This is a genomic window from Halorubrum sp. Atlit-8R, from assembly GCF_003666025.1.
GTDB classification, from domain to species: domain Archaea; phylum Halobacteriota; class Halobacteria; order Halobacteriales; family Haloferacaceae; genus Halorubrum; species Halorubrum salinarum.
The window spans coordinates 212703-266807 of record NZ_QPLV01000003.1; the positions used below are offsets into that span (position 1 = coordinate 212703).

Genomic DNA, 54105 nt, shown 5'->3' on the forward strand with positions numbered 1-54105 from the left:
TCGGTGCGGTCGTGGTCAGACGTTCCGCGCAACCGCGGAGAGCCGTCGCCGCAGGTTATCGACGACGTCGCCCGCAGTCTCCCGGCTCCCCAGCGTCAGCGTCACCTCACGCGCCGCACTCGAGATGTCACGCACCTCTAGCGGGCCCTCAAAGGGCAACTCATCTGCCGGGATCGACGCGACGAGCGACCGGCTCGGGTCCGTCTCGCGGATGGTCACCTCGGCCTCCTCCAGTGGCTCGGCAACCTCACGAACGACGGCGAGCGCCAGCTGCTCACACTCGCGGTTCGACGTCGCATCGGGGAACTCCTCGCGCAGCGTGTCCGGATCGTCGACGGCGGGCTGCGCGTACTCGCCTTCGAATCGCCACTCGTAGTCGATCGCGTACTCCGTGCCGGGCGTCATCGACCCACCTTCGAGGATGGTGATCGTCCCCTCGGAGTGGCCGAGTGTGTAGTCGATGTTGCGCTCGTACTGCGTCGACCGGTCGCCGACGTCGTACACCGTCTCCGAGCCCGTGTCGACCGGTCCCTCGTCGAGGCCGACGTTGAGTCCGTAGTCGTTCGCCACGAACGTCTCGCTCTCGACACTGGAGGTCTTCCCCTCCGCGATAACGCGTTGGTAGCTCTCCGCGATGGACCGCTGCCCGTCGAAGGAGACAAGCGTCGGCTCGCTATCCGCGAGCCGCTGCCCGGGCTGAGTCCACTCGATGCGATACTCCGCGTTCGCGTCCGGCGCCGCACGCCGGAGCTCCCAGATGAAGTCGCCGGCGTCGGCGATCCGGTTGAGGAGCTCTTCGATCGTGCCGCGATGGACGAAGTCGAGGAGCACGGGTGTGTTGATGAGGTCGGCAAACAGGTCGAGAAACTCCAGCCGGTGCGGTGTGTCACCGAACTCGCCCGAGGCGGTTCCGGAGTCCTCGCGCCCGAGCGTGACGCGCGCCTGAAGCAGTTGGCTTGGCTCTGCGAACGTCGCGGCGTGTGTCGATCCCGTCCCCTCGTCCCACGCGGCGGTCTGGTCGTTCCGGAGCGCGAGCGCCACCGGGCCGCCGCCGGCCATGTCGACATCGATCTCGGCGGCGACCACCTGCTCGACCGACGTGATCGGCTCGAAGACGATGTCGATGTCGGCCGGACGCTGCTGCCACCCAGTGACGACGCCGTCGACAGGCGTCGTGTCCTGGTCGACTGGGAAGCGCGCGTCGCGAGCGTGGAGGAAGTCGAGATAGAGCTCGCCGCCGGATGTCACCGGGATCCGGACCTCGAAGTCGTACACCCCCGGCTCAAGCGGGCCGTCGTTGTTGAACGTGACCTCGAACGAATCGAGTTGGAACTGTCCACCCGTATCGTTGATGCCGCCCGGGCCGAACGACGAGACGACAGTTTCGGAGCCGTCGGGATCGGTCCGCGTGAACTCCAGTCCTGGCGCCTCACCCGACGGGATGCCGTACACGATGGTCGCCGTCGCCTGTCCGTCGGGGATGGTGTGCTGGACTTGGAAACTTATCTCGCACGCCTCGCCCGACGACAGCCGCACCGACTGGCCGCCGGACCACTCGCCGCCCTGCGTCGTGTTGACGGTGCCGCTGTAGTCGGCGTCCTCGGCCTCGCGGAACCAGCCGGTCGGCTGTGCGTACACCTCGTTGTTCTGGACGGTCAGTGGCGACGTCGCCGGGAACGGATCGGCACCACCGAGCGCTTCGGTGAAGTCACCGGAGTCGCTCGCCTGGAAGAGCCGCACGTCTTCGCGGGCGTCTGTCTGCGGGTCGTCGACGTTCGCGACCCAGCCAAGTTCCTCTTCGATCACCTCCTCGGCGGCGACATGCGCGTCCGCTTCGGGGTACTCGATGCCCTCGACGTCGTCTTCAAGCGCGGTCCCGCCAACAGCGACGAGGACGTCTTGTGTCTCGTCGCGCTCAACAGTCTGGAGCTCGTCAATCGGCAGCCGGGTGCCGTCCTTCCAGGCGCGGATCGTCGAGCCCTCGACATCGGTCTCCTCCCACGTCGACGAGCGGGGCACAGGGACGCGGATCTCGGGCTGAGCGTTGAGTCGTGGCCGCCACTCGGCGTCGGTGAGGACTGTCGGCGAGAGGGTGTCGCCCGACGGATGGTCGACCTCAACTTTCCAGCCGCTCGCAGGGATACGTCGGTCGCGGATGCCGTCGAGTGGCGGCGTTGTCGCCGTCTCGGTGTTGCTGTCGGCTTCAGTATGTTCGGTGTATGGTCGGATCCGGTAACGGTACTCACGACCTGGCTGCGCCGTGTCGTCGGTAATGGACTCCGTGTTGGTACCGGCGTCAAGAGCGATCCGTTCCCGCCCCCATGACCCGTCGGAGAGTCGTCGTTCACGGACGACGTACTGACCGTCCTCGTTGTCGGCGTTGTCAGTCCACGAGAGGTCAATCGCAGTAGAGGAAACAACCGAGACGGAGAGGCTGGTCGCGCCGGGGAACTGCGTCGTGATCGCGACGGGGTCCGTCCACGCACCCGTGCGGTGCTCGGTCTCCGTCCGGGCGCGGACCTCGTACTCCTCACCGTCCTCGCGCCCGACGAACTCCATCGTGAGCGTGCCGAACGCGCCGATAAACTCGGCGAAGCCCGTAGCGGAGGACCCCCACGCCGACTGCCCCGTCTCACGTATCTGGATGCGGACCGAGCCGTAGTTCGTCGGCGCGCTCTCGCGGTCGACGGCGACTTCGTCCTCGACGCCGTTGCCGAGGACGGGCTGATCCTCGTCTGGGAGCGTGGTGGTGAACTGCTGAGGCATCAGCTATCGTCCTCCGTCTGCGTGTGCTCAGTACTCGCTACGACACGAGCGTCGTACGCCTCGCCGTTTCGCAAGCCCGTCAGCGTCGCGGACGTGGTGTCGCGGGCGACCGTTGAGTAGGTCGTCCACGAACCGGCGTCGGTTGGCTTGTACTGGACGAGCGTGTCACCGTAATTGTGCGACGCCTGCCACGCAAGATCGGCGGAGTCGGCCGTCACGCCCGAGACAGTCAGGTTGGTCGGCGCGGGCAACACCGTTTTTTCCGTCGAGACTGGCGAACGCGTCCGGAACTGGCTGCTGGATCGCTCGCCTCTGCGGTTCTGGATAACTTTGGTCTGGACCTTCACGTCGTACTCTTCGCCGTCGAGTAGCCTGGGTATGGTGTTCGACGTGTCGTCGACACCTGTTGCCCCGCCGTTGTTGAACAGGTACTCGAAATCGGTTTCCGACGACCGCCTGAACTCGACGTAGTTGTTGTCTCTGAACGCGGCGTTGTTCTCCCACGTCAGGCCGATCTCGCGCTCCGTCGACGCGTCGAGCGAGAGGTTCGACGGCGCGGCGGGCGCGGTGTACTCGTGGAGGATGTCCGAGACGACCACGCGGTCGACGGCGAAGTGGTCACCGCTGAACATACCGACACTCGTCGTCGTCCCGACCCGAATCCGGTTATCAGTCGAAAGGTCGGGAGATGGTACGAGGGCAGCGACCTCAAACCATCCTTGACGGTTGTACGCCGACCCGAAGTGTTCTAGCGGTTGCCATGAAGAACCGTCATACCACGATATTCCGAAGTCCTCGTTCGGGGTATCGAGGCTCGCTATGGCGAAGGCGCAGCGGACCAACACGTCGGACTCGCCCGACAAGTCACCGAGGTTCTTCTGTATCCACGTCCCCTCGTCGTCGCCCTCGCCTTCACCGTAAAAGTAGTTCGACCCCGTGTCGGCTCCGGTAATGGTCAGGTCGCCGCCTCCAGAACCAGAGCGGACTCCCGTGTCTCCCGCGAGGTTTGTCTCGTCCCACGCCGAGAGGTCGCCACTCTCGAAGTCGTCCTCAAAGTAGACGTTGCCCTCGTTGCCGTAGTCAGCATACGCCCACTCACTCGTCTTTCCATCGGGAGCGACTGTCCTGAGCCGAAGCTGGTATCGCGCGTCGGCAGAGAGGATATTGTTCAGCCCGCTGACGGTAAACCACCGCATATCGTCGGGGTCTGACGCAGATATACCGCCCCAACCCCCGTATCCGCTCCCGGTGTCCTCTCGGAATTCAATCTCGGTTACGTCGCGGATGTCGCTTCTGTTCGTCCAGTGGAAACGGATCGTGTTCTTTGGCGGGGAGCCGTTTGGCCCAGTCTCTCGCGTGACGTATGGATCGTGCGGCGGAACAGGTGTTGTGTAGACCGGGTCGGTGTAGGTCCAGTCGGACGGCCCGGCGCCGTTGACGGCCCGAACACGGAACTCAAACTTTGAATCGATACCGACCTGCGCGCCGTATGCGTTGTCAGATCTCGGCCCGTAATGATGGGTTTGTCCTGTGACCGTGCGGTCCGAAGCGGTCCCGACTATACCCGCGCCGGGCCCAGATTCTTGCGCGGTCCACACGAACGGGTCTGCGATGTCCGCGACTGCTGTTGTGTTTGATTTACTGTAGTAAATCCTGAAGTATTCGTCTCTGCTGTTCTGCCCGTCCGCCTTGACTACGTAGAGTTGGTAGTTGTTTGGGTCCGGGTCTGGGTTCACGATCGCTTCTCCGCTGACGCCGGACACGCCGGCATCGAATCTGTCCGGTCGCTCGTTCCATTTGGCAGCAAAGGCCAGATACACGTACTCTCCTTCGCCCGAGTCGGCGTAGTCTCCGGTTTTGAATTCGCTTGTGAATATGTCCTCGAAACCAGTATTTTGCGTTGCGTCCACGCGACCGACCTCGTTGAATCCGTCTTTGTCTTGTGTGACGGATACATCGCCTCTCCACGACCCCCAGTCGCCGAACCTGTTTGTGACTGGCGACGGCGACGACGGCCCGCCGGCCGGACTCTGCCACGTCCCGCCGTCGCGCCGCACCTCGACTTCGAAGTTGTCAGGGTCTCCCGCCGACGCGTCCTCGGATATGCTCACGTCGATCTGGTCGTCGGCGACGTACGCGGCCGACGCACCGGGCGGGAGTGGCGCGACCTCGTACGTGATCGTGACGAGGCCGCCCTGCGAGTACGACCGTGACGACGCCCCGCGTTCGTTGGCGGTAACGGTGTCGAGACCGTCCGTGTAGTTCGACCCCCCACCGCCGCCGGTAGAGTCGGCCGGACCCTGAAAGGCTATCTGCGCGGCGCCGCCGCCGCCACCGTACCACCCCGCGCCGCCACCACCAGCATTTGAACTGTCTGGATCGCCCCCACCGCCGTCGCCACCGGCCCCGAACGACCCGTCCTGACCGTCAATGTCGTCCGTGTCACCCGCTCCGCCCGACGTTTGTGTCCCCCCTCCCCCGCCGCTGCCGTCCTGTCCGGTGTCCGCGCCACCGTTGCCGCCCGGTTCGTTGTAAAAATCAAACGTGTCGTTAAAGTGCCCGCCGCCGCCGCCACCGGCCGCGACGGCGACGCGGTCGTTGAGTGTCGTCCCACCGACCCGGATGTCGATGGAGTCCCCGCCGTCCTGGCCGTCGCCGAGTCCGGCCCCTCCGGGGCTGCTGCGGATACGGAGTACGTCGCCGGGCGAGACGGAGAGCTCTCCGGCGACGCGCCCGCCGTCACCCGAATCGCCGTATTCTTCGGAGCTACCCGGGGTGCGTTGTTGTCCCGCTTCCCCCTCTAGCTCGACCGTTACAGAGGACGCACCGGGCGGGACGGTGAAGTCGTCGCCAGCAGTGAACGTCTCCGTCGGCATCTACAGACGCACCTCCTCACGCGCCACAAGCCCCTGCTCGACGCCACTATCGAGGACGCTCGTCGAGGCGATCGGCTCAAGCAACGCCTCCAGGTCCGGCGGCGGGAGCTCGGCGACCGACTCGGGCGCCCACACCTCCAGCGTCTCGCGCCCGCGCTCCAGATCCACGTCGACGGCGTAGACGTCGCCCTGGTTCGTTCCGGCGACGGCCTCGAACTCGACCTGCGCGGCGACGCGTGCCTGCCCGATGTGGGTGAGGTCGACGTCGGCGGGCTGCCAGTCCGTGTCGAGATCACCGTCGGCGTACGAGGGCAGGTCGACGGCGGTCCAGGTGTCCGTGTCGGCGTCCCACTGCTCGGCCTCGAGGGCGGCCGTGGCGTCGGCGGTGGTCGGCTCGTCGATGGTGAGCCGGAGGAGGCCGTTACTCAACACCACGCTTCCGGTGAACTCGTGGTCATGGGCGTACACCGACTGCCACGCCCGAACCCGACCGCTGTCACCCTCAATAAACTTCGAGTCGCGCCCGTTCGTGTCGTACACACGGACATCGACAGCGGCCTGTGCGTCCGGCGACACGTCGTACAGGAGTACCGGCTCGTCGATTGACAGTGTCGTTGCGTCGAAGCGGTCGACGTCACCGAACTCGGTGGCGACGGTGGCGACGGGTGTGGGTCGGGTCCGCTGCGTCGGCTCCGATGTCGAGTCGACGGCTCGCACTTGGCGGGCGGCCGCTGGAATACCTACGTGTCCGTCAAGGTCGCTCCCAAACTCATGGCCGGGATCGGGCTGTGAGGGCAACGTCTCCAACGCCTGAAGATGGCTCTTTCGTGTGCCGGCGTTCGTCAGCGTGAGCGTCCACTCCCAAATGTCACGCCCGCCGGCGTGGACGGGCTCGACGTCCGCGCTCTCGATCTGGTAGTAGCCCGACCGGTTGCTGTCGCCGCCGTACAAGGAGACGGCGCCAAGCGCCGAGTCGGCAAGCTCCTCGAGTTCGGTCGCGACGAGTTCGGAGTAGTACCGGCCGAGGGCGTACCGGCCCGTGAGCGTGAGGTCGGCCGCCTGCGAGGAGAGCGCCTCGACGATCGCGTCGCTGCCGAGGACGCCCTGCTCGGAGAGTTGTGTGCCGAGTGAGTCGCGCTCGTCGGGCGTCGTTGCCTCTGGGAGGGGGATTGTGTAGATTCGCGTGGTCATGGTGGATCAGAAGTCCGGAACGAGGTCGCCAAGCTGGTTGACGGCGTCATCAGCAGCCTCGCTGAAGTCCTCAGTCACCTCGTCGACAGCGCCCGGGACGCGGGCGACGCGCTCGAACTCGAACGTGTAGCTGACCACGCTCGAGTCGTCGGGCTGCTTCTCGGCGCGGGCCGACAGCAGTGCGACGGGAAGTGGCTCGCCGTACACGCCCGGGCTGTCGGCGTATGTGCCGTCGGTCCACGCGCCGGTGTAGAGCCGGGCTTTGCCGCTGGAGTCCGAGCGCACCTCAGCCAGCCAGCGGAAGAGCACGTCGCGCTTCACGACTGGATCGACGTCGCCGGTCGCGTCATACTGGTTCGCCTCGCCCGCGGCGCTGGATTCGTCGCCCCACTGGAGGTCGTCGTCGCCGACGCCGACGTTGGCGGTGTACTGGAACGTCGACCGGCCGCCGCCAGCGTCCAGGAAGAAGCCGGCGCGGCGCGGGATCTCCGTGTCCGGCAGGATGTCCGTCGGGTCGAGGTCGCTCGCTTGCTGGTACAGGGTCGAGATCACGTCGCCTCTACCACCGACCAGATGGTTTATATTCAGTTCCCTTGTTGGCGTGAAATCGCCTCTGAATTCGAAGGTTGCTGTGCGGTCGAACGCATCCAGTTCAAGTACGAATCTGTCGGTGAGCATTGGTGTACTGAAAACGGTACGCGCTGACCGGCGCGGGGCGGTGGTTAGACGTCGTCTTCGAGTTCGTCGCCGTCAACGACTTCAAACCGCTGTGAAGCACGCTTCTGATCTTCGCGGATTCGGCCGACTGTGTTGCGGAGTTCGGATAGCTCTTGCTGCTCGCGTTGCGCGTGAGTGTATCCGACAACGATCCCAGCACCAGCTGCGGCTGCGAGTACACCCACCGCAGTTAGTTCGGCCTCGGCAGGTATCTCACGCAGGTGGAGGACAAACACCGACGCGACAAACCCCCCCGCAACGATTGCCCGGGTGCCTGTTTTATTCATATCTATCTGTCTAGTATGTGGATTGATAAGTGGTGGGCCAATCAGCGACGTATATCTCGTTTGAGGTCGTCAAGGTCGCCCTCAACGTCTTCGACCCGATCGATAAGGTCACTCTTGATGTCGCGTATCTTCTTGTCAAACTCTCGGCTGACTTCCCTGACGAGCCGATCAGTATCGATGTTGAACGTGAACTGCGGTGAGACGTCGAAGCTATTTGTAACAGTTGCTGCCTGACTCCGTCTGGTGTTGGATTGTGTGCGGGTCGGATCGCCGGGATCTGTTCCGAGTGTGATGCCGTTGTCTCCGCCAAACTGTATTCCCCCGGGACCGAGTGTAATCCCGTTATCACCGCCGAGTTGTACTCCGCCGGTGCCATCGGAACTGTTGTTTGGCTGTCTGTCTGCTTCGCTACCACCGCCCGACACGCTCGGCCAGTTTGTCACCTCAACGGGATGCGGACTCTGGATGTCGCTGCCGAAGTTGAGGTCAGGGAAGTCGACCTCAAGCTCGGGCGAGACGTCGACGCGTGGAGAGACGTCGACTTGCGGCGAGACGCTCAGCTCCGGGGCGACGTCGAGCTCGGGCGTGAACTCTGGCGAGAACTGTGGCGAGAACTCGGGATTGAACGTCGGCCGGAAGACCGGAGAGAACGTCGGCGACAGCTCGGTGTCGGTGGTGATCGTCGGCGAGAGCGTGTCGCCCCCCCTGCCACTGCCACCACTGCTGCCACCCCTACCACCACCGCCACCACCAGGAACAAAATCGGCGATGACGTTCCCGACGCCTGTCGTGACGGTGTCGATAACGGCGTCAGCGACCGTATTTCCGGTTTCTACTGCAACGTCGCCCGCTGTTTCCGCGCCCACTCCCAGCAGCTCGGTCCCGACGCCGCCGAGACCGCCGCCAGTTGGGCCGGCCTTAGCAACGTGATCCTCGATTTCTTCGAGGTAGTAGACGGCGTCTTCGAGATGCTCCGTCTGCGCTTCGGCGAGACGCGCCGAGCGCCGTCCGCCGGACGCCCCACCACCGCCGTCAGACCGCATTTCCGGGGGGCGGCTGCCACCCCCACTCGACACGGTAACAGGGACATCCTCGAACGCTGCCTCAACCTCTTGACGCGCCTGACGCAGCGAGCGCTCTTCGACGAGGATCTCGACCGTGCTCTCTGTAGAGAACTCGCTCACAGGATATCACTCACGTTGGGCGGATCAGTCAGGACCATCAGTTTGAGGTCACGGATCGGATACTCGCGCGCTTCGCGTGGGTCGTGTCCGGCAGCCACGGCCCTCCCGATGAGATAGTCGCGTTCTACGCTGTCGGCGACATCTCCGAGCTCCGCTTCGTCGTGAGCAAGTGCGCGTAGCTGCCCGCGCCGCTCGGGTTTCCCACGGTGCTCACCTCGTCGACGCGGTCTTGGAGCCAGCGACCGGTCGCGAGCGGCGGCTCCTCGTCGAGGACGGCAACCGTCTCCTCGACATCCTCGATAGGCACTTCCGGGTACTCTTCGCCGTCGTGTTCGAGATACGGCGCGTCGTGTGTCCCGATCGCGATCTGCCAGAGTGTGCGCTCTGTCTCACCGCTCGTGTGTTCATCCAAACGGAGCCCATCACCCATGGAGAGTCGCCGGAGGGTGATCTCTTCAGTTTCCCAGTCCGACCCCGGATCGTCGGTGTCGGGGTAGTCTTCTTCGGGGAAGCCACGAAGCCAACCGACGCCTCGACGGTACGTTTCGAGTCGTGAAGAGCGCTCGTCGAGCGACTGGTACACGTCCGTTGACGGATCCATGTCCGCCATCCGGTCAGTGACTTCCTCGAGTTCGGTGGCGATACGCTCGGCTTCTGTTTTGAGGTCGATCGTTTTGTCAGAGTCGCTCATGCGGTGGTCTCCGTGGCTTCAACGTCGGCGACATGGTAATCAATCGGTTCGCTCAGGTCAGTGCCGGCCGCAACCAATTCCTGCCAGTTGTACGTGGTTGGCTGGACGCCGGACAGCGCGTACTCTATTGTGTCACCGAGGCCGTTTTCCATTGAGAAGACGGCGTCAACAGCGCCGACGATCTCAACGCCACCATTCGACGTCGACGCGGCGGCGAGTGTCTGTTGGTCGTTCTCGGTGAACGTCGCATTACTCGACAGACTCGGCTCGATAGCTCCTGTGACGGCATCGTACGGCTTTCGCGACTGCCCAGTCCGCATCCGGGACAGATTCGACAGTGAAAGCGTACACGACTGCATGAGCGCCTGAGACGTGCCGTCGACGACCAGATTGGTCCCGTGATAGGTGTATATCTGGTCGTTGGTTGGGCGTTCGATGTCTGCCTCGTCCGGTTCTGAGATACTGTCGTCCTCGTCGCCGAACAGCATCGTCAGCTCGACACGGTTGTGCTCACCGCGGTTGTACTCGATCGTCGCGTCCACGACTGCCGTCCCGACTGGCGTTCGCGGGATGGTCGAGCCGTCCGGGAGGTCGATCCCGAAGTACCACGAGGCCGTCGGCGCGAGCATCGACGAGTGGGGGAGCGCAGTCCCGCCGTCCGCAAACACGAGGTCGTGCCAGTTCGCGTCGGTGATGTCCCAGCTGACGGTCGCTGCGCCCTCCCACGGCCCCTCTCTGGAGCCGTCGGGCGTCGGGTCGTCGGGATCGCGTGTGCGTTGAAGCGCTTGGTTGACTGCCAGTTCGCTGACAGTGATGTTCTTCCCTGGAAGGTACCAGTTCGGATCGGTTTGCGGACCGGCGCCGAACGAGTTCTCAGGCGTCCAGAAGACGCTTGCTGAACCGGCGCCAGTCACAGCTGTTCACCTCGATTCGTCTGTGTATGAGTGTTGGTCATCGCTTATCAGGATCTTGGCGGCCGTTAAGGCGGACCTCGATGTTGACGGCAAAATCGTCGAGGTTGTTACTCGAGATATCTTTCGGCCCGCCGACTATCGCTTCAAGATAGGTGACGTGGCCGATCGGATCGTCTGCTTTGATGCTCGGATACTTCCGGCGGGCGTCGAGGGCAGCCTGCGTGTAGTTCACGAGCCGCTGGAACTCGTCATCCGAGGGGATTGTCCCGCCGGCGCGGACGTGTGACCCCCGGATGCGGATGTCGAGCGTTGTCTCAACGTCGTAGTTGAACTCAGTTCCCAGCGGCTCCCGGGTTCGGCTCGGTCGCGACACAGCAATTGCGGCGTGTCGTGAGAACTCGGCCGTTTTTGTCCGCTCGCCGGTCTCAAGGAGTTCGGGTTCGTGCCGATCGATGCGGACGATGTCCTCGTCTTCGAATGCGCCACCGGGCCACTCGGCGGCGATCGCCTCAAGCGCCCAGCGGACTTCGCTCTGAACCACTAGGGCATCACCTGCCGAAGATCAGACATCGCATCGCGAATCGCTCGCGACTCGTCGATGCCGCCGGTCACACTACCCCAGTTCACACTGTCTGTCTCGACGTGTGCTGGTGCGCCTGGCGGGCGAGTTCCTTCAGGTGGCGACTTCCAGTAGAAGCTGAGTATTGGATTGCCCTCGATGGTGTGCGGGTCAACACCCCATTCGAAGAGCGCCGTGAGCCCCGGCCACTCGATACGGATGGTGATGCTGTCGCCGTCGCGTCCGATGTGAGGGCCCTCAGCATCTTCCCAGATGTGATCGATGTCGTAGTCGTTCTGACTGGCGTACGCCTTCCAGTTCTCGCGAGCAGCCTCCATCAGCTGCGGCCCAATCTCGTCGCGAACGGTCTCCTCGATATCGTCGAGAGTCGCTTCGCGGAGTTCATCTTTGAAGCTGCGTTTGAGCCCCATAGTCAGAGTGTCGAGAAGCCCGTGTAGTCAGCGACTGTATCTTCCCACGATTCTTGGAGAGCCGATCGTTTTGAGGAACTGCTGGTCAGCTGCCCGTCGTCGTCAACACTCCGACGGAGCTCATCGTCGAGGGCAAGTTGCGTGGCGGCCTTTGCGGCGATCGCCTCAGAAACGTCGGGCGGCACACTCGTGACGACGTTGTCGGCGTTGATCTGTACCTCTTCGCCGAGTGGGCCGTACCGATACGTGAGTCGGACAAAGCTCGTGTTCGGATCATCACGGCGCGTGATAGCGAGCCGGCGCTCAAACACTCGAAGCCGGCGACGCCGGTAGTCCATCGACCACGCGTCACCTTCTTCGTCGGTGACGTCGTCCCACTGGTTACGCCCAGATCGGATTTCGATGGTGTCCCCCTCGGTGGGATCGAACGGGAGTGGTCGAGGATTATCGACGATAACTTTCGCCGGCGACCACGACCGCGCGTCTTGGACGTCGTGGACTTCCCAGCTTCGGGGCTCGTCGACGGCGCCGACACGCACGGGATGGAATGCCCGTCCCGTCCGGTTGATCCACGTCTGCGTGGCAGATGCGACGCGTTTTTTGATCCGATCCAACAGTTCTTCGGAATGACCTCCGGCGGCGGGATCTGGATCTGGGTCTTTCCCGAGAGCCAGTAGTACGGCGTCGACGGTGGCGTACCGGATCGGGTCAGCGGAAGCGGACATCGGGCGTCACTCCTCGGTGTCGGGCGTGGCCGTGAGGTCGGAGATCTCTGCGTCGCCGTTGACGACATCGGCCGCCTCCTCAACCACTGCCGGGTCGTACCGGGTGAGGTAGTCGGTCATGTCCGTGAGCCCGGCGCTTTCCAGGTCGATCTCGAAGTCGACCGGCTCGAGGTCGTCGCCGAGCACATCCTCGAGCACGTTGCGGGCTCCCGTGCGATCGTCGCCGAGCCGCTCAGCCTGATAGAGGGCGTTGAGCGAGTCGACGTCCCACTTCTCGTCCGCATCCGTCTCGAGCTCCTCTTCGAGTTCGGCGATGGTGTGCGCACCGGGATCGAACGGCGGTTCCGATGCCTGAGCCTCGCGCAGGACGGCGATGATCTCCGACGCCTCCGACCGAGAGAACCGACTCGTGTACTCGTCGGAGCGCTGCGTGGAGACCGAGGCCTCGTCATCGGTTTCGACACCGGCGATCGCGCGGAGCTGATCACGGTAGGGCTCTTCGTCGTCTTTCTCGAACACGCGCCCGACATCGTCCAGATCGAGCTTCTCCATGACCTTCTGGCGCGTCCAGCGGTCGAATCCTTCGTAGAACGCTTCGGGCGGGAGGTAGTTCTGGTCGAGCAGCGCCTCAGCGAGCCGCTCGGGGTCGTAGATCACCTCGAAGTCGCTGCGCGACTCCAGCGCATGGACGCCGATGTTGTTGTTTTCGACGTGGTTTGCGTCGAGGTAGGTCGGCAGCAGCGCGAGGTAGACGCGGCCGACCTGGAACTTCGGCGGCCCGTTGTAGCCGACCCGCTGTCGGATGTCGCGGTCGACCTTCGTCGATTCGTCGCCGATGTAGCGGAAGCCGACGAACTCGACTTCGGCGTGATCCTTCTCTTCGAATTCGCGTGCGCTCGGGAGTGTACTGATAGGCATGATGTGGGGGTTACTGCGTGGTGACTTCCGTCTCGACGCTGTCTTCGCGCATCGCGCCGACGAAGTACTCGGCGTCGAGTTCGAGCACCGTGGTGTCGTCGTTGTAGACGTACACCGTGCGCTCATCGTCGCGACGCCAGTGAGTCCCCTCAACGGTGTGGACGTACTGCGTCCCGTCGATGAGGGCGGTAACGCTGATAGTAGTAGTATCGCGGTCGCTCATGTGTTGTTACTCGCCGATGTCGCGAAGCAGCGCGGCCGAGGCGAAGTCGCGGTTGACCGCCTCGTGGTCGAGCTTCATGAGCGCCTCGTCACGGTAGTTGCCGGTCGCGAGGTATCCCTGCGACTGGCCACGGCCCGCGGTCTCGACGTAGGGCTCCTGGAACTGCTCGATCGCGAGGCGCGGCTGGCCGCGGATCGTGTCCGTCGGGACGATGAAGATCGACGAGATGTCGCCGTGCTTGATCGCGTGCTGGTTCGCCACGATCGGGATGCCGTCGTAGTCACGGAACCGGGCCGTCCCAGAGAGTCCGCGAATCGTCTCGGCGTCGCCGACGTCCTCGCTCACGTAGTCCGCCATCGCGGCGTTGTTCCGGACGTGGTTCCGGTCGGCCGCGAGCTCGGAGAGCACGCCCGCGGTGTCGTGACCGGTCAGGATCGCCGTGTCGCTGTAGACGTCGACGTCGGCGAACTCGTTGAACGTGTTGAGGAACCCGGAGAACAGGTCGTTGTTCAGCTGGCGGACGCTCGACGCGTTGAAGTCGACGTAGGAGTCCGCCCAGTCGTCGTTCGACCGGTCAATGTTCCCGTAGTCGAGGTCGCCGTCGTTGTAGGCAGTCCCGTTGGGGTCCTGCGCGTTGGCTTCCTCGTCGCTCGACGCGATGACGCGGTCGAGGCTGGTGATCTGGTCGGTCGCGTCGTACTGCGCGTCGCCGGCCATGACCGGCTTGGCGAGGCCGTCGCGGTCGATCGCGAGGTCGAGCTGCTCCTGCTGGAGCTGCCAGAACTCCTCGAAGCCGACCGCGTCCTCGATGGCCGCGTAGATCTCCTGGAGGTCCGACACCTCGATGACGGCGTCCGACCGCTTAGGGTCGAACTCGACCTTCTCGACGCCGAAGGTGTTCCCGTCAGGAACCTGACCACCTTCGGTGTGCGTCTGGAGGTCGACCGGGTTGGTGGCCGCGCGGTAGGCCTTGGCGGTGACCGGGCCTTCGAGCGAGGCGTTGAAGCGGTCGACCTGCGAGAGCGCGTTGTACCAGGCGTGTTCTTGGTTGTACTGCGCGTACAGCGTCGCGGTGAAGATGGCGTTGACGTGCGCCTCGGTCGTGGAGTCGTACTGGGCGCGCTGGAGCAGCCCGTCGTCGAAGTCGAGCGGAACGTCGCTGACGACGTTGTTCTCGATGAACGCGCCGGGGCTGTGCCCGCCGGCGTAGCTCATGAAGGGGTGACCCTCAGCGCTCATGCGTCATCACCTCCGGTGACCGCGCCGGCCTCACCGACGGTCTGAGAGCCCTCGCTGGGCGCCGTGACGACCGTGTCGTCGGTCGTCGCGAAGTCGCCCTTCTGGTCGACCGTCTCGACCAGCGTATCGGCGAGCTCGTCGTCCTCGGAGAGCTTCTGGGCGACGGCGCCTGCCATCTCCGAGAGAACGCCCTCGGCGGTGACGGCGTCCGCGACGCGCTCGTTGATGTTGAGTTCGCCGAGCTTCTGGTCGACCTTCTCCTCGAGCATCTGGTCGACGTCTCCCTCGTAGGGGTCGTCGTCCGGGTTGTTGCCCGCGGTGTCGACGTCGCCGCCCTCGGGCATCCCGCCATCGCTGCCGCCGTCGTCCTGTCCCTCGACAGAGACGCCGGGGACGTTCTCGGAGATCCAGTCAGCGGCGCACTCCTCGGCGTCTTTGCCGACCGACTCGGCGTAGTTCTCGACGGTGTCTCGGGCGTCCGAGCCACCGACTTCCTCGACGAGTTCGAGGGTGCTCATCTGGCCGTCGCCGTTCTCCTGCTTCTGGTCAACATCCGGGTCGTCCGGAGTCGTGCCGTTTTCGTTGTTCTTCATGTCTGATGTTTTGGTGTTGGTCTCCGCGCGCTGGTCGAGTTCGCCGTCGAGCTGCTCGTCCGCGGCAAGTGCGTCGAACTCGTCGACGAACCGCATCGGGTCCATTTGGTCGGCTGCCTCGGCGGCGGCCGAGAGTAGGTCCATGGCGCCCTCCTCAGAGAAGCGTGTGCGGTCGGCGATGACGCCGGCCGCCGTTCGCATCTCCTTCTGGTCGACATCGTCGCCCTCGATGGTGGCGAGCTTCTGGTCGACCGACTCGTCCAGCTTGCGGATCTTCTGTACAACTGCGTCTCGGTCGACGTCGTCGCCCGCCTTCTGGTCAACCGTCTGGAGGATCTCGAACGGAGAGTCGTCCTCAGACAGATCGCCCAGAACCGTACGGGCTTTGCCGTCGACAGTCGGGGTTCTCCCGAAAATGTCCATGTGTCGTGTCAGAATCGAGACCGTGTTTCCGGATGGCGGTGGTCAGCCGCTGTCTCACGCCTCGCCGGCGTGGACGTCTTTCTGCGATGAGAGCTAGAGTTGGTCTTCGACGCGCCCGGCGAGGCTGTTCCGGCGCCGGAGTCGACGCCGGATCGACGCCTCGAGCACGCCGCCGTGCTTGAAGTCGACAACGTCGAAGTCTGCCGCCGGGTTCATCACTTGGCTCTCGTGACCCAGTGTGACGGCGTGGAGGTCACAGTCGACCGTGACGCGCGTCCCGTCGTTGCGGCGATGCTCCTGGTTGGAGTAGACGGTGACCGAGTAGCCGCCGTAGTCACCGTTGAGACAGCGGACGCGCGCCATCTTGCTCTTCGTCGTCTCGTTGCCGAGGTTCGCGACGAGCGTGAACTCCTCATCGTCGACGGTCGTCTCGTAGTGGATGCCGTTGTCGGTGGTCCACTCCCACACCGGGACGCCCACGGGGACGTCGTCGTGGCGGGTGGAGATGATCCCCGGTTCGCGAGTGCTCTCGAGGTAGCGGTCCAGACTGTCGGCGACGGCCTCCATCTGGATCTGCTGGCCGCTCCGGTCGACGATCTCGACCGACGCGGGCCCCTCGATGATGAAGTTCTTCGCCTCGAAGACCGGCTCGATCCACTCGTCAGGGACGTCTTCCCGGGTGAGCCGCCGGTCGTGGACTGGCCCGTCGGGCTCGACGGACTGCCCGATAGCCGCCTTGCGGTCGACGTCGCCGTCGACGGGCTGGTTGAGTACGCGGATGCTCATGGTCAGTACGCGATTGTCGTGCCGGTGGTGGTGTCGTCAGCGCCGACCCACTGGTTGTTCGCTGGGTCAGACGTGTACGTCCCCGCCGGCGGCGTGCCGGTGCCGTCATGTGCGGCCTGGACGCCGGCGTCGGTCGGCGCCGGCGCGTCAGCGGCGGTCAGGTCCTGTGGTGTCGACCGGAGGACGGTCGCCTCGAGGCCGAGTTCCGATGTAGCTCGAACCCACGCGTCGCCCGTGCCGATGTAGACATCGTACGGCCGGGAGCCAGCAGTAACCTCGGCAACACGGCCCTCGGTTGGCGAGTGCTGCTGGAGCCCGTCGGAGTCCGCAACCTGCTCGACGTCCGCGATGGCACGGATGAGGGTAGCCAGTGGGAGCGCGCTGTTCTCGATCGGGGCGAGTGTCGTGTCAGTCATGTCTGGGAGTCAGGAGGGTCGGAAGCAGGTTGGTCGGGATCGGAGCTGTTCTCGGCGTCGTCGGGTGGGGGCGTGTCGCCGGCGTCGTCGGCGTCATCAGGCCCATCGCCGCCAGGAGGTGGTTCGTCTTCCGGCGCCGTGGTGTCGGGGTCCATCGGCGTGATCTCCTGGTCCGGGATCTGCAGCTGCCCGTCTTCGACAGCCACCGCGGTGCCCGTCTGCTTGGCCTTCTCGATGCCTTGGAGGACTTCGAGCGGCGAGAGCGACGCCTCCTCACTCTCGGGGGCGACGTACGCGAGCTCCCAGTCACAGTGCCCCTCGACGCGCTCGATGAGCTGGCACAGCGAATCGAGCGCCTTGTCCTTCGTGTCCTGATGGGCGCTCGCGACGGCGCTGTTGGTGATCTCCACCTGCGTGCCCTCGGCGTTGAGCCCACCTGTGTCGGAGAGCTCGTTCTCGAAGGCGTCGGAGACCCCGAACATCGCTCGGATCTGCGACATGAGCCGCTCGACCATCGGCTCGCGCCCGTTGACCCCGGCCGACGTCGATAGGTCGAGGATGTCGATCTCGACGTCGTCCGGGCTGCCCTCGTACATGAGTCGACCCTCTTCCCACGGGTTCTTCCCTTCCTCCTCGGTCAGCGACGCCCGTAGACTCGAGCGGACGTTCTTCCCGTAGGCGACGAGGAACTTGTCCGGGAGCTGCTGGTCGTTCTGGGGGTTGAGATACTGGAGCTCGTAGTTGCGCGACCACTGAAGAATGGCTTGGAGCTTGATGAGCGGGAGGACGGGCGACCGGCCGTCGAGGCCGTTCAGGATGGGGAAGTGTCGCGCCCAGTCGATGACCTCGTGCGTAAGGAACAGCCGCTTGACATCGTCGCTTCGAGACTTCACCTCAGCGTAGCCGACCTCTTCGAGGCGGGCGTGACACTCCGGGCAGACCTCGACCGGGTGGTCGGCGCCCTCTTCGAACGTGAGGGCGTCTTCCTCCCAGTACTCCTCGCGGTGGGCGGGGCACATCCACCAGCCGCCCTGTCGGTTCTGCTCGTCGAGGACCGGCCGGATGCGACTCGGGTCGGCGTGGACGAGCTCCTCGATCGCAGTCGCCTCCCACCGTCCGGTCGACTCGACCGTCCGGCCTGCGACCTGCGTCTCACTCTCGACGTGCTGGTAGCGGAGGCGTGCGAGAATCGTCGAGACGCCGTTGAACGACTGGTAGTCCTCCTCGTACTTCATCAGCGACGCCAGTGACTGGCCGTCGTCGTTGACCGAGGCGAACAGCTCAGACAGGCGCTCCTTCTGGGCTCGCGACGGCGTCTCGAAGTCGGCCTCACCGCACACCTCGCAGACATCGCGCTCCTCGTCGTACTCCGTCCCGCAGGTGGTACAGCGGACGGCGAACGCCGGCGTCAGCACCGGGAACTGGTTCCGGTACATCTCGTCGCGAAAGCGCTTGACCGTCGTCGCGAGCTCCGTCGAGTTCAGCGTGAACGACTGGAGGTCGATCCGGTTCCAAACACCGCCCCGATCCGAGACGCGCGGGACGGGCCCGACGTCGTCGACGTGCCGATCGCCCCGGTCGCCCGAGGCCTGCGGCGTGGTCGGGATCTGGCCCTGTAGCATCTGCTCAACGTCGCCGTCGGGCCAGTCGATCGCGACCAGCTCGCCATCGGCGTCCTCGCCGAGCTTTGTCGTGTGGAGTTCGTCGTCAGTCATCGTGATCAGTCTTGGAAAACATCGTGGTCACCAGTCGAGGTGGTCGAAGTCGTCGCTCGACACGTGGTCGACAGAGCTGTCGGGGCCGCGCGACGCGATCTCGAGAGAGTCAAACCTGTCGTCGTGCGCCGCGTCAGGAAACGGCAGCCACTCCTCGCGGATGAACGACTCCCAGCGCTCGTTCTCCTCGCTCGCGACCTTCACCTTCCCCTGCTGGAAGCGGTTCGCGAGCCGGTGGAGGCGCTGCTGCTTCTCGCCCTCGGAGTTACTGGGCGTGACGCGGACGTCGACGTTGTCCTCGATCGTCTCGGCGATCTCCTTGCCGTCGAAGTTGCTCTCGACGAGGAGTTCGCCGACCGGGTAGTCCGCAAGGTGGACGCCGACGAAGTCCGTCGCCGCCTCTTCCCACATGTACCCGCGGTCACGCCAGACGTCGACGGCGTACTCCTGGTCGTTGTCGCGGTCGTAGGCGTACACCGCGAGCGCCCAGTAGTCGGTCTCGCCCCGCTCCTCCGCGGCGACGTTGTTCGGGTTCGCGAAGTCGAGCCCCGCGTACCACTCCAGCGCCGACCAGTCGTCTCGGGGGATCGGGTCGACGAACCGGAGCCAGTCAAGATCGAGGACGCGCCCGATGGCCGCCTCGGGGTTCTGCTGGTTCTCCGCGCGCCACAGGCCGGCGCTGCCGTCCTTCGAGACGACCTTCGTGAGCAACGTCTCCGGTGCCTCGAACTCGGGCCACAGCGTCCGGAACTCGGTGTCGGGCGCCGGGCGGATCCCGTCGTCGATGATCTCGACGTCTGCGGGGACATCCCGGATCGAGTCGTAGACCTCGCCGTCCGTGCCGTGGACCACGTAGGTCTCGTTCTCGATGACGTGCCAGTCCGGCGTCGCTCGCCAGATGCGAGCTGCCCAGCCCGGCCGGGAGACGCCGCGGGCGATACAGCCGTCCCACTCGGGGTTGTTCGTCGACAGGACGTGCTCCCGGTAGACGTCTTCAGGGGTTTTGCGCGTCCCGATGACGATGTTGAGCGACTTGTGGGGGAGACTGGTCGCGCCCGCCTTCGCAGCAACGTTGTCGTAGAACTCCTCGAAGTTCTCAGATATCTGCGACCGGAGCGCCGTCGTCTGATTGGTCAGCGTCGCGATGTCGTCGTAGATGATGACGTCGTAGTGCGAGCCCGTGTCCGACGTCCGGATGGAGAGTGGCTCGAGCGTTGGCTCGATGTTCTGAGTGCCGGCCTCCAGCTGGATCGTCGTCTTCGAGGAGTCGTACACCGAAACGCCGTACCGCTCGCACGCCTCTTCGATGGAGGCGACCGCTGTCTTCGCCCGCTTGTCGGCGTGCGTTTTCTTGTGCGAGACGATCGCCATCCGGATGCTCGGGAAGTTAACTGCGAGCCACGCCGGCGCGACGTTGATCGTCGACACCGTCTTCGCGTAGTTCCGCGGCCCGAGCAGCGCGAGGTTCTTCGGCGTGTGCGGCTTGTACACCGCCTCCCAGATGTGCTGGTACCAATCGCGCAGGTGCTTCGGCGGCGAGAGGATCCCGTCCGTCCCGAGGTGTCGAATCGAGAACGGGAGCGGGTGGGAGGTCGGCCGCTCCTCGACCAGCTGGGCGATCGATGTCGACGTCGTCGACGCGGGCGTGTCTGTTCCAGTCGACATGGTTACTGGACCTCAGCAAGGTGATGCCGGCACCAGTCGTGGACGACGTGCGCGCTCGACGGCGGGTCCTCGACGAACCGCCGCTTCGCCTCCTGCATCAGCTCGACGACCTCGTGATACGGCAGCCCTTTCTCGGGGATCTGGTCGCGGATCCACTGACACGCCGGGTGGTCCGCCTCGGGACCGGCCCACCGGAAGCGCCGGCCGGCGAGTCGCTCCTGGCGGTAGCCACGCATCCGGGCCTGGAGGACGAGCTGGTTCAGGTGCTGGCGGGCGGTCTTGAACGCCCAGCCCGGATTGATGTCAAACCGGGCGGCCATCGCCTCGGAGATGGAGTAGATGTCCCACGGCTCAGCGTCGAGCTCGTCGATCCAGAACTCGCGGTAATCGCTCTGCCGGATCGCCTCTTGGTCGTCGGGCGTCGACGGCGGGTCGAGCGCAAACTCACGCCGGGCGACGGTGACGATGTTGTTCCGGACGAAGTCGGGGACGTCCTGCGAGCGGGCGAAGTCCGGCTGCTGGTTCTCGTACTTTCCGAACCGGCCCTTGCGATCGATGTCGTCGGGGATGTCGTCGACGTGGTCGGCGTCGTGGAGGCGGGCCGCGACGTGGAGGGCGAGCGGGGTCATCTCTCCGTGACCTCCGACGGGCGGACAGCTTTATCATCAATGTAGATGTCGCCAGAGCCCTTGTCGCAGCGGAGCGCGTGCCAGCGGACGCCCCACTCGGTCAGGTGCGCCGCGATGCGGCCGGCCTCGCTCCACGGTCGAGCTGTCCAGACGACGACCGTTGCGCCGTCACAGTAGCGCTCGTTGACCGCATCGATGACGTCCTCGTCGGGTTCCGGTCGTTCGCCGTTCCAGTACTCGACGTTGTCGACGGTGAGCGTGTTGTCGAAGTCGACGAACACACGGTCGGCACCGTTCGGGCCGGTCATGCTTTCAGGTCCTCCTCGAGGTCGTCGATCATCTCGCGGGTATCCTCGTCGAGGCCGTGACTGTGGTCGTGGTCAACCTGCCCGTCGACGTTGACGTCGAGCTCATCGGCGCCGAGAAGTCCGTACTCCTTCAGCCACTTCCGGTCCTCCTTCCGAAGGCGCTGCTGGGTCTTCACGACGACCGATTCCTTGTAGCGAACCTCTTCGCGGAACTCATTCTGGGAGGCCTTCACCCGCGTCTCGCGATCGACCAGTGCGTTCCCAGAGTGGAGGTCGTCGGGGCGGTCGACCACCCAGTTGTCCGCGTGGATAATCTTGATGTGGTTGATGGCGATCTCCGAGAGTCGCGTTTTCTCGCCGACGATCGGCTCGCTGTTGACCTCGCGGAACTTCTTAACGTAGCTCTCGTAGATGTCGTCGCAGAGCTCACGAAGTGCGTCGTCGATGACCTCCTGGTAGAACCGGTTGCTCTCGACGAACAGCGCGTGGGTGACTGCGTTCGTGTTGTCCTCGGGGGCTGCCCCGCCGGCGTTACCCTCGGCGTTGTCGTTCTCTTCGGGAGCACCCCCGCCGCTGTTGTCTTCAGCGTTGGTGTTTCCCTCCGGCGCGCCAGAGTCCTCAGACCCGCCGTGAGAGTGGCACTTCCCGTGACTTCCTTTCGCCGGCTGGGTACAGCGCTCGCCAGTCGAGCTTGCCGGGTCGACGATACACTGTCCCCACTCGCCGTAGTCCCGATCGCCAGTGATCTCTTTGGCTTTGGGGTGGGCGTTATCGTGGAAGTCGTCTCTGTGCGCCATGGGGTTGAGTTTGTGTTTGTTTTACAGGAAGGCCGATATCGGCCCAGTGAGGTGCGCTCGCGTGTTATTCCGCACCGACGTTGTTGTTTTAGAATGCGATTCCCAGCGCCTCAAGCGCCCGCTTGGTTCGGTTTGAGGGCGTGTATCCCGTGATGAAGGCTCGGTGCCGGGCCTGATCCCACGGAACATCGGCACCGGCGTCGGGCGCCGGGAGAGAAAGGTCGATGACGGTGTCGCCGTCGCGAAGGAACCAGTGCGCGCCTTCGTAGGCTGGGTCGACATCGCCCCAGTCAAGCCGGTGGACGTCGTACGTCTCGCGGTCGCCCGTGGCGTGGAAGTACGCTTCGGCAAGGAGATAGCACGCACCCTGGACCGGATCGACGTCGTCGTAGTCGTACTCGTCTTTCCGAACGCTCGGGTGCTCACGGACGTAGTCACGCAGCCGAGTTGCGGTGTCGTCCGGTTCGACGAGGATATCGGTCACAGTTATGCGCGCAGTTCTTCGCGAGCAGCGATCTGGGCGTCGACGTAGATATCGACGTCAAGCAGCCGGAGCTTCGCACGGATGGACTCCGTCGGCTCGTCGGGGTCGACGCCGTCGAAGTACGTCGCGATCTTCGCGGCGAGGTCGGGATCGCTCGCGACGGAGAGCATGTCCCACGACAGCGTCTCCATCTCGTCGCGGTCCATGTCGACCTCGTCAGCCGACGGCGATTCGTCCATCAGGGTCTGGAAGTCCTCCGCGGCCTCGACGTGGTCCGCGCGCCGCTGGTACTCTGCTTCGGTCTCCGGGATAGGTTCGTCGCCCGGAAGCTCGCCCCAGATGACTTCTCGGTACTTGTCGTTCGGTCCGATCGTGACGGTTGTCGTGTGTGGCATCAGTTGAAGTTGTGAAGTTGAGGGTTCGATGCTCCCCAGCACGGCTCGGCCCGCGTACTGGGGCGATTGCTACGGGGTAGAACAGATCAGGCAGTCAGGGCCGTCGCACGTCTCGCGGTGGGATGTCTCCTCGTCGGCGACCTCCTCGATACACGGCCAGCACTTGTCGCGGTAGTGGCCGGCGTTGTTCTTCGTCTCGACCGGGTCGCCGCACCGGTCGCAGGTCGCCATCAGTATTCACGAGCGAGCCGTTCCTGGAGGTGACCTGAACAGAAGCCCTGCTGGTTGTAGCGGTCGGTTGCTTTCATCGCACAGCCCGAGACGGCACAGTACTCTGGGCCGTCGGCGGCCGCTTTCTCGCTTCCAGCGTCGGCGACATCCATCACTCATCACCGCCGTCGTTGCGGGTCTCCATCTGGACTTCACGGGCGGCCTGGAGGAGCGAGAGGTACTCGCCGAGTTCGACGCCGTTGAACGTCGCGAGGAACGCGAGCGCTGACGCCGCGATCAGCGTGGCGTCGCCCCCTTGGGAGATGGCGTACGTGGAGAACGCGAGTGCGCCGACGTTGACGACGGTCGCCTTCAGGAGCTTGAGCTTCTTCAGCATCGGAAGAGGGGTGCCGTCATCGTTGATCGTACTCTTGTACTCGTCGACGACGTCGTCGCGGCAGTACCACGGACGCGAGCGTTGTGCGGTCGTCATGAGACATCCATCAGGGGGACGTGATCGCAGGGTCTCGCCGAAGCGAAGCTCGCGCCACACTCCGGGCACCGTCCGGCTCGGTCGTGGGTGGTAGTCTGGTCGGTCATGGGTCTGTCAGCGGTAGTCGCGGAGGTCCAGCGGCTCGTCCATCGCGAGCCACGCCTGCGTACTCGACGGGTCGTAGAACGCGAGCGGGCTCGCCTCGCCCTCGGTCGTGACGACGGAGACGTCGCCGGCGTCGAACTGGTGGCTCGCCGTGGGGTCCTGATGCATCATGGGTGGTACTCGAATCGGTAGGGCTCGGAACGGGGCGTCCGGCGCTCGACGGGGTCAGCGAGATCGCGGAACAGCCATATCTCGCCCGTGGCCTCGACGACGGAGAGCGCGTTCCGGTGCGCATCCACGAGGTGGCTCTTCATCACTCGGGTTGTGCGTCTGCTGCGTCAGGCCCGACCGCCCCGGGGACTGGATCCGGAGACGGCAGGCCCAGCTCGTCAGAGGTTGGAACGTACTCTGCAGTGTAGTCACGCGTGTCGATCGCTCGGACATCCGTGACGCCGTCGTCGTTAACACCGTGGACAACCGCTATCTTCCGCGTGACGGCCTCGGCGTCCATCGCAGCCTCGCCCCCAGCGGCAAGTTTCTCAGCATAGTCGCCAGGCGGCTTTGGTGAGGAGGTGACGAAGACATCGCTATCGTTGACGGTGAATCGACCGTATGAATGGTGGTGCCCCATCCAAGCGACATCGAACTTGTGCGTCAGTACTCGGCCGCGCCACTGATCGCTTCCAGCCCGTGTCTCAGACTGGGGCTTGTCGTCATCTCCGTGGCGGAGGTGGCCCTTGATCGATCCGGACCGCATCGTAAAGTCGTAGAAACGACCGGGCTCGCCGATCGACATCCGGACGTTTTGGAGCGCGTTACCATGCTCTTGGATGACGCCGATGATGTTCCGGAGTCGTTCGTACAGGAGCAGGTCAGCGTTCGCCTGTCTTGACGAGCCGTTGGCGCGTATCTCGCCGTGGTTGCCGGTCTGACAGATTATATTTACCTTGTCAAAGTACTCAGCGAACGCAGACACGATCCGGAGGCCGGCGTCTGCGCCGGCGTCGAGTTGCCCGTTAAGGAACCGGTCAAGGTTCTCCCACTGCCCCTCGTAAATCGCCTCGCAGGTTATCAGATCACCTTTCAACAGGATCCAGCCGACATCGTACTCGCGGTCGCGGTCTTCAGCAAAGTCGATAGCCTCGCGGGCCGTGTACTCAGCTTTGCCGACCGCAATCGGTGTATTGTAGACCTCAACACCGTCGCTCGGACGCCGAATCCGGTCGCCGATATGGAGGTCGCCAAGACCAAACACGATCGACTCGCCCGCACTGTCGCCGCCGTCGTCGACATCGGGGACATCCTTGAGAGCGCCGTAGTCTCGCTGGAGTCGGTTATGCGTCCGTTCCCACCAGCGGTTTGCCTTCCGCGAGCGCGTCGCGATGTGCTCAGAAGAACGGACAGTGTGATCGTCGTCAACGAGCGCGTACCGGTCGGCAGTGTCGTCGTGATATATCTGCCAGCCTTGTCGCTTGAGATCGCGGACGTGTTCGGCGACGATCGGGCGTCGCTCATTGACTCGGCTGGCGAGATCGTCTATCGTCGCCCCCGTCTGTAGCTCGTGGGCGATGACGCGCTGCCGGTCGGTTAGATCAGACGCGTCAGGGTCCGCTTCAGGGTCGACGTCGACTGCGTCAAGGTCGACTGTATCCGTCTCCTCCTGCTGCTCCTCTTCCTTCTGCTCGACCCTGTCGTCGTCCGAGCCACCGTCGACGCGCGACCAGGTGTGCGTCGCCTCGTCGTAGTCTAGATCGACGCCCTTCTCCTCGACGTTCTCACGGTGGTCGCGAACGCCGCGCTTCGAGATGCCCATCTTCTCGGCGATCTCTTTCGAGGTCGCCGGGAGCTCGTCGAGGAACTCGCGTTGTCGGTCGGTGAACTCTGGTGTATCGTCCATCTGGAGTGGAAGCGGAGGGGTTTCTCAGCGTCTCGAATGGCCGCGCGGGGAGTCGAACCCCAGACAGGATGGCTCCGTAGCAGGCTTTGGTTTCGCCTGCCCGATAGGAGCGTCTGCCACCTCCACAGGCACGGCAAGGCGACCGGACTTGGCTGGTTTGGTCCGCACGAGATGTCGACGTGAAGCTCCTCCACGTTCGGGACGGTCGCGGTCTCGACGCGAAGTGCCGGTCGCTCGTTCGTCGGTACACTCCTTCCGGCGCTGACCTGACCTCCGAGGAAAAGCGGAGATCACGCCGTCGGGAGATGGGTCGAGAAGGATTCGAACCCCCGTCACGCTGGTCTGGAACCAGCAGCTCTGGCCGAGCTGAGCTATCGACCCTGTCCGACAGGAACTTGTGAGTCGGCCTGCCGGGGCACCGACTTGCTCGTTTAGTTTTCCGGGGGTCAATGGCCTCCGTACTACCCGGCGAGCCGCACCGGGCTGCCGAAGCGGGGCTACCGCCACTCGGCAAATGGATCGACTCGGATTCGAACCGAGGCACGCCAGCGCTTCAGGCCGGTGCCCTCCCAGACTGAGCTATCGATCCGGGTCGGCCGCTTCGGACTCCGTAACGCGGTAGGTGAGGCCGTCGACGTCGACAACCAACAGCGTGTCCGGCCCCCTGACGTCAGCAATCGGCTGCCGGCGGACGACGCGGCCGGCCAGCTGACGCCCTCCAAAGGAGAACTCGACTCGGCTGTCTGTCGAAGTGCTCATCGTCGATCACTCTGCGTACAGTGCGCGGCCGATCGCGTACACCCAGTCGCGGTCCGAGTCGCGGAGCGCCTCGATGTACGCGTCTTTCTCAGGGCGCCGCTGGAGCGTCCCGTCACGCTCGAGGCTGTTCAGGCAGCGCCACAGCGACTGGATTGTCTCGGCCGGATCCAGCTCCCGGAGGACCTCATGTCGGTCGCACGGGTCGACAGCGCCGCACGAGCACGAGGTCCGCGTGTACTCGATGCGCCGGCTGCTCCCGTCCGTCCGCTCGTCGATGTCGACGCCCTCGGTGGCGTGTTCCGTCCGCTCCTGGAAGCCGATGAACACGTCCCGGATGTGCCGCGGGACGTCCATCGACCGGAGCTCGCTTTCAGGCGGGCGGTGGGTGGTCTTGATCTGCCGGAAACACGTAGCACACCAGCGGTGGTCGGAGACGATCTGGCGGAGTGCCTTCTCACCGCGGTGCTGGTAGAGGCAGCGCTCCGAACAGAAGCTCCCACCGACGCTCGTAGCCTGCTCACGTGGTCCACCGCAGTGTCGGCACGTGTACGTCTCTGGGTGGGGTGTTGTTGCGGACATGGAAAGTGGACGAACCGCTAAGAAGGCCCGCCGCTGTGAACGACGGACCAAACGACCGACTGGGGTAGTGCGTCTTCACCCGTGTGTTGCTTGGCCAAACACTTATACGAACGCCTGAGTTCGGTTACCGAACTCACTCGTTGACCCTCCACTCGGACGTCGGCGGATCGTGGTACCGCGGCGAGCAGCTGACGAGGTCAGCCTCGTGGAGCTTCCGGAGCGCGGAGTGGACCGTCGAGCGTGGCCGCATCGTGTCGTAGGCGAGTTGCTTGAGCGTCCGCGGCTGCTGTCCATTCCGAAGCTCAAGGTAGACGAGGGCAGCCGCCGGCGGGAGCTCCTCGAGACGGCGGCGGACGTCGTCGTCGAGGTCGGCGAGCGTGCCGTCACTCATCGTCGACCACCCAGGAGATCCCGACGACACCCGCTGTGTCGATGACCTCATTGTCGTAGTTGACGCAGCTCGGGACCATCGCGAGCCCCCACGGCGACGAGCTCTCGACGGTGTGGACCTGCGTCTTCCCGGGGAGCCTCTGCTCGATCCGGCGCGGGACGAGGTACACGTGCTCTCGTGGGACCAGTGGGTCGTCGCGTGTGACGTGAACGTCGTCGCCCAGGCGCTCCGAGATCGTCGCTGCCGACTCGCGATCGAGGACGACGACAGCGTCTCCCTCGGTGATGTCCACGTCGGCGCCGGTCGTCGCGTCGACGGCCTGGAGCGCTTCGAGGAGCGTGTCGGCCTCACACCGGCCAGTGACGTGGTCGCGATGCGACCCTGCCTGGTACCAGACTTCGTAGATGTCTTCGAAGATGCTCATCGGCTCGCCCCCACGACTGCGCCTTCCTGTCTGCTCCACGGGACCTCCTCGCCGTCCTCGTCGACGAGCACCGCCACGGACTCGGCGTCACGCTCTGCCGCCGCCTCCCGGCGCTCTACCGGCGCCATCCCGGCCTGTGAGAGCCCCTCGCCGTTGGCTTCGAGTTCCTCGCGGCGCTCCTGGAGTGCGTCGAGGACGTCCTCACGAGGCTCGCGATCCTCCTGACGGGCCAACCAGCGCTCGACGCCCTCCCAGTAGTCGACGAGCTCGCGCGTCGCGATACCACGGATGCGGGCGACGATGAGCTCGCCGCTGGTCCCGGCGCCGGTGTCGATGTCGATCTCCTCGACGAGGAACCGCGCCGGGTTCTCGCCGAGCCGGGCGGACTCCTCGGTGTTGAGGTCCGGGACCTCGGTCGCCTGCTCGTTGTGCTGGCCAGTCGCCGGCATCTAGGAACACCTCAGCGAGCCCTCGCCGCTCGGGTGGTACACCTCGCCCTTGCGGTCGAGCTTGTCGATCTCATCAGCCGCCTTCGACCGGGTCATCCCGGCCTCCTTGGCAGCGTCGAGCACCTTACGCCGGCTCGCAGCCTCCTCCGGCGTACACAGCTCGTCGATGATGTCCTTGATGCGCTCGATGCGCTCCTTCTGTGACTTCGGCGTCCCCTTGCCCGTGCGCTCGGCGTCGAACTTCCCTGTCTCGGGGTCGTAGTTGAGCCCGACGACGTTCTTCGTGATGCGGATGGCGCGCTCGACGTGGCGCGGCTCGACCGTCTCGGACAGCTCCGCGCGAGCGAACCCGACCGACAGGCGAATACCGGCCTCGAGGCGCCGTGGCGTCGCCGGCACTGGGTCGTCGGCGCCGTCGTTGAGCGAGCGGACGTCGATGTACGACTCCTTCAGCAGCTCCTTCGCGGCAGCGGTCAGCGTCGGGAAGACGTTCTCGCGAGCGTACACCAGCATCGCGCGGAACACCTCGATCGGCACCGGCGGGTCAATCGCCGTCTCCTCCGGCACGTCGATCTCGACGCCGCGGTTCTCGAGCTCCTGCCGGCTCGCGTCATCCCACGTGTCGAGCACGTGGTCGGCGAGCTTCGCGTCCGTCTCCGGGTCGGGGATGTCCTGAACAGCGAGCAGCACGTCCATCCGGTCGATGAGTGCGTCGTCGAGGTCGATCTGGTCGGCCATCGGCTCGTGACGATCGAACCGCCCGTGGACAGGGTTGCCCGACGCGAGCAACGCCGTCCGGGTCGGCAGGTCGGCAGTGATGCCGGCCTTGTCGACCTTGACCATCTGGTCGCCCTCGAGCGCGTCGTGCATCGACTTCGTCTTCTCGTCGACCACGTCGTCCACCTCGTCGATGATACAGTGGCCGCCGTTGGCTCGTGGCAGAATCCCCGGGGAGAGCGTCCACTCGGTCGTGCCGGCGAACTCCTCCTGGACGGCCGCGGCCGTCAGCCCGATCTTCGAGAGGCCGGTCCCGGAGCGGAACTCCGACTTCGGCGCGATCTCGTTCAGTCGGCTCAGGATAGTCGACTTCCCGCGCCCGGGGTCGCCGATGAGCCCGAAGTGGAGGTCGCCACGATAGCTGCCGAGGTCGTTGTCGATGCGGTAGGCGTTGAACAGCCACGCCACCGACGCCTCGAACACCGTGTCGAGCTCCTCGTCGGCGAGGATCTGCGGCGCGATGCTGTCGGCGAGCTGGTCGACGCAGTCCTCCTGGTCGGCTAGAGTCTCGAAGTCGTCGCGATGCGCCTCGACGTCGACGTCGTCGTAGTCGTCGCTCTCGAACGCGATGGCGTGGGCGTCGATCCACGTCGTCGTCTCGGGGTCGGCGTTTCTCCCTTGGAGGTCGCCCTCGTTGACGCGGAGCTTCCCGAGGATGACCGCCTGCTCGCCACTCCGGTCGGGGAGGCCGTTCTCGCCGCCGTAGCCGCAGAGGTCGTCCTCGACGAACACCGGGATCGACTCGCCCTCGACGTCCGGGCGCTCACCCGGGAGTTCGACCAGCTGAACCTTCCGTTGGTCGACGAACTCCGACTCGTCGACGGTGAGGCTCCACGGCCCCTGGCGCTCGCAGCCGGCGCACTCGTGCGGCTCCTGGACGCGGTTGCGGCCCTGCGGGATGTAGGTCGGCGTCCCGCAGCGCTGGCACTCGTAGGCCGCCTCGACGAGTCGCGGCGCCGTCCCGGTGACCTTCGACACCTGCCCGCGGACCGCGACGTAGTCGCCGATGTCGTCGGCCGGGTTGAGCTCCGGGATCGACCGCGTCTCAAGTGCGCCCTCAGTGTCCGTGAGGCGGACGTGCGCGTTCGCGAGCTCGACGTCCGCCGGCAGGTCGAACAGGCGAAGTGCCTCCTCGGCGTACTGTCGCATCTGTTCGGGCTCGTCGAGCCAATCGTCGACGAGGGCGCGGTCGTAGCGATAGAGGTCGTCCGCCTCGATGTACAGCGAGCGCTGCTCCCGCGGGTAGTGCTGCGCGAGCTCGCCGATCTCGTCACGGTAGTACGTCTGGTAGAACTCGAGGAACTGGTCTGTGAGCGTCGCCGTCTCTCCCTGGACCGCGGCGCTCATGCGTCACCTCCGTCGCCGTCGAACGCCTCAGCCACCGGCTGCTCGTTGCCTGCGCGTCGCTGGGTGTCGGCGTGCATCTGTTGCATGAAGTTCGTGTTCAGCAGGTCGCGCTCCTGGTCGGCCGCGCGTTGCTTCAGGTCGTAGAGGATCTCCTCGTTCGACCGGCCGTGCTCGCCGCGGATGTCGTCGACACGCGGGTGCGTCGCCCACACCTGCGGGAAGTCGCCGGCCTCCATCTCGTCCAGCAGCGTGTCGAGGGCGTCCTCGTAGCTGCCCTCCTCGTCGACCTTGTCCTCGCGAAGCTCGCGAATCTCGTCGAGGTCGTCCTTCAGCTGGGCGACGCGATCACGGTGCTCACGAGCCTGCTCCAGTTCCTGTTCAAGGCGCTCCTCTTTCCGCCGGATCTTCCGATCGATGACGGCGACCGAGTCGTTGCTGTTTACGCCGAGCTCTCGCTCGAGGGCAGAGATGACGACTTGCTTGTTCGACCGGTCGTCCTCATCGACGAGGTACTTCAGCGACGCCGGGATCTCGGCGACGAGCCGCTCCTCGTCGCTCACGCCAACCACCTCCCGTGTACACCTTCTCCCTCAATGTACAATGTACATTCTAATGTATAATGTACATCTAAGTTGTGAGTAAGGTATGTAGTAAGGCGGTTAGTCACGGCGGTACACCTCCGTGGAGTCGGTAGCGTTGGGAGCATCGGGATCGTGTTCGTGGACGGCGATGCGACCACAGCGGGCGCAGTCGACGTCGATCTCGGCAGGGTACTCGGCCAGACTGTACGACCAGCAGAAGTGGCTCACCGCGTGACAGCAGGCGCTGACGTACGGCTGGGCAGACGCGTTGATAGCGCGGCGTTGTGACTCCGCGAGCGGCGCCTCAGACATCGCCGACCACCTCGCCGCCGTCGGCGTGGTCGTCACAGACGACGCGCTCGCCGTGCTCAGGATGGTCGATGACGTGCTCGGCCGGGTCGGTACAGCCGAACGCGCCACAGAAGGGCCCGGACGCGACCGCCATCTACGCGCTCACCCCTTGGTTCGACGTGATAGAACCGACCGACTTCGGTGGCTTCTGGTTCGGGTTTTTATGTGTCTCGTCGTTGATTAGAAACCGTTTTCCGCTCCCGGCGGGTTCAGACGGGTGAGGGCTCGTGGTCTAGCTGGTTATGACGCGGCCTTTACAAGGCTGAGATCGGCGGTTCGAACCCGCCCGAGCCCATTTCTGGGACGAACGAAGTGAGTCACAGAAATGTACCCGAGGGCGGTTGAACCCTGAAAGACGCAGCGTCGAGCGAAGCGAGACGACCGTCTTTCTTCGGTTCGAACCCGCCCGACCCACTATCGGCGCCGCGAACAATTCGTGAGCGGCGCCGCTGTGACTGTTTGAGGGCGGGTTCGAAGCAGGGAACGGAGCGAGCGAAGCGAGCGGAGTGAGTGAGGTTCGAACCCGCCCGATCCCACGACCGGGCGACCGTCAGTCGGAGAGCAGTCGGCCGAACAGCAGCGGGGAGACGAGCAGCGCGACGGGGACGGCGATCCACACCTGACCCGCGAACACGTCGTACTGGCCGAGCGTGACCGAGACCGGGGTCCCCTCGACGTATCCGACGAGGAACTCGAAGCCGACGGTGAGGAGGGTCCAGAGGACGCCGACGGAAAGGAGTTCGGCGCGGGAGTAGGCGATCGAGGTACGCGAGAAGTACGCCCGAGCGACCAGCAGGATCGCCGCGACCAGGACGGCGGTGCTCGCCACGTGTCCGGGGTACTCCCCGATCCGGGGGATGAGGACGATCTCGCGGAGCGCCCCGTTGGCGACGGCGATCGCCGCCAGCGCGGCCCAGACGCCCAGCGGATAGCCGACTGCGCCGGCGGCGCTCCGTTCCGTGTCGGTCGAAGTGCCCATACCGTCTCGCCACGCGGCGAGGAGAAAGCCGTATCGAGCGTTCTCACCGGGAGAGAGGCCGGGGCGGGACCCCGGTCGTTACAGGTCGGCCGCGTCGAACTTCAGGAGGCCGGCGAGCGGCGGCGCCAGCGTCCAGAACACCAGCATCGCGGCCGCCGACAGCTGCTGGTTCGCGGTCTCGCCGCTGAACAGCCGCTCAGCGAGGAAAGCGTTCGCGAGCGCCTCGACGGCGGTCGTCGGGTTCGAGGCCCGGAGAAACACGTCGACCTGCGTCGCGGACACGGGCAGGGCGTCGAGGGCGGGCCCGACGGCGCCGACGAGCTGGCCGGTGAGCGGGCCCCACAGCAGGACGAAGAGGATGTAAATTCCGACGCCGCCGATGAGCGCCCGGCGCTGGGTCGAGAACGCGGCCGAACAGCCGACGGAGATGGCGACGAACACGACGCCGAGCGCGGCCGCGAACACGGTGTAGCCGAGGAACGCGCCGGCGTTGAACACGACGGGCGCGGCGATCAACACCAGCGCGGGCAGCAGGAACCCGGCGAACACCGCGAGCGCGATCGCCGCGCCGCGCCCGGCGACCTTGCCCAGGACCACGTCGGCCCGCGAGTGCGGCAGCGACAGGAGCAGCTTCAGCGAGCCGGACTCGCGCTCGCCGCTCACGGCGTTGTAGCCGACGACGACCCCGACGAGCGGGATCAGCGTCGTGACCAGGAAGCGGCCGACGAAGGCGCTCAGCAGTAGCTCCGTGGCGAACTGCTCGCTCTCGCCGGTGGGCCGCACCGCGTACGCGAACGCCGCGACGAGCAGCGAGAACAGCACCACCAGCGCGATCATGCCGCGGGACCGAACGGTCTCGCGGAAGTCCTTCCGGGCGACGGCGGCGAGGCTCATCGGTCCACCTCCTCGGTCGCCGGACCGTCGTCGGCCGTCGAGTCGGGATCAGTCGCCGAGTCGGAATCGGCCGTCGAGTCGGCGTCGGCGGGCTCCGGGTCGGTTCCGTCGGGCGCCGAACCGGCCGCGTCGCCCTCGGTGTACGCCAAGAAGAGGTCCTCCAGCGAGGCCTCGCGGGTGTGGAAGTCGTCAACCGCGACCCCGGCGTCCTCCAGCGCCGCGATGACCTCCGTCTTCGCGTCGCTGGCGCAGTTCACCACCAGTTCGTCGCCGTCGCGGGAGACCCCGGAGACGCCGGGGAGGGCGCGGACCGCCGCGACCGCGTCCTCGTCGGCGCCCGCGGCCGCGACTTCGAGCGTCTCCTCGCCGCCGACGGCCTCGCGGAGCCCCTCGACGGAGTCCTCGGCGACGAGTTCACCGTCGCGGAGGATGCCGACCCGGTCGCAGACGGCGTCGACCTGTTCGAGGATGTGCGAGGAGAAGAAGACGGTGGCGCCGCGCTCGGCCTCGGCGCGGACGATCTCGCGCATCTCCTTCGCGCCGGCCGGGTCGAGGCCGGAGGAGGGCTCGTCGAGTATCAGCAGGTCGGGATCGCCGACGAGCGCCATCGCGAGGGCGAGCCGCTGGCGCATCCCCTTCGAGTACTCGCCGGCGGCGCGGTCGGCGGCGTCCGCGAGGCCGACGCGGTCGAGCAGCGCGTCCGGGTCGTCGGCGGCGCCCTTCGACTCGACGGCGAACTCGACGTGTTTTCGCCCGGAGAGGCGGTCGTACACCGAGAAGCCGTCGGGGAGCACGCCCGTCCGCCGCCGGATCTCGACGCCCTCCGTCGCGACCTCGGCGCCGAGCACGCGGACCGTCCCCGCGGTCGGGCGGACGAGGTCCAAGAGCATGTCGATCGTCGTGGACTTGCCCGCGCCGTTCGGCCCGAGGAACCCGTACACCTCGCCGTCTTCGACGGTGAGATCGAGGTCGCGAACGGCCGTGACCTCGTCGAACTCCTTGGTCACGCCCCGTAGCTCGATGGCGGTCATGCCTTCCGGTTCCGGCGTGAGTTGATAAAGGGTTGCGGGTCGGGGCGAGCGTCGCGCGGGCGTCGCGGCGCTCACGCGTCGCTTGCGGGCGGCCACGCCACGCCGCGCTCGGCGAGCAGGTCGGCGAACGCGTCCTCGTCGACGACGGGCACCCCCTCGGCGTCGGCGTCGTCGCGCTTGGACCGCCCCGGGCTCTCGCCCGCGACGAGGTAGTCGGTGTTGCCGGAGACGCTGGACGTGGCGTTCGCGCCGTGCGCCTCGACGTGCGCCTGCGCGTCGCCGCGGGGCACCGACAGCGACCCGGTGAACACGAAGGTGAGCCCGTCGAGCGCGTCGGCCGGGCCGGAGGTCGCGTCGGTCTCGAACGGCTCGGGGTCGACCCCGCGCTCGCGGAGCCCCGCGATCGCCGCGCGGTTCTCCTCGCGGTCGAGGAACGCCCGGATCGAGGCGGCCACCTCGGGGCCGACGTCGTCCACCTCGCGGAGCGCGTCCTCGTCCGCGTCGAGGAGCGCGTCGAGCGTCCCGAAGTGCGCGGCGAGCGCCCGGGCGGTCGTCGCGCCGACGTCCGGGATCCCGAGGCCGGCGAGGAAGTCGTCCAGGGGCGGGTTCCGCGTCGCGTCGAGTTCGGCGATCAGGTTCTCGGCGCTCCTCGAACCCCACCCCTCCAGTTCGGCGAGGTCGTCGACCGTCAGGTCGTACAGGGCCGGCAGCGACTCGACGAGGCCGGCCTCGCGGAGCTGCTCGACGCGCTCCGGGCCGAGCCCCTCCACGTCGAGCGCGTCGCGGCGCGCCCAGTGCTCGACCGCGCGCTCCAGTTGGGCCGAGCAGCCGAGCCCGCCGGTACAGAACGCGAGCGGGCCGTCGCGCTCGACCGCGGCCCCGCAGACCGGACACTCGTCGGGGAACTCGTAGGTCCCCTCGCTGCGCTTCTCGACGACCTCCGGGACGTAGGGGATCACGTCGCCGGCGCGGTAGATCCGGACGCGGTCGCCGACGTTCACGCCGAGCGCCTCGATCTCGGCGGGGTTGTGGAGCGTCGCGCGCGAGACGGTGACGCCGCCGACGTCGACGGGGTCGAGCTCGGCGACCGGCGTGAGCCGCCCGGTGCGGCCGACCTGGACCGTCACGCCCTCGACGGTCGTCGTCGCGGTCCGGGGCGGGAACTTGTGCGCGAACGCCCACCGCGGCGCGCGCGACGTGCTCCCGAGCGCCTCGCGGTGCGCGAGGGCGTCGACCTTAATCACGACGCCGTCGACGGCGTAGTTCAGGTCGTCGCGCGCGGCGAGGACCGCGTCGCGGTACTCGATCGCGGCCTCGACGTCGTCGACGACCTCGACCCGATCGTTCCGGCGGAGGCCGAGCGACCCGAACGCGTCGAGGACGTCGCGGTGGCGCGCGGGGCGCTCCGGGCCGCCCTCGCCCGCTTCCCACGCGAGCACGTCGAAGAAGAAGACGTCGAGGGGGCGCTCGGCGACGACCGCGGGGTCGAGCTGGCGGAGCGTGCCGGCGGCGGCGTTGCGCGGGTTCGCGAACGGCTCCTCGCCGCGCTCGATCAGCTCCTCGTTGTACGCCTCGAAGGCGTCGCGGGGCATGTAGACCTCTCCCCGAACGGCGAGCCGGGCGGGGTGGTCGTCGCCGCGCAGGCGGCCGGGGACGGAGGGGATCGTCCGGACCTGCTCGGTGACGTCGTCGCCCTCGCGGCCGTCGCCGCGGGTGGCCGCGCGGACGTACTCGCCGTCCTCGTAGATCACCTCGATCGAGAGCCCGTCAAACTTCGGCTCGCAGACGTACGCGAGGTCGCCGGGGTCGAAATCGGGAAGCTCGCCGGACTCGGCAGCGTCGGCGAGCCCCCCGCGGACGCGCTCGTCGAACTCGCGGACGGCCGCCGCGTCGGTCGCGTTGTCGATGGAGCGCATCGGCGCGACGTGCTCGACGGTCGCCAGCTCGTCGAGGGGCTCGCCGCCGACCCGCCGGGTCGGGGAGCCCTCGGTCGGGAGGTCGAAGGCGGCTTCGAGCTCCTCCAGCCGGGCGAACAGCGCGTCGTACGCCGCGTCGGAGATCAGGGGGTCGGCCGCGACGTAGTACCGGTGGTCGTGCTCGCGGACCGCCGCGCGGAGCAGTTCGGCCTGCTCGGCCGCCTCGTCGGCGGAGAGGTCGTCGACCGGGTCGAAGTCGGTCGGCGGGTCCTCGACGTACGGGTTCTCGGCCGGGTCCGCGTGCCGGGTCGACGGAGTCGTCATCGACGGGAGATGGGGCCGACTCGGGGTAAAAATGCCCGTTCCGGCGGCGGTGGATGAGCGAGCGGTCAGGGGTCGGTCTCGGTCAGGCGACGCGGTCGCCGCGCGCGAACACGGCCGCGGGGTCCTGCCACGCCGTCACGTCCTCGGTCGGGTCGGCGTCGAGGACGACCAGGTCCGCCGCGTACCCCTCTTCGACGCGGCCGACGTCGTCGAGGCCGAGCAGGTCGGCCGCGTTGACGGTGGCGGCTTCGAGCGCGCGCTCCGGCGAGAGCCCGTAGTCGACCATGTACGCCAGTTCCCGCGGGATGTCGGCGAAGAAGTTGAACGGCGTGCCCGCGTCGGTCCCCATCGCGATGGGGACGCCGGCGTCGAGCGCGTGGTCCCACGCGTCGTCGAAGCGGTCGGCGGCGTCCTCGGCCTTCGCGACGGCGTCCTCCGGGATGCCGGCCTCCACGCCGTGGTCGACGATGCCCCGGAGCGCGCTCGCGGTCGGGACCCAGTAGGTGCCGCGCTCGGCCATCATCTCGGCCGCCTCGCGGTCCATGAACGTCCCGTGTTCGACGCTGGAGATGCCGGCCTCGACGGCGTTTTTGATCCCCTCCTCGCCGTGGGCGTGGGCGGCGGTCGGCGTGTCGGTCGGCGCCGCCGCGTCGGTGAACGCGTCCAGCTCCTCTGGGGTCAGCTCGGGGGCGCCCGTCACCGCGCCCTCGGTGAGGACGCCGCCGGTGGCCATACACTTGAGCACGTCCGCGCCGGCCTTCAGCTGCTCGCGGGCCGCCTTCCGCACCTCGGCGGGGCCGTCCGCCTCGCGGCCGAACCAGTTGCCGTGGCCGCCGGTCATGATCACGTTGCGGCCGCACGCGAGGACGCGCGGGCCGTCGATCTCGCCGGCGGCGACCGCCTCGCCCGCGTCGAGCGCGAGCGTCCCGCGGCTGCCGAGGTCCCGGACTGTCGTGACGCCGGCCGAGAGGGCGGCCTCGAGGTTGCCCGCGGCCCGGTAGCTCGCGGTGTAGTCGCTCTCGGAGACCGCGGTCGAGACGTCCGGGCGCCCGTCCATCATCACGTGGACGTGCGCGTCGATCAGCCCGGGCGCGACGACGCGGTCGCTCGCGTCGACGCGTTCGAGGTCCGCGTCCGGAACGTCGTCGACCGCGCGCTCGACCGCCTCGGGGTCGCCGACCGCCGCGATCTCGCCGTCGACGACCGCCACGTCGGCGGCCCGCGTTCCGTCGGCGTCCGCCACTCGACCGCCCGCGAACAGGTACGCCGCTGCGTTTGCCATGTCCGTGTGAGGGAGGGACGAACGGGTAAACGCTCGGGTCGCGGTAGTCCGGCGCGGCGGTCGCGCCGTCGTGTCACTCACCCACACTTATAAGCGGGCCGCCGGAGTCGTCTCGGGTATGTCAAGTGATACCGAACCAAACCGAGACGGCGGACTGTACGAGCGACGGATCGGGACGCCGCGGACGACCGACGAGGTGAACGGCTACTGGCTGTTCGGCTTCGGGGTGCTGCTCGGGCTGGCCGGCGTCGCGGTCTTCCTCCTCACCGAGTCGGCGACGACCGCGCGCGGCATCGGGTACGCGCTGGCGGCGCTTTCGCCCCCGTTCGTCATGCTCGGAGCCGTGATCCGGTTCCCGCTCCGCAGGCCGGGGACCGCCCTCGGCTACCTCGGGACGGCCGTCAGCGTCCTCGGCGTCGTCTGGTTCGTGAACGTCTTCCCCGACGGGTGGTTCAGGGCCTCGGGCGACCCCGCCGTGATCACCGTCTACGGCGTCGGGCTGCTGCTCATCGGGCTGGCGGGGACGGTCGTGCCGCTGCTCTCCGACCCCGTCTACGAGGACTACGAGCGGATGCGCGGCGAGGCGGCCGCGGCGACCGCGACCGCCGAGGAGACGAGCGGGGAGCTGGACGCGGCGCGCGACGAGCTCGCGGCCACCGAGTCGGAGCTGGAGGCGACCCGGGGCGAACTCGCTGACACCGAGGCCGAACTGGAGACCGCCCGGGAGGAGCTCGCGGCCACCGAGTCGGAGCTCGACGCGGCGCGCGAGGACGCGACGGCCGCGGAGGCGGCGGCCGCGTCGCTCCGCGAGAGCAAGGCCCGGTTCGAGCTGTTCGAGGACGCGAGCGGGCGGCCGCGCTGGCGGCTCCGCCACCGCAACGGCAACGTCATCGCGACCTCCGGGCAGGCGTACAGCAGCCGCGGGAAGGCCCAGCAGGGGCTCCATAGCGTGCGGCGGAACGCGCTCGGCGCCGGCCTCCTCCGGATCGAGACGCCGAGCGCGGAGGCCGAGGCGGTCGCCGACGACGACGGGCCGGAGCCGGACGACGCCGCGGCGCCGGACGTGGCCATCCCCGACGAGGCGGCGGCCCCCGAGAGCCGGGCGACCTTCGAGCTGTTCGCGGACAGCGCCGACGAGTGGCGGTTCCGGCTCCGCCACGACAACGGCAACGTGCTGGGCGACTCCGGCGAGGGGTACGCCTCGAAGTCCAACGCGAAGCGCGCGCTCTCGCGGCTGCGCGACCACGCCGCCGCCGCGGACTACCTCCGCATCGACCCCGCGGCGTTCGAGGTGTACGAGGACGCGGGCGGCAAGTGGCGCTGGCGGCTCGTCCACGAGAACGGCAACGTCATCGCCGACTCCGGTCAAGGGTACGCCTCCCGACAGAAGGCGCGGCAGGGCCTCGACAGCGTCAGGTCGAACGCCGGGGGCGCCGGGCTCGAATTCCCCGACGGCGACGACGAGGGGCGCGCGTCCGAGAGCAAAGCGACCTTCGAGGTGTACGAGGACGCGGGCGGCAAGTGGCGCTGGCGGCTCGTCCACGACAACGGGAACCTCATCGCCGACTCCGGCGGGGGGTACGCCTCGAAGTCCAACGCGACGGACGCGGTCGAGCGCGTGAGCGAGTACGCGCCCGACGCGGGGGCACTGGCCGCCGGGAGCGCGGCGTTCGAGATATACGAGGACACCGCCGGGGAGTGGCGCTGGCGGCTCCGCCACCGCAACGGCAACGTCCTCGCCGACTCCGGCGAGGGGTACGACTCCCGGTCGAGCGCCGTCGAGGCCGTGACCCGCGTGAAGGCGAACGCGCCCGGCGCGGAGACGGTCGAGAAGTAGGCGGCGCGGTCCGAGCGGGCTTTTTTCCGAGTCAGGTCGCGGCCAGGAGCTTCAGCCGCAGGTCGCGCTCGTCGACCTCGTACTTGAACGCCGGGTTGCCGTCGACCAGGACGTACGGGACGCGCTCGCCGTACTCGTCGGCGAGCTCCGGGTCGGTGTCCACGTCGACCACGTCGAGGGCGACCGTCACGCCGTCGAGGTCGGCCGCGACCGACTCGATCGTCTCGCGGGCGACGACGCACAGCGAGCAGTCCTCGCGGGTGTAGAGTGTGACCGGGACGGTCGTCGCGTCCGCGGCGCCCTCGCGTCCGGTCGCGTCGCCGGCGTCGTCCCCGCTCACGGCTCGCCGTCGTCGGAGAGCAGCTCCTCGGCGACCGTCGCGGCGCCCAGCAGGTCGGGGTCGACCGCGAGGTCGGCGACCGTCGCGACGAACTCCGGCAGCGATCGGCTCGCGTAGGTGACGACGCGGACCTCGGGGTTCAGCTCCTTGGCGACCGGGATGCCGGTGGCCTCCTCCACGTCGGTGAGGACGAAGTAGGCGGCGTCGGCGACGCCCGCGTCTTCGAGCTTCGGCGCCGTGACGAGCCCCTCGATCCGGCGGACCTCGACGCCGAGCGCGGCGAGCTCCTCGCCGAGGCCGTGCTGGTCGGGGCCGGCGACGACCGCGAGTCGGCCCTCTGCGCGGCCGCCGTCGGGGCGGGCTGACGGCTCCGCCATCACTCGTACTCGATCGTCGCGGGCGGCTTGTGGGTCACGTCGTACACCACGCGCGCCACGTTCTCGTTCTCGCCGGTGATCCGGCTCTGGATGCGCTGGAGCGTGCTCCAGTCGATCTCCTGTGCCCGGGCGGTCATGCCGTCGCGGCTCTCGACGGAGCGCACGGCGACGACCCAGCCGTGGACGCGGTTGTCGCCCTTGACGCCGGTCGCCTTGCCGAGGACCGCGGCGAACGCCTGCCACGGGTCGTACTCTTCCAGTTCCTCCTCGACGACGTGGGTCGCCTCGCGGGCGACCGCGGCCTTCTCGGGCGTCACCTCGCCGACGATCCGAACGGCGAGCCCGGGGCCGGGGAATGGCATGCGCTCGGAGATGATCTCCTCTAAACCGAGCGCGCGGGCCACCTCGCGCACCTCGTCCTTGTAGAGGTCGCGCACGGGCTCGACGATCCCCTCGAAGTCGACGACCTCGGGGAGCCCGCCGACGTTGTGGTGCGACTTGATGTTCCCCTCCGACTCGATGCGGTCGGGGTAGATCGTCCCTTGGACGAGGTAGTCGGCGTCCACGTCGCGCGCGACCGTCTCGAACTCGTCGATGAACCCCTCGCCGATGACGTGGCGCTTCTTCTCGGGGTCGGTGACGCCCGCGAGCCGGTCGAAGAACCGGTCTTGGGCCTCGATCACCCGCAGCGACTCCATGAAGTCGAACGTGTCGCGGATCTCCGCGGTCTCTCCCTTCCGCATCAGCCCCGTGTCGACGTAGACGGGGGTGAGCTGGTCGCCGACCGCCTCGTACGCGAGCGTCGCCGCGACCGAGGAGTCGACCCCGCCGGAGAGGGCGATCACGGCGTTCGCGTCGCCGATCGCCTCCCGTATCTCCGCTTTCGCCTCCGCGATGAATTCCTCCGTCTCGACCATCTATAGCCTCACGTCCGCGTTCCGCTCGGTTGTGTCCGTCGATCCCAGCGCCGCCTCGACGAGGGAGACGAACGGCGGGCTCGCCCGGTCCGGGCGCGACCGGAACTCGGGGTGCGCCTGCGTCCCGAAGAAGAACGGGTGGTCCGGGCGTTCGAGGATCTCCATCCGGTTGTCCGCGCGGCCGGAGAAGACGAGCCCGTCGGCCTCCAAGGCGTCGATGTACTCGGGGTTCACCTCGTAGCGGTGGCGGTGGCGCTCCGTGCAGGCGTCGGCGCCGTACACCTCGGCCGCCAGCGTGTCGGGCTCGATGTCGGTCTCGTGGGCGCCGAGCCGCATCGTCCCGCCCATGTCCTCCGTCTCGTACTGCTCGGGGAGGAGATCGATGACGGGGTGGGGCGTGTCGGGGTCGATCTCCGCCGAGTGGGCGCCGTCGAGCCCGAGGATGTTCCGCGCGTGTTCGACGACGGCCATCTGGAAGCCTAAGCAGAGCCCGAGGAACGGCACGTCGTTCTCGCGGGCGTACCGGACCGCCTCGATCTTCCCGTCCGTGCCGCGGGAGCCGAACCCGCCGGGGACGACGACCGCGTCGGCCGTCGCGAGCCGCTGCTCGTGTTCCTCCCGCGTCTCGTCGGCGTCGACCCACAGCACGTTCACCTCGGTGCCGGTCTGGATGCCCGCGTGTTTCAGCGCCTCGTGGATGGACATGTAGGCGTCTTCGAGGGCGTACTTGCCGACGAGCGCCACGTCGATCTCCTCGTCGCGGTCGCGGGTGACGAGGTCCCGCCACTCGGTCGAGCGCTCCGCCTTCGGGAGCGCCTCGTCGGCGAGGCCGAGCCGCTCCATCACGTACTCGTCTAACCCCTCGTCTTCGACCATCAGCGGGACGTGGTAGATGTCCTCCACGTCGGGGTTCGAGAAGACGGCGTCCGTGGGCACGTCACAGAAGAGGGCGATCTTCTCTTTCGTCTCCGGGTCGAGCCGGTCCTCGGAGCGACCGACGAGGACGTCCGGCTGGAGCCCGATCGAGCGCAGTTCCTTCACGGAGTGTTGGGTCGGCTTCGTCTTCTGCTCGCCGTTCTTCGAGTACGGGACCAGGGTGACGTGGGTAAAGAGGATGTCCTCGTCGTCTTCCTCGTGGGCGAACTGGCGGAGCGCCTCGAGGAACGGCATCGACTCGATGTCGCCGACGGTCCCGCCGATCTCGACGAGGCAGACGTCGGAGCCCTCGGCGGCCTCGCGGATCCGGCGCTTGATGTCGTCGGTGACGTGCGGGATGATCTGGACCGTCTTGCCGAGGTAGTCGCCGGCGCGCTCGCGCTCGATGACGTGCTCGTACGTCTTCCCCGTGGTGACGTTGTGGTCGAACGTCATGTCGGTGCCGAGGAAGCGCTCGTAGTTGCCCAGGTCGAGGTCGACCTCGCCGCCGTCCTTGAGCACGTACACCTCGCCGTGCTCGTACGGGTTCATCGTCCCGGCGTCGACGTTGAGGTAGGGGTCCACCTTGACGGCGGTCACGTCGAAGCCCGCGTTGGCGAGAAGGCGCCCGGTGCTGGCGGCCGTGATGCCCTTGCCCAGCCCGGACATCACTCCGCCCGTGACGAACACGAACTTCCGACCCAGCGAGGGGTCGTACCCCGTGTCGGGATCTGCTGGCATATCGACCGTCCGTCAGGCGCCGGCAAAACCGTTTCGGACCCTCCGTTTCGGGTGGACGTTCGTGCTGTTCACCGAACTACCGCTCGCCGGACCGCCCGCGGGACGGCCGACTCACTCCGGCGCGGAGAGGCGGTAGCACATGCCGGGCTCGTCGGTGTCCTCCGGCGCGCGCTCGGTGTAGTAGATCCCGTCGTCGGTGACGAACGGCGCGCTCGTCACCTCGCCGTTGCCCTCGACCGCCCAGGTCACCGAGCCGTCCCCGCGGTCGAGCGCGTAGAGGTGGTGGTCGTACGAGCCGACGAGGACGTGCCCGTTCGTCACGGTCACGTTCCCGGTGATCCACCCGTCGGTCGGGGTCGACCACAGCTCCTCGCCGGTCGCCAGGTCGATCGCGTAGACGTTCGTGTCGTGGCTCCCGACGTACACCGTCCCGTCGTGGACCGCCGGCGCGCACATGACGCCGCCCGTGCGGATCGGGTCGGGCTCGTCCGACGGCGACACGGACTCGTCGGTCTCGAACGCCCAGAGCCCGGAGCCGTCGGCGACGTCGACGGCGGTGACGGTGCCGGCCCACGACGGGACCACCGCGATCCCGCGGCTGACCGCGATCGGCGCCTTGACGTCGCCGCCGGTGTCGAAGGTCCACGCGCGCTCGCGGTCGGAGACGGACCACGCGTAGACGCGGCCGTCGTTGGCGCCGAACAGGAAGCGGTCGCGGTCGAGGTCGACCGCGATCGTCGAGTGGGGGTGGTCGGTCGGCCGGCCGTCGCGCCACACCTCCTCGCCGCTCTCGGCGTCCAGCGCGACGGCGGCGCCGCTCGGCGGCGTGAACTCGACGGCGAGGTACAGCGTCCCGTCGTGGTACGTCGGGCTGGCGGCGGCCGCGTCGCCGACGTCGGTCTGCCACTCGATATCGCCGGTCTCGACCGAGACCGCGGAGACGACGCCGTCGTAGGTGCCGACGTACGCCGACCCCTCGGCGACCGCGGGGGTGCCGTGGCTCCCCCACTTGGCGTCGGAGAGGTCCGTCGCCCAGTTCGTCGTCCCGTCGACCGCGATCGACTGGATCCGGCCCGTGTCGTCGGCGACGAGGATGTCGCCCGCCGGCGTCGGCATCGGGCTGCCCTTCGAGGCGGAGTGCTCGCCGCGGTTCGCCGGCACCGACCACCGCACCTCGACGCTCTCGGGTATCGTCGCGTCGATGTGGCCGTGGTTCCGGAGCCCCTGTCGGAACTGCGACGTGAGCCCGTCCGGCGACTGCGGGCGGGCGGTAAGGTCCAGCGGCAGGTCGACTCCGTCGAATCCCGACCCGGCGCCCGCGGCGGGCGAGTCGCCGTCGCCCGGCGAGTCGCCGCCGAGCGAGCTACATCCGGCGAGGCCGGCGACGCCGACGCCGCCGGCGACGCGGAGCCAGTCGCGGCGCGTCCGTTCGGTCATGCTCCCCGGTTCGCGGGAGAGCATAAAAAGGCATGCCGCTCGGCGATCCGGGCGCGCGGCGACGCGCCGACGCGGCCGCAGTCGGGGAACCGGGAGCGAAAAGCACTCACCGGGCGGGGGCGAGGGCCCGGGCGCATGGACTGGTCCCCGCTCCCGCCCGCGACGGCCGCCGCCGTCGCGCTCGCGGTCAGCCTCACGCGCAGCGTCACGACCATCGCCGTCGGCACGGCGATCGACGTCCCGGGCCCCGGCGCGCTCACCCTGTACAGGTTCGGCGGGCGCGCAGTCGGGTTCGTCCTCGTCTATGGACTGCTCCTCGGCGTCGCGTACCGCGTCGGTCGGCGCGGCGACGCGCTCGACGTCGCCCCCACGACGCTGGCCACCGGCCTCGTCGGCAGCGTCGCGTTCCTCCTCGGGACCGGCGCGATCCTCGCGTGGACCGGTCCTCAAAACGTGATCGTCGCCGTCAGAGGGGTCGGCGCCGCCGTCGGCGTCGGGGTCGAACTGGCGGTCGTCGCGCTCGCCGGGCTCTCGCTCGGGCGGCTGCGAACGACCGGGTGAGCGCCGAGTGCGGACGGTTCCGCACGGAGCCGTCGCTGGCCGAATTTCGGTCGCGTCGAGAGGTTTTGCGAGGGAAGAGCGCTCCGAGAGCGTCTTCCGCATCACGGGGGGTGGACCCCGGCGATGCGAGGGGAGGGATTTGAACCCACGGACCACCGCGAGACGGTCCGGCTCGCTTCGCTCGCCGGCTGCGACTCGCGTGCTCTCGTTCGCTCGCGTCGCTCGCTCACGAGACCTCTACAGGAGCGGAGCTTGAATCCGCCGCCGTTTCCGGGCTTGGCGATACCGGGGGCTCTGTGTGAATCGAGTGAAGTTTTGCGAGGGAAGAGCGCTCCGAGAGCGTCTTCCGCATCACGGGGGTGGACCCCGGCGATGCGAGGGGAGGGATTTGAACCCACGGACCTCTACAGGAGCGGAGCTTGAATCCGCCGCCGTTTCCGGGCTTGGCTACCCTCGCACGCAGTCGGCATCAAGCCCTCCGGGTGGTTTAATTCACCGATTTCCGCGGCCGCGGCCCTTTCCGCGACCGCCACCGTTCCCGCCACCGTTTCCGGGCGTCACGGCGACGTCCGCCCACACGAGGCGGTGGTCGGAGGCGGCGACGGCGTCGTCCGCGAGCCCGCGCTTGTTCGCGTTCGGATTCGGCCACACGACCGACGAGGCGCGCTTCGAGAGGTCGGGCGAGGGGAGGACCCAGTCGACCTTGGACCCGTCCCCGCCGAAGTCCGCCGTCGCGTACTGGTTCCCCAGCGTGGCGCCGCCCGGGCTCGTCGGGAGGCTCCGGCTGTTGAAGTCGTCGTTGTCGACGAAGTACTTCGTCGCCGGATCGAGGGGCTCGTCGCCCGGCCCGGCGTTCATGTCGCCGAGAAGCACGTACGAGGCGTCGTCGTCGAGCCCGCCGTGCGTGCCGGCGTCGTCGTAGATGTAGTCCTCGCCGGCGACGTAGTCGGCCCAGAACCGGTTCTCGTCGTGGTTCCAGCGACCGTTGAAGTTGTTGTCGCCGTCGAAGACCGTCGGCGTCGGATGCGAGAACAGCCCGTGGACCGTCTCGCCGTCCACGTCGAACGGCACGTCGATGTGGGTCTTCGAGGAGAGCCGGAAGGCGTCGAGCTCCTCTTCGACCAGATAGATGTCGTCCGTGTCGACGTCGTCCTGGCCTTTCACCGGGATCAGGTTGCCCGGCATGTCCGCCCACAGGAACTCCCGGAACGATCGGATCGCTCCCTCGTCGAAGGGGAACTTGCTCGCGATGCCGAAGGCGTACTGGCCGGGGTAGAAGCCGAAGCCGAAGGCGTCGCCGGGGCGCCCGAACGCGCCGTCCTTGTTGAAGTCGTAGTCCTCCTCGGGCAGGAGCCCGGTGTTGCTCTCCGGCTGGAGCGTGTACTCGTAGTCGATCCCGTCGAGGTGCGGCGCCTGCGGCTCGCTGAGGTAGTTGTCGACGAACGCCTCGATGTTCGTCTGCGCCGTCGGCACGCCGTCGTCGACGGTCGCCTCCTGAATGTTGTTCACGAGCTCGTTGACCACGAGCACGTCGGGGTCGACCTCCTGAATCACGCGGGCCGCGGCCTCCGCCTGCGAGTCCCCCGGCTCTTGGACCTGCTCTGTTCCGAGATCGACGACGTTGAACGCGGCGTACCGCGGCGTCGGCGCGTTCCCGCGTCCCGCCGCGGTGCCGACGATTCCCGGCACCGCCGCCGTCGCGCCGATCGCCTTCAGTACGCTCCGTCGCGAGGTGTCGCGTGGCATGCGAACCCGAATATAGTTTACTATATATTAAATTTAAACAAATGTAGACTCAGCAATGATTTAAGCAGACGAGAGCGCGAATCCTGCTGCGGGGTCGAGTGGAACCTGTCGGCAGCTCGGGGCCGTTCTCACGCGGCCCGACGGGCGCCGACCAGCGTCGCGCGGAACCCGCCCGCCGCGGACTCGTCGATTTCGAGCGACCAGTCGTGCGCGGCCGCGACGCGCTGGACGATGGCGAGCCCGATCCCGGTGCCGCCCCCGGGGGAGACGCCGAAGTCGGTCAGCGCCGCGCGCGCCTGCTCGTCGTCCGGCAGCCCCGGGCCGTCGTCGGCCACGTACACCCCCCGGTCGTCGACGCCGACGCGGACCGTGGGGGCGTCCCCGCCGTACTCGAAGGCGTTGCCGATGAGGTTCCCGACCGCGCGCCGGAGCAGGGTCGGGTCGCCGGCCACCGGCCCGGGGTCGTCGACGACGAGCTCGGCGTCGGCCGGCCGGTCGCCGAAGTCGCCCGACTCCAGGCAGTCCGCCGCGAGGTCCCCCAGGTCGACCGCCTCGTCCGCGGTCTCCACCTCGTTCGGGTCGCGGGCCATCACCAGCGCCTCGTCGATCATCGACTCGATCCGTTCGAGCGCGTCCTCGGCGGCTGCCAGCTGCTCCGTGTCGCCGGTCTCGACGGCGAGGTCGACGTAGCCCCGGGCGACCGACAGCGGGTTCCGGAGGTCGTGCGAGAGGAAGCCGGCGAGGCGTTCGAGCCGCTCGTTGAGGCGTTTCAGCTCCCGCTCGCGTTCGACCCGCTCGGTCACGTCGCGAATAACCCCGACCGCGCCGACGATCGACCCGTCGTCCTCGATGGGGCTCAGCCGTGTCTCGGTGGTCACGTCGCTGCCGTCCGCGAGCGTCGTCGTGAGCTGGACGCGCTCGTCGTCCGCCTCGCCGTCGAGGACCCGTTCGGCCGCCGCCCGGTAGCGGTCCCCCGTCTCCGCGCTCCAGTACCCCTCTTCGACGAGCCGCTCCGGGTGTCTCCCGTGGAGGACGGCCTCGTCGAACCCGGTCACCTCGCGGAGGCGCTCGTTGACGAACACCCGGGTCCGGTCGGCGTCGAGGACGTAGGCCCCGTCGCCGAGGGCGTTCACGATCGACTCGGCGTGGTCGATCGGGCTCGACTCCGACGGGGGTTCCATGCGGTCGCTACGGGGCGAACGGTAAAGTCCTCTCGGGTGGCCGACGGCGCGCCCGTCGTGTCACCCGGCTATCATGGCGACGCCGACCACCGCGAGGACGGCCGCGACGAGCCGGAGCCGGAAGTGGCGCTCGCCGAGCAGCACGCCGCCGAGGACGACCGCGACGATCGCCTGCGTGTTGATCACGGGCGAGGCGACGCTCGCGGGCAGCGCCGCGAACGCGACCGTGGTCAGGTGCTCGCCGACGGCGACGAGCGCGCCGGCCGCGAGGAACTTCGGAACGTCCCGCCGGCTCGCGTCGATCGGGGTTCGCACGGCCGCCGGGAGCAGCACGACCGCGACGCCGGCGAGCAGCAGCGGCACCCAGAGCGTGCCGGGGATCGCGAGTTCCTGGAGCGCGACCCGCTTGCCCACGTCGCCGACGGCGTAGCAGGCCGCGCTCGCGAGTGCCAACTGGGCGGGCCGCGAGCGGGCGGCCCGCGCGATCGGCGCGAAGAAGCTGCCCGGCTCGTAGTTCGCGACGTACACCGCGAGCGTGGTGACGACGACGCCGGCGACCTGGACCGGCGCCAGCACCTGGCCGAGCAGCCCGACCTCCAGCGGGAGGACGAACATCGGGATCACCTTGTTGATCGGCGCGACGTACGACACCGCCCCGTCCTCGATGGCGCGCAGGAAGAGGACGAACGCCGCCGCCGTCGCGACGCTCGTCCCGGCGACGACGGCGAACCGCCGGGGGACGGCGAGCCCGGCAAGGCCGGCCGCGGCGTCGCCGAACCCGACCGTGAGCCCGGTGCCCGCGAGGAACCACCCGAGCGCCGCGGCGTTGACCGCCACCGTCAGCGCCGCCGGCGGGTACTCGGAGAAGGCGCGCTTCAGGACGAAGAGGTACGCGCCCCAGACGACCGCGGCGGCGACGGCGAAGAGGAGCCCGGTGGCCATTCGTTCGCCCCGAGCGCGACCGGCGGAAAGAGTGGTTCGATCCGGTGCCGCCGGGCGCCGGGCCTCGCGAAACGGTTAGGTCGCTGCCGCGAGAACGCCGCGCACATGGACGACCACACCCGCGACCCAGGCGTCGCCCCGCCGCTCGGGAACCCGACCGGGTGGCACGCGGGCGGCGAGCCGTCCGGCGACGGGGAGGCGTCGGCGGAGGGCGCGGGCGACGCGGGGGCTGTCGGGGGGTACTGGGAGCACGCGACGCTCCGGCGCGCGACCGAACACGGGGTTCGGCTGTTCAACGACGGCGCCTACCACGAGAGCCACGACTGCTTCGAGGACGAGTGGTACAACTACGGCCGCGGCACCGCGGAGAGCGCCTTCCTCCACGGGATGGTGCAGGTCGCCGCCGGCGCGTACAAGCGCGTCGACTTCGGCAACGACGCGGGGATGCGATCGCTGTTCGAGACGGCCCTCCAGTACCTCGACGGCGTCCCGAGCGACTTCTACGGCGTCGACGTCGCGGACGTCCGGGAGACCCTCCGCGCCGCGCTCGACAACCCGAGCGCGGTCGACGGCTGGCGGATCGCCCTCGACGACGCTCGCCCGCCGGCGTACCCCGCGGACTACGAGTACGCGGAGCGGGTAGAATAGGCTGTTACATCACGACGCAGTAATTACCGACAAGGGCTGGTTGGCGATCTTATCGAGATCTACTCTTGTTCAAACATCGCACGAATATCCATATCCTCCGAGTCGAATGCCTGACTGATAATCCAGACAACAACCGCAAACAGAAGGAACAGGTATGAGACGAATATCGTCAGTATTCCAAGATTTAGCACCTCTTGAGTAGGAACAGGCAAGAGCGGATCGCCGGTCGGTTGAAATACACCAAAGAGGACCATACCGCCGCCGATAGCGGTTGCTAGGAGGGCGACTGCACCGATTATTACGTGTGTTTGTTCAAAGAACTCACTAGCAGACATCTCCTCTGAATCCGGCTTTGGGTGGACGACAGTATCCCTCGGTAATGGGTACTCAGAGTCGGGAAAGTTAATCCACCAGTAGTCCCCGTTGTTGATTGACCCCTTCTTGAGCATTCCCTGCTCAACCATTTCATCGAGACGATCCGAGATCGTCTGACGGTCTCTATCAATCACCGACTCAAGTGACCCAAGAGAGTGTATCGCATCGTCGCTGTACCATAACTCTCGGAATACGGCTTCTTGGAGGAGTTCGTTCTGCGTATTGTTGTTCAATCGCTGCTTGAAGTGGTCTGGTATACCCTCATCTTCCCGTTCCGCATTCACGTAACGGCGATGTACGTTCGCCAAATCACTATCCTCGTTCACTGAAAGCCGGTTTCAGCGGCCGTTCAAAGTATCTATCGGCTCTCATGATCGAGTGATGCTTCTAATCAAGGCATCGGTGAAACTGGAGGTGTTGAGTCGTGGTTAAACAAGCTGCGAGTGTGATCGGGCTGCTCATGGCGATTCTGGCGCTGGTTAGTTGGTTAGTTATCAACAGCAATCTTCCGGGCTCCGTCGGCGCCGGAGTCAACCTCATCGCGATCATAGTGTCAATGTTGACCGGGCTGTTTGCTTACGTTGCTGTGATCAAGTCCTGAGAGCGGCGGGGCGTCTCAGTACCCGTCTCAAAATTATTCGTCGGAGCGACACTATAGTCACATCGTCGATCCGAACGCCACTTATCCGCCGCCCGCCTGGGAATCGTATGGAGATTCACGACCTGGGCGACGGGGAGCCCGAGGTCGCCGTGGTCGGCGCGATCCACGGCGACGAGCCCTGCGGCGCCCGCGCCGTCGAGCGCCTGCTCGACGCCGACCTCGCCCCCGAGCGTCCGGTGCGGCTGATCGTCGCCAACGAGGCGGCGCTCGACGCCGGCGAGCGGTACCTCGACGCCGACCTCAACCGGGTGTTCCCGGGCAACCGCGACGCGGCGGCCCACGAGGTGCGGCTCGCGGCCGACCTCGTCGACGCGCTGGCGGGGTGTACCACCCTCGCGATCCACTCGACGCAGTCGTACGCCGAGCCGTTCGCCGTCATCGACTCGATGGACGAGGTGACCCGCGCGGTCGCGCCGCACCTCCCCGTCGACGCCGTGATCCAGACCGACGCGTTCACCGAGGGCCGGCTGATCGAGCACCCGCACACGCTCGAGGTGGAGGCCGGGCTCCAGGGCTCCGAGGGCGCCGCCGACAACGCCTACTGGCTCGCCCGCGCGTTCCTCGCGGCGACCGGCGCCATCTCCGCGCCCGGCGCCGACGACGTGCTCGACGCCGGCGGCCGCGAGGACGTGTCCGTGTTCCGGCTCCGCGAGCGGATCCCGAAGCCCGACGCCGAGGCGTACGAGGTGTTCGCGCGCAACTTCGAGCGTGTCGAGTCCGGCGAGCGGTTCGCGGCCGCGGACGGCGAGCCGCTGCTCGCCGACGAGCCCTTCTACCCCGTGCTGCTGTCGCCGAACGGCTACCGCGACCAGTTCGGCTACGTCGCCGACCGGGTCGGCACTCTGGAGTAGCTACTCGACGAGCTCGATGGTGTCGTCGCCGTTCGGCACCGCACAGATGAACGCGCCCGGCTCGTCGCCCGCGTTCCGGTACCAGTGTTCGACGCCCGCGGGGATGAGGAGGGCGTCGCCGGGCGAGACGGCGTGCTCCTCGTCGCCGACGCCGACGACGTACTCGCCGGAAAGGACGTACTGCTCGTGTTCGACCGCGTTGGTGTGGCGCGGGACCTCGGCGCCCGGCGCGAGTTCGAACCGGCGCATCGCGAAGTTCGGGGCGCCGTCGGACTCGTCGAGGAGGACGGCCTTCGAGAGCCCCTCGGCGGCGTCGACCGGCTCGGACGCGACCGCGTCGGCGCGTTTCACGACCGCCTCGGGATCGGCTGTGTCGCTCATGGGCGTCCGTGACGGGCGGGGGGTACTTAACCGATCACCGCACGGACCCGGTGACTTAACCGATCACCGACCGAACCCGAGGGTATGCGTGGAATCAAGGTCGGGAGCGCGTTCGGCATTCCGATCCGCCTCAACTGGACGTTCTTGCTCGTCTTGCCGCTGTTCGCGTACCTCATCGGCGGGGAAGTGAGCACCATCGCGGAGGTGATGAACGAGGTCGCCGGGCTCGGCATCGACACGGCCGCGGTCGCGACCGGGACCACGCCGTGGATCCTCGGCCTGTCGGCCGCGGTGGGGCTGTTCGTCGGCGTGCTGCTCCACGAGTTCGGCCACTCGCTCGTCGCCATGCGGTACGGCTACGAGATCGAGTCGATCACGCTGTGGCTGCTCGGCGGCCTCGCCAGCTTCGCCGAGTTCCCCGAGGACTGGAAACACGAGTTCTGGATCGCGATCGCCGGCCCGCTCGTCAGCGTCGCGGTCGGGGTGGCCTGCTACGCCGTCGTCCTCGTCGCGCCGATGGGCTCGAACGCGGTCCTCTTCGTGTTCGGGTACCTCGCGCTGTTGAACGTCGTGCTCGCGGTGTTCAACATGCTCCCCGCGTTCCCGATGGACGGAGGGAGGGTCCTCCGGGCGCTGCTCGCGCGGAACCAGCCGCACGCGCAGGCGACCCAGCGGGCCGCCGCCGTGGGGAAGGTGTTCGCGTTCCTGATGGGGATCGTCGGCCTGTTCACCTTCCAGCTGCTGCTCATCGTCCTCGCCTTCTTCGTCTACATCGCCGCCTCCGGCGAGGCCCAGCAGACGACCCTGAAGGCCGCCTTCGAGGGCGTCAGCGTCACCGACGTGATGACGCCCCGCGAGGACCTCCACACGGTGACGGAGGACACCTCCGTCGCCGACCTGATGAGCCGGATGTTCGAGGAGCGCCACACCGGCTACCCGGTCCTCGACGGCGACGACCTCGTCGGGATGGTGACCCTCGAAGACGCGCGGTCGGTCCGCGAGGTGGAGCGCGACGCCTACCGCGTCGACGACGTGATGGCGACCGACCTCGTCGCCGCCGACCCGAACGCCGACGCCCTGACCGCGCTCCAGACCATGCAGGAGCACGGCGTCGGGCGCCTCCCGGTCGTCGACGCCGACGGCGCGCTCGTCGGGCTCATCTCGCGGTCGGACCTGATGACCGCGTTCAACATCATCCAGACCGGCGGCACGCCGGGCGTCATCAGCGCCCGCCGGCAGGGGGCCGGCGACGAGCCGCGGATCCTCTGACCGCTCGCCCCCCGCCAACGGCCGGTCGCACCCCCTCGGCGTGGGGTATATACGCGGCAACGACCTACCTCGGTACGTGACAACCCGGACCATCCGCGCCCGCGACCGGCCGGTGTTCGGCGTCGACGTCCACAGCGGCGACGTCCGCGGCGACAGCCCCTCCTACGCGCTCGTCATCCTCGACCCCGTCGACGAGGACGACCCGGACGCCCCGGACGCTGACGGGCCGATGGCCCGGGTCACCCGCGACGTGGTCTCGTTCCGGAAGCTCTGCCGGCTGATCGACGACCGCGAGCCCCTCTACGTCGCCACCGACAACGCCTACGAGCTGGCGGCCGACAAGAACGAGCTGGTCGGCTTCCTCCGGTCGCTGCCGGACGGGACGCGGCTGGTCCAGGTGACCGGCGCCGAGCGCCCGGAGCCGCTCTCGCGGGTCGCCTCCCGGCACGGGATCCCCTACGGGAAGGAGCCGATGAAGGAGGCGGAGGCGGCCGCGCGGCTCGCCGCGGCCAACGTCGGCCACGAGGTGACCGCCTTCACCGACGAGACGACGGTGAAGGTGTCCCGCGGCCGCTCGACGGGCAAGGGCGGGTGGAGTCAGGACCGCTACACCCGGCGAATTCACGGCAACGTCCGGAAGCGGACGCGGCAGGTCCAGTCGAAGCTGAACGAGGCGAACCTCGACTTCGAGCGCGACGTGACCGAGAAGTACGGCGGCTACGCGAACGCGACGTTCACCGTCGAGGCCCGCCCGGAGGACATCCCCGTCTCGGACTCGCGGGCCGGCGACGTGCGCGTCGAGGTCGAGCGCGAGCGCCGCGACGGCATCGAGTACGAGCCGCTGGTGAAGCGGCGCGACCGCGTCATCGTCGGCATCGACCCCGGCACCACCACCGCGGCCGCGGTCGTCGGCCTCGACGGCACCGTCCACGCGCTGTACTCCTCGCGCACCGGCGACACCGCCGAGGTGACCGAGTGGATCGTCGAGCAGGGGCGGCCGATCATCGTCGCCGCCGACGTGGAGCCGATGCCGGAGACCGTCGAGAAGTTCCGGCGCTCGTTCGACGCCGCCGGGTGGCGCCCCACGACGGACCTCCCGGTCGACGAGAAGCTCCACCGCACCCGCGAGGCGAGCTACGACAACGACCACGAGCGCGACGCGCTCGCCGCCGCGCTGTACGCCTACGACGACCACGAGGACCAGT

At 67.4% G+C, this 54105-nt stretch carries 61 protein-coding genes and 4 tRNA genes (1 of these 65 cut by a window edge); 8 read left to right on the forward strand and 57 right to left on the reverse strand.

What is annotated here, in order from left to right:
* Positions 1-15: 15 nt before the first annotated feature.
* From DVK05_RS17100 to DVK05_RS17325, 41 genes are all read right to left on the reverse strand, one after another.
* Entirely contained in the window at positions 16-2766 is a 2751-nt protein-coding gene (locus DVK05_RS17100) for a hypothetical protein (protein WP_158598856.1), read from the reverse strand.
* The gene (locus tag DVK05_RS17105) at positions 2766-5642 is read right to left on the reverse strand and encodes a fibronectin type III domain-containing protein (RefSeq protein ID WP_158598857.1); all 2877 of its coding nucleotides are present in this window, start codon (positions 5640-5642) and stop codon (positions 2766-2768) included. Before DVK05_RS17105 ends, DVK05_RS17100 begins: the two co-directional genes overlap by 1 nt.
* Positions 5643-6833 carry a hypothetical protein gene (locus DVK05_RS09820; protein WP_121563180.1) on the reverse strand — a complete coding sequence of 397 codons (1191 nt, stop codon included), beginning with the start codon at positions 6831-6833 and terminating at the stop codon, positions 5643-5645.
* A 6-nt stretch (positions 6834-6839) separates the two neighbouring features.
* On the reverse strand, positions 6840-7511 hold the full coding sequence (locus DVK05_RS09825; RefSeq protein ID WP_121563181.1) for a hypothetical protein: 672 nt from the start codon (positions 7509-7511) through the stop codon (positions 6840-6842).
* A 44-nt stretch (positions 7512-7555) separates the two neighbouring features.
* Complete coding sequence (locus DVK05_RS09830) at positions 7556-7837, reverse strand: hypothetical protein (protein WP_199712310.1); 282 nt, start codon at positions 7835-7837, stop codon at positions 7556-7558.
* A gap of 41 nt (positions 7838-7878) precedes the next feature.
* Positions 7879-9021, reverse strand: a complete 1143-nt coding sequence (locus tag DVK05_RS09835; RefSeq protein WP_121563183.1) for a hypothetical protein — start codon at positions 9019-9021, stop codon at positions 7879-7881.
* Positions 9022-9145: 124 nt separating this feature from the next.
* Positions 9146-9712 carry a hypothetical protein gene (locus DVK05_RS09840; protein ID WP_121563184.1) on the reverse strand — a complete coding sequence of 189 codons (567 nt, stop codon included), beginning with the start codon at positions 9710-9712 and terminating at the stop codon, positions 9146-9148.
* Complete coding sequence (locus DVK05_RS09845; RefSeq protein ID WP_121563185.1) at positions 9709-10626, reverse strand: hypothetical protein; 918 nt, start codon at positions 10624-10626, stop codon at positions 9709-9711. The genes DVK05_RS09840 and DVK05_RS09845 overlap by 4 nt, the downstream gene beginning before the upstream one ends.
* 37 nt (positions 10627-10663) lie before the next feature.
* On the reverse strand, positions 10664-11167 hold the full coding sequence (locus DVK05_RS09850; RefSeq protein WP_121563186.1) for a hypothetical protein: 504 nt from the start codon (positions 11165-11167) through the stop codon (positions 10664-10666).
* Positions 11167-11616, reverse strand: coding sequence for a hypothetical protein (locus tag DVK05_RS09855; RefSeq protein ID WP_121563187.1), 450 nt, complete (start codon positions 11614-11616; stop codon positions 11167-11169). The genes DVK05_RS09850 and DVK05_RS09855 overlap by 1 nt, the downstream gene beginning before the upstream one ends.
* A 2-nt stretch (positions 11617-11618) precedes the next feature.
* Positions 11619-12341 carry a hypothetical protein gene (locus tag DVK05_RS09860; protein WP_121563188.1) on the reverse strand — a complete coding sequence of 241 codons (723 nt, stop codon included), beginning with the start codon at positions 12339-12341 and terminating at the stop codon, positions 11619-11621.
* A 6-nt stretch (positions 12342-12347) separates the two neighbouring features.
* Entirely contained in the window at positions 12348-13259 is a 912-nt protein-coding gene (locus DVK05_RS09865) for a hypothetical protein (protein WP_121563189.1), read from the reverse strand.
* 10 nt (positions 13260-13269) lie between these two features.
* Positions 13270-13482: a hypothetical protein gene (locus tag DVK05_RS09870; protein ID WP_121563190.1), complete on the reverse strand. Its 213-nt coding sequence runs from the start codon at positions 13480-13482 to the stop codon at positions 13270-13272.
* 6 nt (positions 13483-13488) lie between these two features.
* On the reverse strand, positions 13489-14721 hold the full coding sequence (locus tag DVK05_RS09875) for a hypothetical protein (protein WP_233562191.1): 1233 nt from the start codon (positions 14719-14721) through the stop codon (positions 13489-13491).
* On the reverse strand, positions 14718-15737 hold the full coding sequence (locus DVK05_RS09880; RefSeq protein ID WP_121563192.1) for a hypothetical protein: 1020 nt from the start codon (positions 15735-15737) through the stop codon (positions 14718-14720). The genes DVK05_RS09875 and DVK05_RS09880 overlap by 4 nt, the downstream gene beginning before the upstream one ends.
* Before the next feature lie 93 nt (positions 15738-15830).
* Complete coding sequence (locus DVK05_RS09885) at positions 15831-16523, reverse strand: hypothetical protein (RefSeq protein WP_121563193.1); 693 nt, start codon at positions 16521-16523, stop codon at positions 15831-15833.
* Positions 16524-16525: 2 nt separating this feature from the next.
* On the reverse strand, positions 16526-16939 hold the full coding sequence (locus tag DVK05_RS09890; protein WP_121563194.1) for a hypothetical protein: 414 nt from the start codon (positions 16937-16939) through the stop codon (positions 16526-16528).
* Positions 16936-18654, reverse strand: coding sequence for a hypothetical protein (locus tag DVK05_RS09895; RefSeq protein WP_121563195.1), 1719 nt, complete (start codon positions 18652-18654; stop codon positions 16936-16938). The genes DVK05_RS09890 and DVK05_RS09895 overlap by 4 nt, the downstream gene beginning before the upstream one ends.
* A 27-nt stretch (positions 18655-18681) precedes the next feature.
* Entirely contained in the window at positions 18682-20319 is a 1638-nt protein-coding gene (locus tag DVK05_RS09900) for a hypothetical protein (RefSeq protein WP_121563196.1), read from the reverse strand.
* A 2-nt stretch (positions 20320-20321) separates the two neighbouring features.
* Positions 20322-20948, reverse strand: coding sequence for a hypothetical protein (locus tag DVK05_RS09905; RefSeq protein ID WP_121563197.1), 627 nt, complete (start codon positions 20946-20948; stop codon positions 20322-20324).
* The gene (locus tag DVK05_RS09910; protein WP_121563198.1) at positions 20945-21256 is read right to left on the reverse strand and encodes a capsular biosynthesis protein; all 312 of its coding nucleotides are present in this window, start codon (positions 21254-21256) and stop codon (positions 20945-20947) included. Before DVK05_RS09910 ends, DVK05_RS09905 begins: the two co-directional genes overlap by 4 nt.
* Positions 21253-22053 carry a hypothetical protein gene (locus DVK05_RS09915; protein ID WP_121563199.1) on the reverse strand — a complete coding sequence of 267 codons (801 nt, stop codon included), beginning with the start codon at positions 22051-22053 and terminating at the stop codon, positions 21253-21255. The genes DVK05_RS09910 and DVK05_RS09915 overlap by 4 nt, the downstream gene beginning before the upstream one ends.
* 88 nt (positions 22054-22141) lie before the next feature.
* The gene (locus tag DVK05_RS09920) at positions 22142-22537 is read right to left on the reverse strand and encodes a hypothetical protein (protein WP_121563200.1); all 396 of its coding nucleotides are present in this window, start codon (positions 22535-22537) and stop codon (positions 22142-22144) included.
* A gap of 2 nt (positions 22538-22539) precedes the next feature.
* Positions 22540-22932, reverse strand: coding sequence for a hypothetical protein (locus DVK05_RS09925; RefSeq protein ID WP_121563201.1), 393 nt, complete (start codon positions 22930-22932; stop codon positions 22540-22542).
* A 69-nt stretch (positions 22933-23001) separates the two neighbouring features.
* Positions 23002-23163 (reverse strand): hypothetical protein, encoded by a 162-nt coding sequence (locus DVK05_RS17315; protein ID WP_199712311.1) that lies wholly within the window; start codon positions 23161-23163, stop codon positions 23002-23004.
* On the reverse strand, positions 23163-23315 hold the full coding sequence (locus tag DVK05_RS17110) for a hypothetical protein (protein ID WP_158598858.1): 153 nt from the start codon (positions 23313-23315) through the stop codon (positions 23163-23165). The genes DVK05_RS17315 and DVK05_RS17110 overlap by 1 nt, the downstream gene beginning before the upstream one ends.
* A complete protein-coding gene (locus DVK05_RS09930; protein WP_121563202.1) occupies positions 23315-23635 on the reverse strand; it encodes a hypothetical protein in 321 nt (106 codons plus the stop codon). Before DVK05_RS09930 ends, DVK05_RS17110 begins: the two co-directional genes overlap by 1 nt.
* A gap of 114 nt (positions 23636-23749) precedes the next feature.
* On the reverse strand, positions 23750-23908 hold the full coding sequence (locus DVK05_RS17320; RefSeq protein ID WP_199712312.1) for a hypothetical protein: 159 nt from the start codon (positions 23906-23908) through the stop codon (positions 23750-23752).
* Positions 23908-24054 (reverse strand): hypothetical protein, encoded by a 147-nt coding sequence (locus DVK05_RS17115; protein ID WP_158598859.1) that lies wholly within the window; start codon positions 24052-24054, stop codon positions 23908-23910. The genes DVK05_RS17320 and DVK05_RS17115 overlap by 1 nt, the downstream gene beginning before the upstream one ends.
* On the reverse strand, positions 24054-25637 hold the full coding sequence (locus tag DVK05_RS09935) for a hypothetical protein (RefSeq protein WP_121563203.1): 1584 nt from the start codon (positions 25635-25637) through the stop codon (positions 24054-24056). Before DVK05_RS09935 ends, DVK05_RS17115 begins: the two co-directional genes overlap by 1 nt.
* Before the next feature lie 306 nt (positions 25638-25943).
* Positions 25944-26018 (reverse strand) — tRNA-Trp (locus tag DVK05_RS09940).
* A gap of 134 nt (positions 26019-26152) precedes the next feature.
* Positions 26153-26226: transfer RNA gene (locus tag DVK05_RS09945), tRNA-Phe, on the reverse strand.
* Positions 26217-26396: a hypothetical protein gene (locus DVK05_RS09950; RefSeq protein ID WP_121563204.1), complete on the reverse strand. Its 180-nt coding sequence runs from the start codon at positions 26394-26396 to the stop codon at positions 26217-26219. The genes DVK05_RS09945 and DVK05_RS09950 overlap by 10 nt, the downstream gene beginning before the upstream one ends.
* A 6-nt stretch (positions 26397-26402) precedes the next feature.
* Entirely contained in the window at positions 26403-26975 is a 573-nt protein-coding gene (locus DVK05_RS16900) for a hypothetical protein (protein ID WP_147437757.1), read from the reverse strand.
* A 133-nt stretch (positions 26976-27108) separates the two neighbouring features.
* Positions 27109-27366: a helix-turn-helix domain-containing protein gene (locus DVK05_RS09960; protein WP_121563206.1), complete on the reverse strand. Its 258-nt coding sequence runs from the start codon at positions 27364-27366 to the stop codon at positions 27109-27111.
* Entirely contained in the window at positions 27359-27790 is a 432-nt protein-coding gene (locus DVK05_RS09965) for a hypothetical protein (protein WP_121563207.1), read from the reverse strand. Before DVK05_RS09965 ends, DVK05_RS09960 begins: the two co-directional genes overlap by 8 nt.
* Positions 27787-28239, reverse strand: coding sequence for a hypothetical protein (locus tag DVK05_RS09970; protein WP_121563208.1), 453 nt, complete (start codon positions 28237-28239; stop codon positions 27787-27789). The genes DVK05_RS09965 and DVK05_RS09970 overlap by 4 nt, the downstream gene beginning before the upstream one ends.
* The gene (locus tag DVK05_RS09975; protein WP_121563209.1) at positions 28240-30363 is read right to left on the reverse strand and encodes a minichromosome maintenance protein MCM; all 2124 of its coding nucleotides are present in this window, start codon (positions 30361-30363) and stop codon (positions 28240-28242) included. It abuts the gene before it with no gap.
* Positions 30360-30923 carry a hypothetical protein gene (locus DVK05_RS09980; protein ID WP_147437758.1) on the reverse strand — a complete coding sequence of 188 codons (564 nt, stop codon included), beginning with the start codon at positions 30921-30923 and terminating at the stop codon, positions 30360-30362. Before DVK05_RS09980 ends, DVK05_RS09975 begins: the two co-directional genes overlap by 4 nt.
* 99 nt (positions 30924-31022) lie before the next feature.
* Positions 31023-31256 carry a hypothetical protein gene (locus DVK05_RS16905; protein ID WP_147437760.1) on the reverse strand — a complete coding sequence of 78 codons (234 nt, stop codon included), beginning with the start codon at positions 31254-31256 and terminating at the stop codon, positions 31023-31025.
* Positions 31249-31389, reverse strand: coding sequence for a hypothetical protein (locus DVK05_RS17325; protein ID WP_199712313.1), 141 nt, complete (start codon positions 31387-31389; stop codon positions 31249-31251). The genes DVK05_RS16905 and DVK05_RS17325 overlap by 8 nt, the downstream gene beginning before the upstream one ends.
* A gap of 127 nt (positions 31390-31516) precedes the next feature.
* On the opposite strand from DVK05_RS17325, the gene DVK05_RS09985 reads away from it, so the two are divergent.
* Positions 31517-31590, forward strand: a tRNA-Val gene (locus DVK05_RS09985).
* Positions 31591-31845: 255 nt separating this feature from the next.
* Here DVK05_RS09985 and DVK05_RS09990 read toward each other — a convergent pair.
* The 5 genes from DVK05_RS09990 to DVK05_RS10010 all read right to left on the reverse strand — a co-directional run bounded on the left by DVK05_RS09990 (position 31846) and on the right by DVK05_RS10010 (position 37721).
* The gene (locus DVK05_RS09990; protein WP_121563211.1) at positions 31846-32274 is read right to left on the reverse strand and encodes a hypothetical protein; all 429 of its coding nucleotides are present in this window, start codon (positions 32272-32274) and stop codon (positions 31846-31848) included.
* 78 nt (positions 32275-32352) lie between these two features.
* On the reverse strand, positions 32353-33168 hold the full coding sequence (locus tag DVK05_RS09995; protein ID WP_121563212.1) for an ABC transporter permease: 816 nt from the start codon (positions 33166-33168) through the stop codon (positions 32353-32355).
* Positions 33165-34199, reverse strand: a complete 1035-nt coding sequence (locus tag DVK05_RS10000) for an ABC transporter ATP-binding protein (protein WP_121563213.1) — start codon at positions 34197-34199, stop codon at positions 33165-33167. Before DVK05_RS10000 ends, DVK05_RS09995 begins: the two co-directional genes overlap by 4 nt.
* A 71-nt stretch (positions 34200-34270) precedes the next feature.
* Positions 34271-36439: an NAD-dependent DNA ligase LigA gene (gene ligA / locus DVK05_RS10005; RefSeq protein ID WP_121563214.1), complete on the reverse strand. Its 2169-nt coding sequence runs from the start codon at positions 36437-36439 to the stop codon at positions 34271-34273.
* 82 nt (positions 36440-36521) lie between these two features.
* A complete protein-coding gene (locus DVK05_RS10010) occupies positions 36522-37721 on the reverse strand; it encodes an amidohydrolase family protein (protein WP_199712314.1) in 1200 nt (399 codons plus the stop codon).
* A 118-nt stretch (positions 37722-37839) separates the two neighbouring features.
* Between DVK05_RS10010 and DVK05_RS10015 the strand changes: the two genes are divergently transcribed.
* Complete coding sequence (locus DVK05_RS10015) at positions 37840-39558, forward strand: HVO_2922 family protein (RefSeq protein WP_121563215.1); 1719 nt, start codon at positions 37840-37842, stop codon at positions 39556-39558.
* Positions 39559-39589: 31 nt separating this feature from the next.
* On the opposite strand, the gene DVK05_RS10020 is transcribed toward DVK05_RS10015, so the two are convergent.
* The 5 genes from DVK05_RS10020 to DVK05_RS10040 form a co-directional block, all read right to left on the reverse strand.
* Positions 39590-39898, reverse strand: coding sequence for a glutaredoxin family protein (locus DVK05_RS10020; RefSeq protein WP_121563216.1), 309 nt, complete (start codon positions 39896-39898; stop codon positions 39590-39592).
* Entirely contained in the window at positions 39895-40275 is a 381-nt protein-coding gene (locus DVK05_RS10025) for a CTP synthetase (RefSeq protein WP_121563217.1), read from the reverse strand. The genes DVK05_RS10020 and DVK05_RS10025 overlap by 4 nt, the downstream gene beginning before the upstream one ends.
* Entirely contained in the window at positions 40275-41192 is a 918-nt protein-coding gene (guaA, locus tag DVK05_RS10030; protein WP_121563218.1) for a glutamine-hydrolyzing GMP synthase, read from the reverse strand. The genes DVK05_RS10025 and guaA overlap by 1 nt, the downstream gene beginning before the upstream one ends.
* Complete coding sequence (locus DVK05_RS10035) at positions 41193-42848, reverse strand: CTP synthase (protein WP_121563219.1); 1656 nt, start codon at positions 42846-42848, stop codon at positions 41193-41195.
* Between the two features lie 111 nt (positions 42849-42959).
* Complete coding sequence (locus tag DVK05_RS10040) at positions 42960-44285, reverse strand: PQQ-binding-like beta-propeller repeat protein (RefSeq protein ID WP_121563220.1); 1326 nt, start codon at positions 44283-44285, stop codon at positions 42960-42962.
* Between the two features lie 135 nt (positions 44286-44420).
* On the opposite strand from DVK05_RS10040, the gene DVK05_RS10045 reads away from it, so the two are divergent.
* Positions 44421-44846: a hypothetical protein gene (locus DVK05_RS10045; protein ID WP_121563221.1), complete on the forward strand. Its 426-nt coding sequence runs from the start codon at positions 44421-44423 to the stop codon at positions 44844-44846.
* A 373-nt stretch (positions 44847-45219) separates the two neighbouring features.
* On the opposite strand, the gene DVK05_RS10050 is transcribed toward DVK05_RS10045, so the two are convergent.
* From DVK05_RS10050 to DVK05_RS10065, 4 genes are all read right to left on the reverse strand, one after another.
* Positions 45220-45303: transfer RNA gene (locus tag DVK05_RS10050), tRNA-Leu, on the reverse strand.
* A gap of 35 nt (positions 45304-45338) precedes the next feature.
* Complete coding sequence (locus DVK05_RS10055) at positions 45339-46592, reverse strand: endonuclease/exonuclease/phosphatase family protein (protein WP_121563222.1); 1254 nt, start codon at positions 46590-46592, stop codon at positions 45339-45341.
* A 128-nt stretch (positions 46593-46720) separates the two neighbouring features.
* Positions 46721-47773: a PAS domain-containing sensor histidine kinase gene (locus DVK05_RS10060; protein WP_121563223.1), complete on the reverse strand. Its 1053-nt coding sequence runs from the start codon at positions 47771-47773 to the stop codon at positions 46721-46723.
* A 60-nt stretch (positions 47774-47833) separates the two neighbouring features.
* Positions 47834-48715 carry an EamA family transporter gene (locus tag DVK05_RS10065; RefSeq protein WP_121563224.1) on the reverse strand — a complete coding sequence of 294 codons (882 nt, stop codon included), beginning with the start codon at positions 48713-48715 and terminating at the stop codon, positions 47834-47836.
* 105 nt (positions 48716-48820) lie between these two features.
* Here DVK05_RS10065 and DVK05_RS10070 point away from each other — a divergent pair, with 105 nt between their 5' ends.
* Positions 48821-49363: a DUF309 domain-containing protein gene (locus tag DVK05_RS10070; protein WP_121563225.1), complete on the forward strand. Its 543-nt coding sequence runs from the start codon at positions 48821-48823 to the stop codon at positions 49361-49363.
* Positions 49364-49422: 59 nt separating this feature from the next.
* Here the strand turns inward: DVK05_RS10070 and DVK05_RS10075 are convergent, their stop codons facing one another.
* The gene (locus DVK05_RS10075) at positions 49423-50064 is read right to left on the reverse strand and encodes a hypothetical protein (RefSeq protein WP_147437762.1); all 642 of its coding nucleotides are present in this window, start codon (positions 50062-50064) and stop codon (positions 49423-49425) included.
* Between the two features lie 119 nt (positions 50065-50183).
* Between DVK05_RS10075 and DVK05_RS17120 the strand changes: the two genes are divergently transcribed.
* The gene (locus tag DVK05_RS17120) at positions 50184-50339 is read left to right on the forward strand and encodes a hypothetical protein (protein WP_158598860.1); all 156 of its coding nucleotides are present in this window, start codon (positions 50184-50186) and stop codon (positions 50337-50339) included.
* Between the two features lie 107 nt (positions 50340-50446).
* Positions 50447-51250 carry a succinylglutamate desuccinylase/aspartoacylase family protein gene (locus DVK05_RS10080; RefSeq protein ID WP_121563227.1) on the forward strand — a complete coding sequence of 268 codons (804 nt, stop codon included), beginning with the start codon at positions 50447-50449 and terminating at the stop codon, positions 51248-51250.
* Here DVK05_RS10080 and DVK05_RS10085 read toward each other — a convergent pair whose 3' ends face one another.
* Positions 51251-51631 (reverse strand): cupin domain-containing protein, encoded by a 381-nt coding sequence (locus DVK05_RS10085; protein ID WP_121563228.1) that lies wholly within the window; start codon positions 51629-51631, stop codon positions 51251-51253.
* An 84-nt stretch (positions 51632-51715) separates the two neighbouring features.
* Between DVK05_RS10085 and DVK05_RS10090 the strand changes: the two genes are divergently transcribed.
* Together DVK05_RS10090 and DVK05_RS10095 are read left to right on the forward strand one after the other, a co-directional pair.
* Positions 51716-52900, forward strand: coding sequence for a M50 family metallopeptidase (locus DVK05_RS10090; RefSeq protein ID WP_121563229.1), 1185 nt, complete (start codon positions 51716-51718; stop codon positions 52898-52900).
* 76 nt (positions 52901-52976) lie between these two features.
* Positions 52977-54105, forward strand: partial view of a DUF460 domain-containing protein gene (locus tag DVK05_RS10095; protein WP_121563230.1) — the 5' portion only. It continues 920 nt past the right edge of the window; 1129 of the gene's 2049 nt are visible here — the first part of the coding sequence; its start codon is at positions 52977-52979; the stop codon falls past the right edge of the window.

Excerpts from the sequence above, each read along its gene's own strand:
- DVK05_RS17100 (WP_158598856.1), bottom strand. The coding sequence starts at position 2,766 with ATGCCTCAGCAGTTCACCACCACGCTCCCAGACGAGGATCAGCCCGTC.
- DVK05_RS17105 (WP_158598857.1), bottom strand. The coding sequence starts at position 5,642 with ATGCCGACGGAGACGTTCACTGCTGGCGACGACTTCACCGTCCCGCCC.
- DVK05_RS09820 (WP_121563180.1), bottom strand. The coding sequence starts at position 6,833 with ATGACCACGCGAATCTACACAATCCCCCTCCCAGAGGCAACGACGCCC.
- DVK05_RS09825 (WP_121563181.1), bottom strand. The coding sequence starts at position 7,511 with ATGCTCACCGACAGATTCGTACTTGAACTGGATGCGTTCGACCGCACA.
- DVK05_RS09830 (WP_199712310.1), bottom strand. The coding sequence starts at position 7,837 with ATGAATAAAACAGGCACCCGGGCAATCGTTGCGGGGGGGTTTGTCGCG.
- DVK05_RS09840 (WP_121563184.1), bottom strand. The coding sequence starts at position 9,712 with ATGAGCGACTCTGACAAAACGATCGACCTCAAAACAGAAGCCGAGCGT.
- DVK05_RS09855 (WP_121563187.1), bottom strand. The coding sequence starts at position 11,616 with ATGGGGCTCAAACGCAGCTTCAAAGATGAACTCCGCGAAGCGACTCTC.
- DVK05_RS09860 (WP_121563188.1), bottom strand. The coding sequence starts at position 12,341 with ATGTCCGCTTCCGCTGACCCGATCCGGTACGCCACCGTCGACGCCGTA.
- DVK05_RS09865 (WP_121563189.1), bottom strand. The coding sequence starts at position 13,259 with ATGCCTATCAGTACACTCCCGAGCGCACGCGAATTCGAAGAGAAGGAT.
- DVK05_RS09870 (WP_121563190.1), bottom strand. The coding sequence starts at position 13,482 with ATGAGCGACCGCGATACTACTACTATCAGCGTTACCGCCCTCATCGAC.
- DVK05_RS09875 (WP_233562191.1), bottom strand. The coding sequence starts at position 14,721 with ATGAGCGCTGAGGGTCACCCCTTCATGAGCTACGCCGGCGGGCACAGC.
- DVK05_RS09880 (WP_121563192.1), bottom strand. The coding sequence starts at position 15,737 with ATGGACATTTTCGGGAGAACCCCGACTGTCGACGGCAAAGCCCGTACG.
- DVK05_RS09885 (WP_121563193.1), bottom strand. The coding sequence starts at position 16,523 with ATGAGCATCCGCGTACTCAACCAGCCCGTCGACGGCGACGTCGACCGC.
- DVK05_RS09890 (WP_121563194.1), bottom strand. The coding sequence starts at position 16,939 with ATGACTGACACGACACTCGCCCCGATCGAGAACAGCGCGCTCCCACTG.
- DVK05_RS09895 (WP_121563195.1), bottom strand. The coding sequence starts at position 18,654 with ATGACTGACGACGAACTCCACACGACAAAGCTCGGCGAGGACGCCGAT.
- DVK05_RS09900 (WP_121563196.1), bottom strand. The coding sequence starts at position 20,319 with ATGTCGACTGGAACAGACACGCCCGCGTCGACGACGTCGACATCGATC.
- DVK05_RS09905 (WP_121563197.1), bottom strand. The coding sequence starts at position 20,948 with ATGACCCCGCTCGCCCTCCACGTCGCGGCCCGCCTCCACGACGCCGAC.
- DVK05_RS09910 (WP_121563198.1), bottom strand. The coding sequence starts at position 21,256 with ATGACCGGCCCGAACGGTGCCGACCGTGTGTTCGTCGACTTCGACAAC.
- DVK05_RS09915 (WP_121563199.1), bottom strand. The coding sequence starts at position 22,053 with ATGGCGCACAGAGACGACTTCCACGATAACGCCCACCCCAAAGCCAAA.
- DVK05_RS09925 (WP_121563201.1), bottom strand. The coding sequence starts at position 22,932 with ATGCCACACACGACAACCGTCACGATCGGACCGAACGACAAGTACCGA.
- DVK05_RS17315 (WP_199712311.1), bottom strand. The coding sequence starts at position 23,163 with ATGGCGACCTGCGACCGGTGCGGCGACCCGGTCGAGACGAAGAACAAC.
- DVK05_RS17110 (WP_158598858.1), bottom strand. The coding sequence starts at position 23,315 with ATGGATGTCGCCGACGCTGGAAGCGAGAAAGCGGCCGCCGACGGCCCA.
- DVK05_RS09930 (WP_121563202.1), bottom strand. The coding sequence starts at position 23,635 with ATGACGACCGCACAACGCTCGCGTCCGTGGTACTGCCGCGACGACGTC.
- DVK05_RS17320 (WP_199712312.1), bottom strand. The coding sequence starts at position 23,908 with ATGCATCAGGACCCCACGGCGAGCCACCAGTTCGACGCCGGCGACGTC.
- DVK05_RS17115 (WP_158598859.1), bottom strand. The coding sequence starts at position 24,054 with ATGAAGAGCCACCTCGTGGATGCGCACCGGAACGCGCTCTCCGTCGTC.
- DVK05_RS09935 (WP_121563203.1), bottom strand. The coding sequence starts at position 25,637 with ATGGACGATACACCAGAGTTCACCGACCGACAACGCGAGTTCCTCGAC.
- DVK05_RS09950 (WP_121563204.1), bottom strand. The coding sequence starts at position 26,396 with ATGAGCACTTCGACAGACAGCCGAGTCGAGTTCTCCTTTGGAGGGCGT.
- DVK05_RS16900 (WP_147437757.1), bottom strand. The coding sequence starts at position 26,975 with ATGTCCGCAACAACACCCCACCCAGAGACGTACACGTGCCGACACTGC.
- DVK05_RS09960 (WP_121563206.1), bottom strand. The coding sequence starts at position 27,366 with ATGAGTGACGGCACGCTCGCCGACCTCGACGACGACGTCCGCCGCCGT.
- DVK05_RS09965 (WP_121563207.1), bottom strand. The coding sequence starts at position 27,790 with ATGAGCATCTTCGAAGACATCTACGAAGTCTGGTACCAGGCAGGGTCG.
- DVK05_RS09970 (WP_121563208.1), bottom strand. The coding sequence starts at position 28,239 with ATGCCGGCGACTGGCCAGCACAACGAGCAGGCGACCGAGGTCCCGGAC.
- DVK05_RS09975 (WP_121563209.1), bottom strand. The coding sequence starts at position 30,363 with ATGAGCGCCGCGGTCCAGGGAGAGACGGCGACGCTCACAGACCAGTTC.
- DVK05_RS16905 (WP_147437760.1), bottom strand. The coding sequence starts at position 31,256 with ATGTCTGAGGCGCCGCTCGCGGAGTCACAACGCCGCGCTATCAACGCG.
- DVK05_RS17325 (WP_199712313.1), bottom strand. The coding sequence starts at position 31,389 with ATGGCGGTCGCGTCCGGGCCCTTCTGTGGCGCGTTCGGCTGTACCGAC.
- DVK05_RS09990 (WP_121563211.1), bottom strand. The coding sequence starts at position 32,274 with ATGGGCACTTCGACCGACACGGAACGGAGCGCCGCCGGCGCAGTCGGC.
- DVK05_RS09995 (WP_121563212.1), bottom strand. The coding sequence starts at position 33,168 with ATGAGCCTCGCCGCCGTCGCCCGGAAGGACTTCCGCGAGACCGTTCGG.
- DVK05_RS10000 (WP_121563213.1), bottom strand. The coding sequence starts at position 34,199 with ATGACCGCCATCGAGCTACGGGGCGTGACCAAGGAGTTCGACGAGGTC.
- ligA (WP_121563214.1), bottom strand. The coding sequence starts at position 36,439 with ATGACGACTCCGTCGACCCGGCACGCGGACCCGGCCGAGAACCCGTAC.
- DVK05_RS10010 (WP_199712314.1), bottom strand. The coding sequence starts at position 37,721 with ATGGCAAACGCAGCGGCGTACCTGTTCGCGGGCGGTCGAGTGGCGGAC.
- DVK05_RS10015 (WP_121563215.1), top strand. The coding sequence starts at position 37,840 with ATGTCAAGTGATACCGAACCAAACCGAGACGGCGGACTGTACGAGCGA.
- DVK05_RS10025 (WP_121563217.1), bottom strand. The coding sequence starts at position 40,275 with ATGGCGGAGCCGTCAGCCCGCCCCGACGGCGGCCGCGCAGAGGGCCGA.
- guaA (WP_121563218.1), bottom strand. The coding sequence starts at position 41,192 with ATGGTCGAGACGGAGGAATTCATCGCGGAGGCGAAAGCGGAGATACGG.
- DVK05_RS10035 (WP_121563219.1), bottom strand. The coding sequence starts at position 42,848 with ATGCCAGCAGATCCCGACACGGGGTACGACCCCTCGCTGGGTCGGAAG.
- DVK05_RS10040 (WP_121563220.1), bottom strand. The coding sequence starts at position 44,285 with ATGACCGAACGGACGCGCCGCGACTGGCTCCGCGTCGCCGGCGGCGTC.
- DVK05_RS10045 (WP_121563221.1), top strand. The coding sequence starts at position 44,421 with ATGGACTGGTCCCCGCTCCCGCCCGCGACGGCCGCCGCCGTCGCGCTC.
- DVK05_RS10055 (WP_121563222.1), bottom strand. The coding sequence starts at position 46,592 with ATGCCACGCGACACCTCGCGACGGAGCGTACTGAAGGCGATCGGCGCG.
- DVK05_RS10060 (WP_121563223.1), bottom strand. The coding sequence starts at position 47,773 with ATGGAACCCCCGTCGGAGTCGAGCCCGATCGACCACGCCGAGTCGATC.
- DVK05_RS10065 (WP_121563224.1), bottom strand. The coding sequence starts at position 48,715 with ATGGCCACCGGGCTCCTCTTCGCCGTCGCCGCCGCGGTCGTCTGGGGC.
- DVK05_RS10070 (WP_121563225.1), top strand. The coding sequence starts at position 48,821 with ATGGACGACCACACCCGCGACCCAGGCGTCGCCCCGCCGCTCGGGAAC.
- DVK05_RS10080 (WP_121563227.1), top strand. The coding sequence starts at position 50,447 with ATGGAGATTCACGACCTGGGCGACGGGGAGCCCGAGGTCGCCGTGGTC.
- DVK05_RS10085 (WP_121563228.1), bottom strand. The coding sequence starts at position 51,631 with ATGAGCGACACAGCCGATCCCGAGGCGGTCGTGAAACGCGCCGACGCG.
- DVK05_RS10090 (WP_121563229.1), top strand. The coding sequence starts at position 51,716 with ATGCGTGGAATCAAGGTCGGGAGCGCGTTCGGCATTCCGATCCGCCTC.